Here is a 55,668-nt window from a genome sequence, read left to right as displayed (position 1 = left end):
CTGATACAGATTACATCACTGCGCGAAAGCGGGGTGATAAACAGAATTTGCCTGGCGGCACTAGCGCGGTGGTCCCACCTGACCCCATGCCGAACTCAGAAGTGAAACGCCGTAGCGCCGATGGTAGTGTGGGGCCTCCCCATGCGAGAGTAGGGAACTGCCAGGCATCAAACAAAGCAGAAGGCCATCCGCAAGGATGGCCTTTTTGCGTTGGGCAGACAAATGCCCGGTGGCGCTGCGCTTACCGGGCCTACCTACAATTCCTTCAGATTATACTTCTCCTGTTCTTCTTGAAACTTTCTCACCTGGCACATGCAGGCTCGACATTTTGCCTATTCCTGGTTATTGTCAGCTATCTGGATGTCTACACGTTTAAACGTATGCTGTGAGGTAATAAGGTTATGCCGATTCGGGTGCAGGACGAGCTGCCAGCCGTCAATTTCTTGCGAGATGAAAACGTCTTTGTTATGACGACATCGCGTGCTACAGGTCAAGAGATACGCCCTCTGAAGGTGCTGATCCTCAACCTGATGCCCAAGAAAATCGAAACGGAAAACCAGTTCCTGCGATTGCTCTCTAACTCACCGCTACAGGTAGACGTTCGCCTGCTGCGTATCGACGCGCGTGAATCTCGTAATACGCCCACTGAGCACCTGAACAACTTCTACTGTAACTTCGATGAGATCAGCGAAGAGAACTTCGATGGTTTGATCGTGACCGGTGCACCGCTGGGGCTGGTTGAGTTCAACGATGTCGCCTACTGGCCGCAGATTAAGCAGGTGCTGGAGTGGGCTAAAGATCACGTCACCTCAACACTGTTTGTCTGTTGGGCGGTACAGGCCGCACTCAATATCCTTTACGGTATCCCCAAGCAGACACGCAAAGACAAACTCTCCGGCGTTTATGAACACTACATCACTCAGCAGCATGCGCTTCTAACCCGTGGCTTTGACGACACGTTCCTGGCTCCGCATTCGCGCTATGCCGACTTCCCGTCAGCACTGATCCGCGACTATACCGATCTGGATATTCTTGCTGAATCGAGTGAGAGTGATGCCTACCTGTTTGCCAGCAAGGACAAACGCATTGCCTTTGTTACCGGTCATCCTGAATATGATGCCAATACCCTGGCCGGGGAGTATTTCCGCGATCTTGAAGCTGGTCTCGATCCGGTTGTCCCGTATAACTACTTCCCCAAGGACGATCCGCAGAACACGCCGCGTGCGACCTGGCGCAGTCACGGTAACCTGCTGTTTACCAACTGGCTCAACTATTACGTCTACCAGATCACACCGTTCGATCTGCGACATATGAATCCCACACTGGATTAAGCGTTTCAGCCAACAAAAAAGCACCTTCGGGTGCTTTTTTTATTTCTGAAAATCACTTCACACTCAAGCGCAACTTTAAATTTAGCATTATCAAAGTGTTGCAACGTTATTAAACTGAAAATGGAAATTGTTTTTGATTTTGTTTTTTAATTGAGTAGGCTTAACGAAGCTGAACGAAAACTGAACACGATCTTTTGTTCAGGATGGAAATCTATTCGGATCAACGACGAGGAGCCCGCTTATGGCGCAACAGGCAACGACTACCGATGAACTGACCTTTACCCAGCCGTATGGTGAGCAAGAGCAGCATATCTTGACGCCAGAGGCCACCGCCTTTCTTACCGATTTGGTGACGCGCTTTACCCCGGCGCGCAATAAGCTGCTTGCCGCACGGATCCAGCAGCAGCAGACGATCGATAGCGGTACGCTACCCGGATTCATTTCGGAAACGGCTTCCATACGTGAAGACGACTGGAAAATCCGCGGTATTCCGGCTGACCTGCAGGATCGTCGGGTGGAGATCACCGGTCCGGTCGAACGTAAGATGGTGATCAATGCGCTGAACGCCAACGTCAAAGTCTTCATGGCAGATTTTGAAGATTCGCTGGCGCCCAACTGGCAGAAAGTGATCGACGGGCAGATCAACCTGCGCGATGCGGTTAACGGCACCATCAGCTATACCAACGAAGCCGGCAAGATCTATCAGCTCAAGCCCGATCCGGCGGTGCTGGTTTGCCGCGTGCGCGGTCTGCATCTGCCGGAAAAGCATGTCACCTGGCGTGATGAGGCCATTCCCGGCAGCCTGTTTGATTTTGCCCTCTACTTCTTCCACAACTACAAAAATCTGCTGGCCAAGGGCAGCGGCCCTTACTTCTACCTGCCTAAAACTCAGGCCTGGCAGGAGGCAGCCTGGTGGAGCGAGGTCTTTAGCTATACGGAAGATCGCTTCAACCTGCCGCGCGGCACCATCAAGGCCACCCTGCTGATTGAAACGCTGCCGGCGGTCTTTCAGATGGACGAGATCCTCCATGCTCTGAAGGATCACATTGTGGGCCTCAACTGTGGCCGCTGGGACTACATCTTTAGCTATATCAAAACGTTAAAAAATTACCCCGATCGCGTACTGCCTGACCGCCAGGCGGTCACCATGGATAAGCCTTTCCTCAATGCCTACTCCCGTCTGCTGATTAAGACCTGCCACCGGCGTGGTGCGTTTGCGATGGGCGGCATGGCGGCGTTTATCCCCAGCAAAGAGAGCGAACGCAACAGCTGGGTACTGAATAAAGTACGCGCGGATAAAGAGCTGGAGGCGAAAAACGGCCACGACGGTACCTGGATTGCTCACCCCGGCTTGGGCGATACGGTGATGTCCATTTTCGATACCGCGCTTGGCGACAATAAAAACCAACTCTTTGTCACTCGGGAGGAGGATGCACCCATTACTGCCGAGGAGCTGCTTGCGCCCTGCGATGGTGAACGCACGGAAGAGGGGATGCGGGCTAACATTCGCGTTGCGGTGCAGTACATCGAAGCATGGATCTCCGGCAACGGCTGTGTGCCAATCTATGGCCTGATGGAGGATGCCGCAACGGCAGAGATCTCCCGCACTTCTATCTGGCAGTGGATCCATCATCAAAAGACGCTTAGCAACGGTACGCCGGTGACCAAAGCGCTGTTTCGCCAGATGCTCGGCGAAGAGATGCAGGTGATCCAGCAGGAGCTGGGCGAGCACCGGTTCAGCCATGGTCGCTTTGCCGACGCCGCTCGCCTGATGGAGCAGATCACTACCTCTGATGACCTGATCGATTTCCTGACCCTGCCGGGTTACCGCCTCTTAGCCTAATAAAAACAGTGGAGCACAGCCATGAAAACCCGTACCCAACAAACAGAAGCATTACAGCAAGAGTGGCAAACCGCACGCTGGGAGGGCATTACCCGCCCGTACAGCGCGGAAGAGGTGGTAAAACTGCGCGGCTCGGTGAATCCGGAGTGCACCCTGGCACAGCTTGGCGCGGCGAAAATGTGGCGTCTGCTGCACGGCGAGTCTAAAAAGGGCTATATCAACAGCCTCGGTGCGCTGACCGGAGGGCAGGCGCTCCAGCAGGCAAAGGCAGGGATTGAGGCCATTTATCTCTCCGGCTGGCAGGTGGCGGCGGATGCTAACCTGGCCTCCAGCATGTATCCGGATCAGTCCCTCTACCCGGCCAATTCGGTTCCGGCAGTAGTGGATCGGATCAACAACACGTTTCGCCGGGCGGATCAGATCCAGTGGTCGGCGGGGATCGATCCAAACGATCCGCGCTACGTGGACTACTTCCTGCCGATCGTGGCCGATGCCGAAGCGGGTTTTGGCGGCGTGCTGAACGCCTTTGAACTGATGAAGTCGATGATTGCAGCGGGAGCGGCGGCGGTACACTTTGAGGATCAGCTGGCCTCGGTGAAGAAGTGTGGCCACATGGGTGGCAAGGTACTGGTACCCACCCAGGAGGCTATCCAGAAGCTGGTCGCGGCCAGGCTGGCAGCGGACGTGATGGGCGTGCCAACGCTGCTGATCGCCCGTACCGACGCCGACGCGGCGGACCTGATCACCTCTGACTGCGATGAGTACGATCGCGAGTTTATTACCGGCGAACGCACCAGCGAAGGGTTCTACCGTACCCGAGCCGGGATAGAGCAGGCCATCAGCCGCGGTCTGGCCTACGCTCCCTATGCCGATCTGGTCTGGTGTGAAACCTCGACGCCGGATCTAGAGCAGGCCCGGCGCTTTGCCGATGCCATCCATGCCCAATTCCCCGGCAAGCTGCTGGCCTATAACTGCTCGCCGTCGTTCAACTGGCAGAAGAACCTGGACGATAGCACCATTGCCAGCTTCCAGCAGCAGCTCGCGGAGATGGGCTACAAGTACCAGTTCATCACCCTGGCGGGGATCCATAGCATGTGGTTCAACATGTTCGATCTCGCCCGCGCCTACGCGCAGGGAGAGGGTATGAGACACTACGTCGAGAAAGTTCAGCAGCCGGAGTTTGCCGCAGCGAAGGAGGGCTACACCTTTGTCTCCCATCAGCAGGAGGTGGGAACCGGCTATTTCGATAAGGTGACGACGATTATTCAGGGCGGCGCATCATCGGTGACCGCGCTGACCGGATCGACGGAAGAGCAGCAGTTCTGATAACGGAAACGCCCGGTGGCGCTACGCTTACCGGGCCTACGCACGGATCCGATGAGGGGAACGTATGACGCGTGGCCGAGAGCTGTTGATCGCCCAAACTATCCTGCAGGGTTTTGACGCCCAGTACGGACGCTTTCTGGAGATTACCGCCGGGGCGCAGCAGCGCTTTGAACAGGCGGACTGGCACGCGGTCCAGCAGGCGATGAAGAGCCGTATCCACCTCTACGACCATCACGTTGGGCTGGTGGTGGAGCAGCTAAGCTGTATCACCGAGGGCCGACGCCTTGACGCGGATTATTTGCTGCGGGTAAAGGCGCACTATACCCAGCTACTGCCGGACTATCCGCGCTTCGAAATTGCCGAAAGCTTTTTCAACTCGGTCTACTGTCGGCTGTTCGATCATCGGGCCCTGACGCCTGAGCGGCTGTTTATTTTCAGCTCCCAGCCCGAGCGCCGCTTTCGCACCATTCCTCGCCCGCTGGCCAGGGATTTTTATCCCACTGGCGGCTGGGGCTCGCTGCTGAACACGCTGCTTGCCGATCTGCCCCTGCGCCTGCCGTGGCAGGATCGCACTCGCGATGTGGGCTATATCCTCGCCCAGCTGACAGAGAGCGTTGGCGACGTGGCGCTAGCGCAGGCGCATTTACAGGTGGCAAACGAGCTTTTTTACCGCAATAAAGCCGCCTGGCTGGTGGGCAAGCTTATCCTGGCCGACAGTACGGTTCCCTTTTTACTGCCGATCCACCGCAGCGAGGCAGGCGAGCTTTTTGTCGATGCCTGCCTGACCACCCACGACGAAGCCAGCATTGTGTTCGGCTTCGCCCGCTCCTACTTTATGGTCTATGCGCCACTGCCCGCCGCGACGGTGGAGTGGCTGCGGGAGATCCTACCAGGCAAAACCACCGCTGAGCTCTATATGGCGATTGGCTGCCAGAAGCACGCTAAAACCGAGAGCTACCGGGAGTATCTGCACTATATCGCCAGCAGCGACGAGCAGTTTATTGAAGCGCCGGGCATTCGCGGCATGGTGATGCTGGTCTTTACCCTGCCGGGCTTTGACCGGGTCTTCAAGGTGATCAAGGATCGCTTTGCACCGCAGAAGGAGATGACCGCCGCCCACGTGCGCGCCTGCTATCAGCTGGTAAAAGAGCACGATCGCGTCGGGCGGATGGCCGATACTCAGGAGTTTGAAAACTTTGTGTTGGAGAAGCGGCAGATTTCGCCTGCGTTGATGACCCTGTTAATGACGGAGGCGGCGGGGAAAATTACCGATCTGGGCGACAGCATTTCTATCAGCCATCTCTATATTGAACGGCGCATGGTGCCGCTCAATATCTGGCTGGAGCAGGTTGAGGGTCAGCCGCTGCGGGATGCTATCGAAGAGTATGGCAACGCCATTCGCCAATTGGCCGCCGCCAATATTTTCCCTGGCGATATGCTGTTTAAAAACTTTGGCGTGACGCGCCACGGGCGGGTGGTGTTCTATGACTACGATGAGATCTGCTACATGACCGAGGTTAACTTCCGCGACGTTCCCGCGCCGCGCTACCCGGAGGATGAGCTGAGCGCCGAGCCGTGGTACAGCGTATCGCCAGGGGATGTCTTCCCGGAGGAGTTTCGCCACTGGCTCTGTGCCGATCCGCGAGTTGGGCCGCTCTTTGAGGAGATGCATGCCGATCTGTTCCGCGCCAGCTACTGGCGGGCGCTGCAAACGTGTATCAAAGAGGGCCACGTGGAGGATGTCTACGCCTACCGCCGTCGGCAGCGTTTCAGCGTACGGTTTAGCGACTACCGCCATACGCCAGCGTCACCTCTTTCGCCGCCTTGATCACCAGCGCGCCCAGCTCGGTTACGCGATCGTCAGTAATACGTGAGATCGGCCCGGAGATAGAGATGGCCGCAAAGGGCTGGCGATGCTCGTCGTAGATACAGGCCGCCACGCAGCGCAGGCCCAGGGCATGCTCCTCATCGTCAAAGGAGTAGCCACGCTTGCGGGTCAGGGCCAGATCCTCTTTCAGGTGCAGGGGCGAGACCAGCGTAGCGTGCGTGTAGGTGTGCAGCCCCTGACGGTGCAGCAGACCGGTAACCTGATCCTCCTCCAGCTGGGCCAGGAAGGCTTTTCCCGCCCCGGAGGCATGCATCGGCAGCTTGCCGCCGATAGGGGCAGACATGCGCATCAGCTGTGTACACTGCACCTGGTCAATAATGATGGCCTGATGATCGTTCTGGTCGAGCACCGCCAGGTTCACCGTCTCGCCGGAATCCTCCATCAGCTTGCGCAGGATGGGGTGCACAATCGCCAGCAGGTTACGGCTCTGTAAGAAGCTGGCGCCAATGACAAACGCATGCGCGCCTATCGCCCAGTGGCCCAGCTCCCCAACCTGGCGGACAAACCCCAGCTGCTGCATGGTCGTTAGCAGGCGGTGGGTGGTAGAGTTGGGCAGGCCAGCCTGCTGGGCCAGCTCGGTCAGCGCCACGCTACCTTGAGATTCAGCGATCCACTCCAGAAGCTTCAAGCCGCGCGTCAGGGACTGCACCCGGCCAGTTGCAGGCGGGGTGGCTGCGGCGGCTGCGGTGCGAGGTTTTTTACCGCGTTTCGCGGGTACGGAAGCCACCATGGCCAACTCCTTTTCTGTATCGTGGAAATCATTTTCGTTTTATCTGATTATAATGCAACCTGCCGTCAGACTGATCGGATGAGTTCAGGTGAACATCTCTCATGTTTCATGCTGTTCTCTTTTCCACCTGCTGGCTTTATGCCAGTATGTCCTGCTGGCCTTTCTGGCCTGGTTGAGCGTCGTCGGGAGCACGTGTGAGCAGCAAAGTTGATCAACTGCATCAGCAGTTAAAAAAACGTATTTTGGTTCTGGATGGGGGCATGGGCACCATGATCCAGGGCTATCGTCTGAGTGAGCAGGATTTTCGCGGCGATCGTTTCGCCGACTGGCCCTGCGATCTCAAAGGAAACAACGACCTGCTGGTGCTCAGCAAGCCGGAGGTGATCTCTGCAATCCACGACGCCTATTTTGCGGCAGGCGCGGATATCATTGAGACCAACACCTTTAACTCGACGACCATTGCTATGGCGGACTACCGGATGGAGTCCCTGTCGGCAGAGATCAACCTTGCCGCCGCAAAGCTGGCCCGCGCCTGCGCCGACGAGTGGACCGCACGCACGCCGGATAAGCCGCGCTACGTGGCCGGGGTGCTTGGCCCAACCAACCGCACAGCCTCAATCTCTCCGGACGTTAACGATCCGGCCTACCGCAACGTCACCTTCGACCAGCTGGTGGCGGCGTACCGGGAGTCGACCCGGGCGCTGGTTGAGGGCGGCAGCGACCTGATCCTCATCGAAACCATCTTCGATACGCTCAACGCGAAAGCGGCAATTTTTGCCGTGAAAGAGGAGTTCGAGGCGCTGGGTGTTGAGCTGCCGATCATGATCTCCGGCACCATTACCGACGCTTCCGGACGCACGCTCTCCGGCCAGACCACTGAAGCATTCTATAACTCACTCCGCCATGCCGACGCGCTGACCTTTGGGCTGAACTGCGCCCTGGGGCCGGATGAGCTGCGCCAGTACGTGCAGGAGCTGTCGCGCATTGCCGAGTGCTACGTCACCGCTCACCCAAACGCCGGGCTGCCCAACGCCTTTGGCGAGTACGATCTCGACGCCGGGCCGATGGCCGCGCAGATCCGCGAGTGGGCCGAAGCGGGCTTCCTGAACATCGTGGGCGGCTGCTGCGGTACAACGCCGGAGCATATCGCCGCCATGAGCCGCGCCGTAGAAGGGCTGCCGCCGCGTCAGCTGCCCGATCTGCCGGTTGCCTGCCGTCTGGCGGGGCTGGAGCCGCTGAACATCGGCGACGATAGCCTGTTTGTGAACGTTGGCGAGCGTACCAACGTTACCGGCTCGGCAAAATTCAAGCGCCTGATTAAAGAAGAGAAGTACAGCGAGGCGCTGGACGTAGCGCGCCAGCAGGTGGAAAACGGCGCACAGATCATCGACATCAACATGGATGAGGGGATGCTCGACGCCGAGGCGGCGATGGTCAAGTTTCTTAACCTGATTGCCGGCGAGCCCGACATCGCTCGCGTGCCGATCATGATCGACTCCTCTAAGTGGGAGGTCATCGAGAAGGGGCTGAAGTGCATCCAGGGTAAAGGCATCGTTAACTCCATTTCGATGAAGGAGGGCGTTGAGGCCTTTGTCCACCATGCGAAGCTGGTGCGCCGCTACGGCGCTGCGATGGTGGTGATGGCCTTTGATGAGGTCGGCCAGGCCGACACGCGCGAGCGGAAGATTGAGATCTGCCGCCGGGCCTACACCATTCTTACCCAGGATGTCGGTTTTCCACCGGAAGATATCATTTTTGACCCCAACATCTTTGCCGTGGCAACGGGCATTGATGAGCACAACAACTATGCCCAGGACTTTATCGGCGCGTGTGAAGACATCAAGCGCGAGCTGCCGCATGCCCTGATCTCCGGTGGCGTCTCTAACGTCTCGTTCTCCTTCCGTGGCAACGATCCGGTGCGTGAGGCGATCCATGCCGTCTTTCTCTACTACGCCATCCGCAACGGCATGGATATGGGGATCGTTAACGCCGGGCAGCTGGCCATCTATGACGATCTGCCCGCCGAGCTGCGTGACGCAGTGGAGGATGTGATCCTCAACCGTCGGGATGACAGCACCGAGCGGCTGCTGGATCTGGCCGAGAAATACAAAGGCAGCAAAAGTGACGATGGCGCAAGCGCTCAGCAGGCGGAGTGGCGCACCTGGGACGTTAAAAAACGGCTGGAGTATTCGCTGGTTAAAGGCATCACCGAATTTATTGAGGAAGATACCGAAGAGGCGCGCCAGCAGGCCGAACGGCCTATTCAGGTGATTGAAGGGCCGCTGATGGATGGCATGAACGTGGTGGGCGATCTCTTTGGCGAGGGGAAGATGTTCCTGCCGCAGGTGGTGAAATCTGCCCGCGTCATGAAGCAGGCTGTGGCCTACCTCGAACCCTTTATCGAAGCCAGCAAAGAGAAGGGGCAGACCAACGGTAAAATGGTGATCGCTACCGTGAAGGGCGACGTGCATGACATCGGCAAAAACATCGTTGGCGTGGTATTGCAGTGCAATAACTACGAGATTATCGATCTGGGCGTGATGGTGCCGACGGATAAAATCCTGAAAACCGCCCGGGAAGTGAATGCTGACCTGATTGGTCTCTCCGGACTGATCACGCCCTCGCTGGATGAGATGGTCAACGTGGCAAAAGAGATGGAGCGTCAGGGCTTTACCATTCCGCTGCTGATTGGCGGGGCGACCACCTCGAAAGCCCATACGGCAGTAAAAATCGAGCAGAACTACAGCGGCCCTACGGTCTACGTGCAGAACGCCTCGCGCACCGTGGGCGTGGTATCCGCGCTGCTGTCGGCAACCCAGCGGGATGATTTCGTTGCCCGCACCCGCAAAGAGTATGAGACCGTGCGTATCCAACATGCGCGTAAAAAACCACGCACGCCGCCGGTAACGTTGCAGGCGGCGCGGGATAACGATCTCGCCTTCGACTGGGAGAGCTACACCCCGCCAGTAGCCCATCGTCTGGGCGTGCAGGAGGTGACCGCCAGCATTGAGACGCTGCGCAACTACATCGACTGGACGCCGTTCTTTATGACCTGGTCGCTGGCGGGCAAGTATCCGCGCATTCTGGAAGATGAGATCGTTGGTGAAGAGGCGAAGCGCCTGTTTAAAGATGCTAATGACATGCTCGACCAGCTCAGCGCAGAAAAACGTCTTAACCCGCGCGGGGTGGTGGGGCTGTTCCCGGCGAACCGCGTTGGCGATGACGTTGAGATCTACCGCGATGCATCACGTACTCAGGTACTGACGGTGGCACGCCATCTGCGCCAGCAGACCGAAAAGGTAGGCTTTGCTAACTACTGCCTGGCCGATTTCGTTGCACCGAAGCTGAGCGGCAAAGAGGACTACATCGGCGCGTTTGCCGTCACCGGCGGGCTGGAAGAGGATGCGCTGGCCGAGGCCTATGACGCTCAGCATGACGACTATAACAAGATCATGGTGAAGGCGATTGCCGACCGACTGGCGGAAGCCTTTGCAGAGTACCTGCATGAGCGCGTGCGTAAGGTCTACTGGGGCTATGCGCCGAACGAGAACCTTAGCAACGAGGAGCTGATCCGCGAAAACTATCAGGGGATCCGTCCTGCGCCAGGCTATCCGGCCTGCCCGGAGCACACCGAGAAGGGCACCATCTGGGCGCTGCTGGACGTTGAGAAGCATACCGGCATGAAGCTGACCGAATCCTTCGCCATGTGGCCCGGCGCGTCGGTTTCCGGCTGGTACTTCAGCCACCCTGACAGCAAGTACTTTGCCGTAGCGCAGATCCAGCGCGATCAGGTCGAGGATTACGCCCAACGGAAAGGAATGAGCGTGAGTGAGGTTGAGCGCTGGCTCGCGCCGAATCTCGGCTATGACGCGGACTAGTTGACATTAAGCTCTTATACTAGGAGAAAACGTATACGATAAGGAGGCCGTAACCCTGTGCTAACGCTTTTACACCTGTTGTCCGCCGTTGCACTGCTGGTCTGGGGCACGCATATCGTACGTACGGGCGTGATGCGCGTTTTTGGCGCGCGTTTGCGTACCGTGCTGGGCCGCAGCGTTGAGAAAAAACCGCTGGCCTTCTGCGCGGGTATTGGCGTCACCGCATTGGTGCAGAGCAGCAACGCCACCACGATGCTGGTCACCTCCTTTGTAGCGCAGGATCTGGTGGCCCTGACCCCGGCGCTGGTGATTGTGCTGGGGGCTGACGTCGGTACCGCGCTGATGGCGCGGATCCTCACCTTCGATCTCTCCTGGCTTTCACCGCTGCTGATTTTTATTGGCGTTATTTTCTTCCTCGGACGCAAGCAGTCCCGCGTAGGGCAGCTTGGTCGGGTCAGCATCGGCCTTGGGCTGATCCTGCTGGCGCTGGAGCTTATCGTGCAGGCCGTGACGCCGATAACCCAGGCCAGCGGCGTGAAGGTCATTTTCGCCTCGCTGACCGGCGATATTATGCTGGACGCGCTGATTGGCGCGGTCTTTGCCATTATCAGCTACTCAAGCCTTGCGGCGGTGCTGCTGACCGCGACGCTGACCGCGGCGGGGATCATCTCGTTTCCGGTGGCGCTGTGCCTGGTGATTGGTGCAAACCTCGGCTCGGGTCTGCTGGCGGTGCTTAATAACAGCGCCAGCAGCGCAGCAGCACGCCGCGTTGCGATGGGCAGCCTGCTGTTTAAGCTGGTGGGTAGCCTGCTGATCCTTCCCTTTGTGCATCCACTGGCCGTGGTCCTGGACAGGCTGCCGCTGCCGGATGCAGAGCTGGTCATCTATTTCCACGTCTTCTATAACCTGATCCGCTGCCTGGTGATGGTGCCGTTCGCCGGGCCGATGGCCCGTCTGTGTGAGCGGCTGATCCGCGACGAACCTGAGCTGGATATGCGCCTGAAGCCGAAGCATCTTGATACCTCCGCGCTGGATACGCCGACGCTGGCGCTGGCTAACGCCGCCCGCGAGTCGCTGCGTATGGGTGACGCCATGGAGCAGATGCTCGACGGCCTGAAGAAGATCATGCACGGCGAGCCGCGCGAGGAGAAAGAGCTGCGTAAAATCGCCGATGATATCAACGTACTCTATACCGCCATCAAACTCTATCTGGCGCGGATGCCGAAGGATGAGCTGGCCGACGAAGAGTCGCGCCGCTGGGCGGAGATTATTGAGATGTCGCTCAACCTTGAGCAGGCGTCAGACATCATTGAGCGGATGGGCAGCGAGATTGCCGATAAGTCGCTGGCAGCCCGGCGTGCCTTCTCCGTTGAAGGTCTTAACGAGCTGGATAGTCTGCTGGAGCAGTTGCGCAGTAATTTACAGATGGCGATGTCGGTGTTTTTCTCCAGCGACGTAGCGGGTGCCCGTCGCCTGCGCCGCCGCAAGCACCGTTTCCGTATTCTCAATCGCCGTTACGCCCACGCCCACGTGGATCGCCTGCATCAGCAGAACGTGCAGAGTATCGAAACCAGCTCGCTGCATTTAGGCCTGCTGGGCGATATGAAACGCCTCAACTCGCTCTTCTGTGCGGTGGCCTACAGCGTGCTGGAACAGCCGGACGAGGATGAGGAGCGCGGGGAATACTGATATTGGAAACCGCCTCGTAGATTTTGCTTTAAGCCCTGCTCTATGCAGGGCTTTTTGTTTATCTTTCCTTTGACACGATGCTTTTTATATCCAAATGGGTATAATCAAGGAGAGGGAATGATAAAACCATTGTATTGGGTTGGTCAGTCGAAGAAGGATCTACTCAGATGCTGCACTCATTTACCAGCGGCTCAAGGCTGCTCAGAATCATGCGCAAGGATCCTAATATGCAAAATGAAATCGAAGCGGGTAGTGGGAACGTCTATGCCGATTTAGGTTACGCTAACGCCGAGGAGATGCAGCTTAAGGCGCAGTTGGCAATGGCGATTCATAACATTCTACAAGAGCGTGGGCTGACTCAGCAGCAGGCAGCCCGTATTTTAGGTATGACCCAGCCTAAACTGTCGAACTTATTGCGTGGTCAATTTCGCGGGATCAGCGAGGCGAAAATGCTCGATTGCCTGACGCGGCTGGGAAGAGATGTCGATATTGTCGTCGGTAAGGCGCAAACCATACCAGGCACGATGAAAGTCGTATTCGGGTAAGGTGTAAATATTTCCGGATGGCGCTGCGCTTATCCGGCCTACAATCAGTACCGATTTCCCTCTGGCACACAAAACGGCACCCAGGGTATATTTCGCCTTTACAGGAGAAACTATGCTGACACCACAATCCACCCGACTAAACAAATACATCAGCGAGAGCGGGATCTGCTCGCGTCGCGAAGCCGATCGCTACATTGAGCAGGGCAACGTCTTTATCAACGGCAAGCGCGCCGGGATAGGGGATCAGGTTGTCGCAGGCGACGTGGTCAAGGTCAACGGTCAACTGATCGAGCCTCGGGAAGAGGACGATCTGGTGTTTATCGCGTTGAACAAGCCGGTGGGAATTGTCAGCACCACGGAAGAGAGTGAGAAAGACAATATCGTCGATTTCGTTAACCACAGCAGCCGCATCTTTCCCATTGGCCGCCTGGATAAAGATTCGCAGGGGCTGATCTTTCTCACCAACCACGGCGATCTGGTAAACAAAATTCTGCGCGCCGGTAACGATCACGAGAAAGAGTATGTGGTCACGGTGAATAAGCCCATCACGGACGAGTTTATCCGTGGCATGGGCGCAGGCGTGCCGATCCTGGGCACCGTCACCAAAAAATGTAAAGTCAAAAAAGAGGCACCCTTCGCCTTCCGCATTACCCTGGTTCAGGGCTTAAACCGGCAGATCCGCCGGATGTGCGAGCACTTTGGCTTTGAAGTGACCAAGCTGGAGCGTACGCGCATTATGAACGTCAGCCTGACCGGGATCCCCGTGGGCGAGTGGCGTGACTTGACCGACGATGAGCTGGTGGAGCTGTTCAAGCTTATCGAAAACTCATCGTCAGAGGCGAAGCCGAAAGCGAAGGCGAAACCGAAAACCCAGGGGGTTAAACGTCCTGTGGTGAACGCCCCGAAATCAGCTGAAAAAGAGCGCAGCAAACCGGCCGGAAAACGGTTCGTGCAGCCGGGGCGTAAAAAGAAAGGGCGCTAATTAGCGCCTTCCACGGGTTGAGGTATTGGCTGACCAGGAGAAGGTCGTTTCTGCGTCGGGTTTGTACGCCTGCTCTTTTTTTAACTTGCGGGCTTTTTTTGCCTCGGTCTCGCGCTGCGCCATCAGCTTATCAATGTACTCTTTCTTGACCTGATTGGTTTCCGCGTTGGTTAGCGTGCGGCCATGGGCGATACGGGCGCGATCCAGCAGGGTTTTCAGCTCCCGCTGCTCGCTCTCCGTCATCTCTTTTTGCGTCAATCTTGGTGTAGCCATCGCTGAAGCCTCCTGTAGAAGAGGCTTCAGTGTAAAGCATGCCCGACTTGGCGCGAAGTGAATTAGCGCTCTTTCACCGCATCGCTTCTTTTGTGCTCATTAAGCGGTTTGCCCGACCAGTAGCCTGCCAGCAGAGAGCCGGAGAGGTTGTGCCAGACCGAGAACAGCGCGCCGGGCAGGGCGGCCAGCGGTGAGAAGTAGATCTTACCCAGCGCTGCGGCCAGGCCGGAGTTCTGCATTCCCACCTCAATTGCCAGCGTCCGGCAGGTGGACTCATCAAAGCCAAACAGCTTCCCACCCCAGTAGCCGCCCAGCAGGCCGATGGTATTGTGCAGAATGATTGCGATAATCACCACAAAGCCAACGGAGGCGATGTGCGATGCAGAGCCTGCAACCACCGCGCTGATGATCGCCAAAATGCAGAGCATCGAAAACGCCGGCAGATACGGCTCCACCGCCTTCACCAGACGCGGTAAGAGGTGATGGACAATCAGCCCCATGCCAATGGGGATCACCACGATTTGCAGAATGCTCAGCAGCATCCCCATCACATCCACCTGAATATGCGCATCCACGTAGAGGCGCGTCAGCAGCGGCGTCGCCACCACGCCCACCAGCGTAGAGACCGATGAGATGGTGACCGACAACGCCACGTCCCCCTTGGCCAGGTAGATCATGACGTTGGAGGCCGTGCCGCTGGCAACACTGCCCACCAGCACCATCCCGGCGGAGAGATCCGGCGGCATCTTAAAGAGCATGGCCAGCAGCCAGGCGGCGAGGGGCATCACCAGATAGTGGAGAAAAATGCCCGCTGCGACCGGAGCTGGGCGCGACAGCACGCGCTTAAAATCCTCTATCTTCAGATGCACGCCCATGCCGAACATAATTAGCATCAGCAGCGTGGTCACCCACGGGCCAATGCCCGTAAACGTGTTAGGGGTGTAGTAAGCGAGAACAGAGAGCAGCAGCGCCCACAGGGGGAACAGCCGGGTGATGGCGGTTAACATAATGAATTCCTTGCAGTATTGTCGTGTCGTTGTGTCATTTAGTTATAAAAAAGCCGGGTTCGAGCCCGGCTATAGGTATTTTTTATCGTGTGCTGAAATTTTATTCAAACAAATTATGATGCAGCTTCTGCACAACCTGCTCGGCTTCCGCGCCAGGCACCAGGAAGCAGAGGTTATGGCTGGATGCCCCGTAGCAAATCATGCGGATGTTAAACGGATCGAGCACGCCAAACACCTCTTTGCCCACGCCGCAGGCTTTTGACAGATCGTTACCAATCAGCGCCACCAGGGCGAGGTTCTCTTCCACTTCTACGCGGCACAGAGACGACAGCTCGGTCAGCAGTCCCTGAGTTAGCAGCGTGTCGCCCGTGGAGGTCGAGCCGGTGGTGTCCAGCGTCAGGGCCACGCTCACTTCCGACGTGGTGATCAGATCGACGGAGATATTGTGGCGTGCCAGCATACCAAATACTTCGGCCAGGAAGCCGCGGGAGTGCAGCATGTTAAGGCTGTGCAGGGTCACCAGGGTCTGCTTACGGCGCAGCGCCAGGGCGCGGAACAGCGGCGGGTTCTTCGTCTCATTGCAGACCAGCGTCCCGCCCGCGTTGGGATCCTTGCTGGAGCCAACAAATACCGGAATATCGCTGCGCACCGCAGGCAGCAGGGTGGCCGGATGCAGCACTTTCGCGCCGAAGGTCGCCATCTCAGCGGCCTCTTCAAAGGCGATTTCGTCGATGCGCTTGGCGGCTGGCACGACGCGCGGATCGGTAGTGTAGATGCCGGGAACGTCGGTCCAGATATCCACTCGGGAAGCATGCAGCGCTTCGCCAAGCAGGGCGGCGGTGTAGTCGCTGCCGCCGCGGCCCAGGGTAGTGGTGCGCCCCTTCGGCTCGCTGCCGATAAAGCCTTGCGTAATCACTAACCCTTCGGCGAGGCGCGGGGCCAGCTGCTGGGCCGCCAGCTCCGCCAGGGCGGTAACGTCCGGCTCGGCGCGGCCAAAGCGATCGCTGGTACGCATCACTTTACGCACGTCAAACCACTGCGCCTGCACGCTACGCTCGCGCAGCACTTCCACAAACAGCAGGGTCGACATCAGCTCGCCATGACTTACCAGCTCATCGGTCAGCGCGGTAGAGGTGGCAAGGGAAGCGGCTTCCGCCAGGGTAGTAATATTTTCCAGCAGGCGTTCGATCTCCTCGCGGATGACGTCAGGGCGCGTCAGGCGATCAAGGATATCGAACTGAATTTTGCGAATGGCGTCGAGCTTCACGAAGCGCTCGCTGGCCTCCAGCCCTTCGGCGAGTGCCACCAGCAGGTTGGTCACCCCCGCAGAAGCAGAGAGCACCACCAGGCGAACGCTGGCGTCGGAGAGCACCACGTCGGCGCTGCGGTTCATGGCATCGAAATCGGCGACGCTGGTCCCGCCAAATTTAGCAACAATAGGCTTAGTAACACCAAGCGGGGAAACTGCGTTGATCATAACAACCTCGTATCAGGTGCAAATAGTCAGCCCTGGAACAAGGAGAGAGCGAAAAACGGGGTAGGCGCAGAGCAATAAACCGCTACGATTACACCCAGAAGCGCTCCACCTTGCGAGACGCACGACTGCGAACGTCTCTGGTGACAGCCCAGGGGATTCAGCCCCTGTAGCCGATGGCAAGCGCGGCCAGACGCTCTACCACCTCGGCGTTGTTCCCCCTCCTGTGCTCTCTGCGGACTGGCTCCTCAAGCACACTACCCTGGACGACGCGCCTCTTCTGGCTATTCCCTATGGGAATACATACTTTGATAACATAAGTAATCCTTTATAAATAAAGGTTTCTAGGGGGCGCTGTCAACGCTACGGTTATGCGGATTTTTCATGTTCAGGGTTATCCCAGGAAAATAACTTATAAACGCTATACTTTGCCCTGTTCCGCTCTCATGAGTGCATGGCGGCCCCCTTCGGGCAAAAGCATAAAAACCGTCACAATTTTCGTCCGCAGGCGCTACAATCGACCGCAGTTAGGATCCTAAATCAGAAGAGTATTGCTATGAAAAACATCAACCCAACGCAGACTTCTGCCTGGCAGGCACTACAGAAACACTTCGATGAAATGAAAGAGGTCACTATCGCCGAGCTGTTCGCCAGCGATAGCGACCGCTTCAGCAAATTCTCCGCGACTTTCAACGATCAGATGCTGGTGGACTTCTCTAAAAACCGCATCACCGAAGAGACGCTGGCAAAGCTGCTGGCCTTAGCCAAAGAGACCGAGCTGGCCGACGCGATCAAATCCATGTTCTCCGGCGAGAAGATCAACCGCACCGAAGATCGTGCGGTGCTGCACGTTGCGCTGCGTAACCGCAGCAACACGCCGATTATTGTCGACGGTAAAGACGTGATGCCGGAAGTCAACGCCGTGCTGGAGAAGATGAAAACCTTTTCAGAGGCCATCATCTCCGGCCAGTGGAAAGGCTATACCGGGAAACCGATCACCGACGTGGTGAACATCGGTATCGGTGGCTCCGACCTCGGCCCGTTCATGGTGACCGAAGCGCTGCGCCCGTACAAAAACCACCTGAACATGCACTTTGTCTCCAACGTCGACGGGACGCACATTGCCGAAGTGCTGAAGAAGGTCAATCCTGAATCTACGCTCTTCCTGGTGGCGTCCAAAACCTTCACCACGCAAGAGACCATGACCAACGCCCATAGCGCGCGCGACTGGTTCCTGAAGACGGCCGGTGACCAGCAGCACGTGGCGAAACACTTTGCTGCGCTCTCTACCAATGCGAAAGCGGTGGGTGAGTTTGGTATCGATACCGCCAACATGTTTGAGTTCTGGGACTGGGTAGGCGGACGCTACTCCCTGTGGTCGGCGATTGGTCTGTCGATCATTCTCTCCGTTGGTTACGACAACTTTGTTGAGCTGCTCTCCGGTGCGCACGCCATGGACCAGCACTTCGCCACTACCCCGGCGGAGAAAAACCTGCCGGTGCTGCTGGCGCTGATCGGTATCTGGTACAACAACTTCTTCGGCGCGGAGACGGAAGCGATCCTGCCTTACGACCAGTATATGCACCGCTTCGCAGCCTACTTCCAGCAGGGCAACATGGAGTCTAACGGTAAGTACGTTGACCGTAACGGCAACGCCGTGGACTACCAGACCGGCCCAATCATCTGGGGTGAGCCTGGCACCAACGGCCAGCATGCCTTCTACCAGCTGATCCACCAGGGCACCAAGATGGTACCGTGCGACTTTATCGCCCCGGCCATCACCCATAACGCCCTGTCGGATCATCACCAGAAGCTGCTCTCTAACTTCTTTGCACAGACTGAAGCGCTGGCGTTCGGTAAATCCCGCGATGTGGTTGAGCAGGAGTATCGTGACCAGGGTAAAGATCCGGCCACGCTGGAACACGTTGTGCCGTTCAAGGTGTTTGAAGGCAACCGCCCGACTAACTCCATCCTGCTGCGTGAGATCACCCCGTTCAGCCTCGGGGCGCTGATTGCGCTCTATGAGCACAAAATCTTCACCCAGGGCGCTATCCTCAACATCTTCACCTTCGACCAGTGGGGCGTAGAGCTGGGTAAACAGCTGGCAAACCGTATTCTGCCGGAGCTGGGCGACAACAGCGATATCAGCAGCCACGATAGCTCGACCAACGGTTTAATTAACCGCTATAAATCCTGGCGTTAATATTACTTAAGTCGTAATAAATAAAAGTGTCGGCATAACGCCGGCATTTTTTATGCGCGTGAGTTTATTCTGAAAATCCACAGCGGTAGGTTATTACTTCATCAAATTTTTAGGAGTAAACGGATATTGCAGTTTTGGTTAACTATTTTAACTGACTGAATTTTATAGTCATATAATAATTATATGTCTTAGCAAAATTCCGGGTTCCATTAATCCTAAAACCCGCCTTGTAATTCTCAGTGACGCCAATCACGCGTATCGGTTGTGTATACTCGACTGCGCCTGACTCCGTTCAGGTAAATATCCATTCATTCAATGAAGGGAAATTGATATGCATAAAGTCCTGTATGGCATTTTTGCCATCTCCGCGCTTGCCGCGACCTCTGCTTATGCCGCTCCGGTACAAGTAGGTGACGCAGCAGGGTCGGCGGCAACGTCGGTTTCGGCGGGAAGCTCCTCCGCAACCAGCGTTAGCACCGTCAGCTCAGCGGTAGGCGTCGCCCTCGCGGCGACCGGTGGCGGCGACGGTTCTAATACCGGAACCACCACCACCACAACGACCAGCACTCAGTAATCATCAGTGCTTTAACTCTAACCACACTTCGGTGTGGTTATTTTGCCCCTGGAGAATTGTCGTGAAGCGACCGGGAATTATTCTGCTTTGTCTGCTGCTGCAGGCGTGCTCCGGCACGACCAAAGGGCTGGGCGGTGCGCTGTGGGGCAGCGTATTTGGCACCCCCGGCGTGCATCTTACCGATGAAGATATTCAGGATATGCCCTATGCCAGCCAGTATATGCAGCTAAACGGCGGTCCTCAGCTGTTTGTGGTGCTCGCTTTTTCTGAAAACGGTCAGCAGAAGTGGGCGACTCAGGACCAGTCGATTCTGGTGACCCAGCATGGTCGCCTCGTTAAAACCCAGCTGCCCGGCGATAACCTGCTTGAGGTGAACAACCTGGCGGCGGACCCGCTGATCAAACCGAACCGCATTACCGATGGCGCAGACTGGACGCGCACCCTGGGCTGGACCGAGCATGGCCAGGTGCGCTACGCCACGGCCCGCTCGCAGTTCCGCTGGGCCGGGCAGGATACGGTGACGGTGGGCAGCGATGTTACCGTGGTACGCGTGCTGGAAGAGCACGTGGAGACAGAGCAAAAATCCTGGACCAACCGCTTCTGGATAGACAGCGAGGGACAGATCCGGCGGTCGCTACAGTACCTTGGCGCAGACTGGTTCCCGGTTGAGACCACGCTCATCAAGGCGGCAAAACAATGAAGCTAACCGCAATCGCCTCGCTTATTTTTAGCCTTGCTTCCTCTGTTGCCTTCGCAGCCGGCACCGTTAAGGTTTACACCCCCGGGAGCGCGGAGCCTAAGACGCTCACCGATGCCGCGCATCTTATCGATTTAGTGGGTCAGCCTCGGCTGGCCAACAGCTGGTGGCCGGGCGCGGTCATTAGCGAGCAGCACGCCACCCAGCGTGAAACGCAGCGGCATAAAGCGCTGCTGGCGCGTCTGGCCGCCCTCGCGGCAGATGAAGAGGGAGAGGATGCCGCCGCAATTAACGCCCTTCGTCAGCAGCTGCAGGGCATCAAGGTTACGGGACGCCAGCTGGTGCCCCTCGATCCGGATCGGGTCCGGGTTCAGCCCGGCGCGAACCCGCCGCTGGAGGGCGAGTATACCCTGTGGATCGGCGCACAGCCTTCTACAGTCACCGTGCTGGGACTGGTGAGTAGCCCTGGCAAAAAGCCGTTTACGCCGGGACGCGACGTGGCGGGGTATCTCGATGAGATGGGCCTGCTGAGCGGGGCCGATCGCAATACGGCGTGGGTGATCTATCCCGATGGCCGCACTCAGAGCGTGCCGGTGGCCTACTGGAACAAACGCCATGTGGAACCCATGCCGGGCAGCACGATTTTTGTTGGCTTTGCTGAAAGCGTCTGGACGAAAAGCCGGGACGGCATTAACGCCGATATTCTCACCTCCCTGACGCATCGGATACCGGATTAATGAAGAAAATTTCTCTTTACAGCCTGCTGGCGCTCAGCGTCAGCGCCGCCTGCCATGCGGAAACGTATCCAGCGCCGTCAGGGCCTACCCAGACCGACTTCGGCGGCGTGGGGCTGCTGCAAACGCCCACCGCCCGGATGGCGCGTGAGGGTGAGATCAGCCTTAACTATCGCGATAACGATCAGTACCGCTACTACTCCGGTTCGATTCAGCTCTTTCCGTGGCTAGAGACGACCCTGCGCTACACTGACGTGCGTACCCGGCAGTACAGCAGCGTGGACGCCTTCTCCGGCGATCAAACCTATAAAGACAAAGCGTTCGATCTCAAGCTGCGCCTATGGGAAGAGGGGTACTGGCTGCCGCAGGTGGCGGTAGGCGCACGGGATATCGGCGGGACCGGGCTGTTCGATGCTGAGTATCTGGTGGCGAGCAAGGCATGGGGGCCGTTTGATTTCACCCTCGGGCTGGGTTGGGGCTACCTTGGCACGGCGGGCAATATCAAAAACCCGCTCTGCTCCTACGATGAGAAGTACTGTTACCGCGATAACAGCTACAACCAGGCGGGCTCCATTGACGGTAGCCAGATGTTCCACGGCCCGGCATCGCTGTTTGGCGGCGTGGAGTACCAGACGCCATGGCAGCCGCTGCGCCTGAAGCTGGAGTATGAAGGCAATAACTATCAGCAGGATTTTGCCGGTCGTCTGCCGCAGCGCAGCAAAGTTAACGTTGGGGCGACCTATCGCGTGGCGGACTGGGCCGACGTCAACCTGAGCTACGAGCGCGGCAACACGGTGATGTTTGGCTTTACCCTGCACTCTAACTTCAACGATCTGCGTCCCTCTTACAATGATAACGCCCGCCCGCAGTATGAGCCGCAGCCGCAGGACGCCATTATGCAGCACGCGGTGGTGGCGAATCAGCTCACGCAGCTGAAGTACAACGCCGGGCTGGCGGATCCGAAAATTCAGGTGAAAGGCGACACGCTCTACGTGACCGGCGAACAGGTGAAATACCGCAATACTGAGGAAGGTATTGAGCGGGCGAACCGGATCATCGCCAACGATCTGCCGGACGGCGTAAAAACCATCCGCGTGACCGAGAACCGCCTCAACCTGCCGCAGGTGACTACCGAGACCGACGTGGCAAGTCTGCAACGCCATCTGGCCGGAGAGCCGCTGGGACATGAGACGACCCTGGTGCAGAAACGCGTTGAGCCAGAGGTGCCTGAAAGCACCGAGCAGGGCTGGTATATGGAGAAGTCCCGCTTCGATTTCCATATCGATCCGGTGCTGAACCAGTCCGTAGGCGGCCCGGAAAGCTTCTATATGTACCAGCTAGGGGTGATGGCAACCGCCGATCTCTGGCTGACCGACCACCTGCTGACCACCGGCAGCCTGTTTGGCAACATTGCCAACAACTACGACAAATTCAACTACACCGATCCGCCGGACGACTCCCATCTGCCTCGCGTGCGTACCCACGTGCGTGACTACGTAGCGAATGACTACTACGTTAACAACCTTCAGGCCAACTACTTCCAGTATCTTGGCAACGGCTTCTATGGTCAGGTGTACGGCGGCTATCTGGAGACGATGTACGGTGGAGCCGGGGCCGAGGTGCTCTGGCGACCGGTGGACAGCAACTGGGCCTTCGGGATTGATGCTAACTACGTCAAGCAGCGTGACTGGCGTAGCCCGAAGGAGATGATGAAGTTCACCGACTACAGCGCGAAGACGGGACACCTGACCGCCTACTGGACGCCTTCCTTTGCTCAGGACGTGCTGATTAAAGCCAGCGTCGGGCAGTATCTGGCGGGGGATAAGGGCGGCACGCTGGAGGTGTCGAAACACTTCGACAGCGGCGTCGTCGTAGGCACCTATGCCACGCTGACCAACGTGTCACCGGACGAGTACGGAGAAGGGGATTTCACCAAGGGGGTCTACGTATCGATTCCACTGGATCTCTTTGCCTCTGGCCCGACCCGCAGCCGGGCGGCTATCGGCTGGACGCCGCTTACCCGCGACGGCGGTCAGCAGCTTGGACGTAAGTTCCAGCTGTATGACATGACCAGCGATCGGAGCGTCAACTTCCGCTAACGCTGAGCCGGGCGGCGCAACGCTGCCCGGCCATACCATAAGTAAAGAATCTAGATCTGGATCACACTTCTGCGCTATACATAGAGCTCGCCACTGAGAATGAGGTGCCGTATGACATCGCTTATTCGTCCACGCGTTGAGTTCATCTCCACCATCCTACAGACCGTGCTGAATCTTGGGCTGCTGAGCCTTGGCCTGATCCTGGTGGTCTTTCTCGGTAAAGAGACGGTGCACCTTGCGGACGTGCTCTTTGCGCCGGAGCAGACCAGCAAATATGAGCTGGTTGAGGGGCTGGTGGTCTACTTTCTCTACTTCGAATTTATCGCCCTGATTGTTAAGTATTTTCAGTCTGGTTTTCACTTCCCGCTACGCTACTTTGTCTATATCGGCATCACCGCCATCGTGCGGCTGATCATCGTCGACCACAAGTCGCCGATGGACGTGCTGATCTACTCCGGCGCTATCCTGCTGCTGGTCATTACCCTCTGGCTCTGCAACTCGAAACGGCTGAAGCGGGAGTAAAATGCCGGGCGGCACTGCGTTTGCCCGGCCTACGTCGCGCGCGGTGTGGTTTGTAGGCCCGCGTAAGCGAAGCGCCACCGGGCAAGATGTCTACGTGATTACAGAATTCCCTTCTGTTTAAATGTCATGCGGGTGGCTTCGTTTAGATCGAGCTGCCCTATGTCGTTGGGACTCACCCATTTAACCTCCTGAAACTCGTCGTTAAACGTGACCTGGCGATTGGCGCTAATACAGTCAAAGATGAGATAGAGCATATAGATCTTCTCTTTACGCCCGTCAGGATACGTTTTCACACGAATGTCGTCTCTGAACGTCCAGGGGGCGATCTCCGTTATCCGAAGTTCCTCACCAAGCTCTTCGCGGATTTCGCGGCGGAGGGCCTCTTCGATCGTCTCTCCAGGCTCCATTCCTCCACCAGATAGCGCCCATTGGCCGGGAAACACACCGCGGTCATCAGCCATTTTACATAGTAGATAGTCGCCATTATTTTTAATGATTGGACAGACTATGATCCTTTGGCGCATGTGCCCTCCTGATTTCATGGATTTTTTAAGTAATTCCAAAAGCGCAGCTGTGAGCAGATTAAACGCTTACTCTTTTCATGGGAATAGAGTTGGGCAAAAAAATGGCGCTCCTAAGAGCGCCAATAACAGTCACAAGTCAAAGTACAAATGGATAGATCAACGTTGAGGATAACAGTGGCATTACATGATGAAATCTAGCCTTTCACCCCGCCTGCCGTCAGGCCGTTAACCAGCCAGCGCTGGGCCAGCAGGAAGACAAGGGTAATCGGAATAGCAGAGAGCACCGCCGCCGCGGCAAAATCGCCCCACAGGTAGTTTTGCGGGTTGAGATACTGCTGCATCCCTACCGCCAGGGTATAGCTGTCGACGTCGCGCAGCAGCAGCGAGGCGACCGGGACTTCAGTGATGGCGGCGATAAACGACAGAATAAACACCACCGCCAGAATCGGCACCGAAAGCGGCAGCAGGACCAGACGGAATGCCTGCCACGGCGTCGCCCCATCCAGCGATGCCGCTTCTTCCAGCGAATTGTCGATGGTTTCAAAGTAGCCCTTGATCGTCCAGACATGCAGAGCGATGCCGCCCAGATAGGCGAAGATCACTCCACCGTGCGTATTCAGGCCGATGAAGGGTACGTACTGACCGAGGCGGTCGAACAGGGCATAGAGCGCCACCAGAGAGAGCACCGCCGGGAACATCTGGAAAATCAGCATCCCTTTCAGCAGCGCCGACTTACCGGTAAAGCGCATGCGGGCAAAGGCGTAGGCGCAGGTGGTGGAGAGCACCACGATGCCCACCGCCGTAATACCGGCGATTTTCACCGAGTTCCACAGCCACAGCAGCACCGGGAACGGCGGCGGAGTAACGCGCCCGTCCGCATGTTCAACGCTGAAGCCCAGCGCCAGACGCCAGTGCTCCCACGAGATCTGATCCGGGATCAGGCTGCCGGTAGCGAAGTTACCGGGACGCAGCGAGATGGCAATGACCATCAGTAGCGGGAACATGATCGCCGCGATAAAAATCAGCAGCCCCAGATGCGTAAGGAAAAGGCGTAGCTTTTGCGATTTGGGTTGAACCATAGCCATTGTCTGTCTCTCCCTTAATCAAATTTCATGCGCGTGGCTTTCAAATTCACAATCGCCAGGACGCCAACCAGCAGGAAGATCAGCGTGGCAATCGCCGCGGCGAGACCGAAATCCTGACCGCCGCCGCCTTCAAAGGCGATGCGGTAGGTGTAGCTCACGAGCAGGTCGGTATAGCCTGCGGGCGTGGTGGTGCCCAGGCGATCCGGGCCGCCGTTGGTCAGGAGCTGGATCAGCACGAAGTTATTAAAGTTAAACGCAAAGCTGGCGATCATCAGCGGCGTGAGCGGCACGACCAGCAGCGGCAGGGTGATGCGGAAGAAGTTCTGCATCGGACCTGCGCCATCCATTGATGAAGCCTCATAGAGATCGTCAGGGATTGCTTTTAGCAGGCCCATGCAGAGGATCATCATGTAGGGATAGCCGAGCCAGGTGTTAACGATGACTACCATCGCACGGGCGGTGGTGGGATCGCTAAACCAGGCGGGCTTGGCACCGAACAGCGCCCCCAGCATCATGTTGATTTCACCGAAGCTCTGGTTAAACAGCCCCTTGAAAATCAGGATCGAGATAAAGGACGGTACGGCATAGGGCAGGATGAGCAGCACCCGGTAGATAGCCTTACCGCGCAGGGCTTCCCACTGCACAAGACACGCCAGCACCATGCCGACCGCCACGGTCAGCACTACCGTCAGCAGTGAGAAGACCACGGTCCAGACGAAGATCGCCAGGAACGGCTTCTGAATGCCTTCGTCGGTGAAGACGCGCATAAAGTTGTCCCAGCCGATGGTCACGGTATAGCCTGGGCTGAGGCGCTCGCTGCCCCAGCCGCCGTCGGCGTTGACGGCCTGATAGAAACCGACCTCGTTATTAGGACGGTATTTAACGCCGCTCTGGTTGTTGGTGAGCGTGCCGTCGTCGGCAAGGGTATAGAGCGGGCGCGTGCCGGAGAACTGGCGCAGGGAGCTCATCACCACGTGGCTCTCATCCGGCAGCACGGCGGTCAGCTGCGTCAGCGCCTGGCGCTGCTGGGTAATTACGCGCAGGTTGGCGCGTTCGCCCGCAGGCAGAGCCGCTGCCTCTTTCAGGGACAGGGTCTGCTCGCCGCCGGGGGTAAAGGGTTCCGAAACGTAGTGCTTATCGCTCTCGCCGTCGGTCAGCACCAGCTGCCATTTATTCTCTGCCGGATAGAGGCCAAAGTTAAAGGTCTTACCCGCCTGATAGACGCGATCCATCAGCACGTCGCGAACGCGCTCCTGCGCCAGCTGGTTGGTGCTGCTGTAGTTAGTGAAGGCGATAGCGATGGTGCAGATCAGCGGAAAGAGAACAAACAGGCCCATCCCGGCGAGACCGGGGTAGACATAGCGCCAGGCGTAGGCTTTACGATTGGCAAAAATATAGAGGCCAACCGAGCTTAAGATCAGCGTCGTGATGGCAAACAGGTACTCTCCCTGGGCGTACATCAAAACCACAAGATAGCCCACCAGCAGCCCCAGCAGGGCGATCGCTGACCACTTCAGCGCGTTGCTTTGCCACCAGGCACTCTTTTTAACGACATCCATGAGACACTTCCTCAACAACCGTGGAAAACATTGTCAGTTGTAGGGCGGGTAGCGATTTGCCACCCGCCATTTTTATTACTTGGTAACACGACCCTGCGCATCTTTCAGCGCGGCATCCACGGTCTGGCGACCGCTAGCGGCGTTGATCACTGCCGTACGCACCGCGTACCAGAAGGCAGCCATCTGCGGAACGTTAGGCATGATTTCGCCCTTCTCGGCGTTGCCCATGGTGGCGGCAATGCGTGGATCCTTCGCTAAGGTCTCCTGGAAGGATTTCAGCGCCACGGCACCCAGCGGCTTATCTTTGTTAACCGCGTCCAGGCCCTGGTCGGTCAGCAGGTAGTTTTCAATGAACTCCTTCGCCAGCTCTTTGTTCGGGCTGGCGGCGTTGATGCCCGCGCTCAGCACACCAACGAACGGTTTCGACGGCTTGCCTTTAAAGGTCGGCAGCAGCGTTACGCCGTAGTTCACCTTGCTCTTGTCGATGTTTGACCACGCCCACGGACCGTTGATGGTCATCGCGGTTTCGCCTTTATTAAAGGCCGCTTCGGCGATGGAGTAGTCGGTGTCCGCGTTCATGTGCTTGTTCTTGATCAGATCAACCAGGAAGCCCAGGCCCGCTTTAGCACCGGCGTTGTCCACGCCCACGTCTTTCACGTCATACTTGCCGTCGGCAAATTTAAACGCGTAACCACCGTCGGCAGCGATCAGCGGCCAGGTGAAGTACGGCTCCTGCAGGTTGAACATCAGCGCGCTCTTGCCTTTCGCCTTCAGCTCTTTATCCAGGGCCGGGATCTCTTCCCAGGTTTTTGGCGGGTTCGGCACCAGGTCTTTGTTATAGATCAGCGACAGGGCTTCAACGGAGATCGGATAGGCGATCAGCTTGCCGTTATAGCGCACTGCGTCCCAGGTGAACGGGAACAGCTTGTCCTGGAAGGCTTTGTCGGGGGTGATTTCCGCCAGCAGGCCAGACTGGGCATAGCCACCAAAACGGTCATGCGCCCAAAGGATAATGTCCGGGCCGTCACCGGTCGCTGCCACCTGCGGGTATTTCTCTTCCAGCTTGTCCGGATGCTCAACGGTGACCTTAATCCCGGTATCCTTCTCGAATTTCTGGCCGACTTCCGCGAGGCCGTTATAGCCTTTGTCGCCGTTGATCCAGATCACCAGCTTGCCTTCTTCAATTTTGGCAAGGGCCGAGGCGGAAAACATCATCGTCGTCAGCGCGGAGAGCGCAAGGATGCGAGCGCCAGTTTTCATGTTCATAAATCCCGTCCTTTAGGTAGCGATAAATTGACGCCTCTCAGTCTCCCGGTTTGACAAGCGCTTCTCATCCTCCCCCGACCTACGCCCTGCCGCCGCGATGTGTGATCGTTGTTACATAAAACAGAGTTATGCGTACCGGCGCACACAAAAGCGCCGCAATTTTTGCTGGCGGCATCACGAAAATTGCCCGCAGCCCGCGACCGCGGTGGCAGAGACGTGCCGCTCATCCTCCCGTCTCCTCCCCCATAAAAAACCGGGGGGTGGAGGATTCGCCTGACTTACACATGACGCATAGTCACTGCAACTGAATGTTTCAGGGTTGTAACGAAGGAAGGGAGAAGGGCATGGCGAGCGTGCAGCTGAGGAATGTGACGAAGGCCTGGGGTGACGTAGTGGTGTCAAAAGACATCAACCTCGACATCCAGGAGGGGGAGTTCGTGGTGTTTGTCGGACCGTCAGGCTGCGGAAAATCGACCCTGCTGCGCATGATTGCCGGGCTGGAGACCATTACCAGCGGCGACTTAATGATTGGCGACACGCGAATGAACGAGATCCCGCCTGCGGATCGCGGCGTTGGCATGGTGTTCCAGTCCTATGCGCTCTATCCCCACCTCTCGGTGGCAGAGAATATGTCGTTCGGCCTGAAACTGGCCGGCGCAAAGAAAGAGGTGATTAACCAGCGCGTCAACCAGGTTGCCGAGGTGTTACAGCTGGGCCATCTGCTGGATCGCAAGCCGAAAGCGCTCTCTGGCGGTCAGCGCCAGCGCGTCGCCATTGGCCGTACGCTGGTGGCGGAGCCGCGCGTGTTCCTGCTCGATGAGCCGCTCTCGAACCTTGATGCGGCGCTGCGCGTGCAGATGCGAATTGAGATCTCCCGCCTGCACAAGCGCCTCGGGCGCACGATGATCTACGTGACCCACGATCAGGTCGAGGCGATGACCCTGGCGGACAAGATTGTGGTGCTGGACGCCGGACGCGTGGCGCAGATTGGCAAGCCGCTGGAGCTTTATCACTACCCGGCAGACCGTTTCGTGGCGGGCTTTATCGGCTCGCCCAAGATGAACTTCCTGCCGGTCAAGGTGACCGCTACCGCCATTGAGCAGGTGCAGGTAGAGCTGCCGAACCGCCAGCAGATCTGGCTGCCGGTAGACAGCGCTCACGTTCAGGTGGGCGCAAATATGTCTCTTGGGATCCGTCCCGAGCATCTGCTGCCCAGCGACATCGCCGATGTCACGCTGGAGGGGCAGGTACAGGTTGTTGAGCAGTTAGGTCACGAAACGCAAATTCATATCCAGATCCCCGCCATCCGTCAAAACCTGGTTTACCGCCAGGGGGACGTGGTGTTGGTAGAAGAGGGTGCCACATTCGCTATCGGCTTGCCGCCGGAGCGCTGCCATCTGTTCCGTGAGGACGGCAGCGCCTGTCGGAGATTGCATCAGGAGCCTGGCGTTTAAGCATTCCCATTACAAAGAAAAGCAAGCAAAGCTTCAGGAGATAGAACGATGATTACTCTGCGCAAACTCCCTCTGGCCGTCGCCATAGCAGCAGGCGTGATGGCTGCCCAGGCGGGTGCTGTTGATTTCAAAGGCTACGCACGTTCCGGCATCGGCTGGACCGGCAGCGGCGGCCCGCAAGAGTGTTTCCAGGCAACCGGGGCTCAAAGTAAATACCGTCTTGGTAACGAATGCGAAACCTATGCTGAAATAAAACTGGGCCAGGAAGTGTGGAAAGAGGGCGATAAGAGCTTCTACTTCGACACGAACGTAGCCTACTCCGTTTCCCAGCAGAACGACTGGGAAGCCACCAGCCCGGCCTTCCGTGAAGCCAACGTTCAGGGTAAAAACCTGATCGAAGCGCTGCCAGGCTCTACCATCTGGGCAGGTAAACGCTTCTACCAGCGTCATGACGTCCACATGATCGACTTCTACTACTGGGATATCTCCGGCCCAGGCGCAGGTATCGAAAACATCGATCTCGGCTTCGGTAAGCTCTCTCTGGCGGGCACCCGTTCGTCTGAGTCCGGCGGCTCCTCAACCTTCGCCGATCGCGATCCGATTACCGGCGATCGTACCTATGACAATATCGTGCCGAACGACGTCTTTGACGTGCGTTTAGCGGGTATGGAAGTGAACCCAGGCGGTACCCTGGAGCTTGGCGTTGACTACGGTCACACCAACCTGCCGGATAACTACTACCTGCAGCCAAACGCAAGTAAAGATGGCTGGCTGTTCACCGGTGAGCACGTACAGACCATCGGCACCGGCTTCAACAAGTTCATCGTGCAGTACGCTACCGACTCCATGACCTCTAACGGTAAAGGCATTCCGCAGGGCGCCCAGCTTAACAACGACGGCCACCTGCTGCGCTTTATCGACCACGGCTCCATCTCTATGGGCGACCGCTGGGACATGATGTACGTCGGTATGTACCAGGATATCGATCTGCATAACGGCAACGGCACCCGCTGGTGGACCGTGGGCGTGCGTCCGATGTTCAAATGGACGCCGATCATGAGCACCCTGCTGGAAGTTGGCTATGACAACGTGAAGTCCCAGCGCACCGACTCCACCAACGACCAGGTCAAAGTGACCCTGGCCCAGCAGTGGCAGGCAGGCGACAGCATCTGGTCTCGTCCGGCGCTGCGCGTTTTCGCAACCTACGCCAAGTGGGATGAGTCCTTCGGCTTCGCTAACAACAACGCTGGCACAGGTTACACCACCGGTTACGCTTACCAGGATACCTCTGCCCGTACCTTCAGCCGCGGCGATGATGACGAGTGGACCTTCGGTGCCCAGATGGAAATCTGGTGGTAAGACAGCATTGATGTCATGCAGTACTCAGGAGGGGCTTCGGCCCCTCTTAACTCAGTAAAGATCCAACTCTGACGCGGCGCGCTATTGCCTGGCTACCGTCCCGTCATCTCTACAGAGGTCACCATAATGAAAATGAAAAAAACGCTTCTCGCGCTCTGCCTCGGTGCAGGGCTGCTCGCCTGCGTGCCCGCAGTGAGCTTCGCCGACGTGAATCTGGTTCCGCAGGATACGTCAGCCGCACCGGCCATCCCGACAGGGACGCTCCAGCAGCTCGCCTGGACGCCGGTCGCCAATTCACAAACCCAGACCACCAACCTGGCAACGGCAGGCCAAACCCTGAACGTGTCTGGCATTACTGGTAAAGTGGCCGCCTACAGCGTACCGGCTAATATCGGTGAGTTAACCATTACCCTGACCAGCGTCGCGGATAAGCAAAAATCGATCTTTGCCCCTAACGTGCTGGTGCTCGATCAAAACCTGACCCCTGCCGCGTGGTTCCCGAGCAGCTACTTTACCTATCAGGAGCCGGGCGTGATGTCTGCCGACCGTCTTGAGGGGATCATCAAGCTGACGCCGGCGCTGGGCCAGCAAAAAATCTACCTGCTGGTCTTTACCACCCCGGAAGATTTGCAGCGCACCACCACCATGATCAACCCGGCGAAGGCCTACGCCAAAGGCGTGGGTAACGCAGTACCGGATATTCCGGATCCGCAGGCGCGCCATACGCCGGACGGTACGGTAAAACTCAAAGTCAGCACGAACTCTGCCTCCAGCATCCTGGTTGGCCCGATCTTTGGCTCCTCCGGCCACGCTGCCGTAACCGTTGGCAATACCGCCGCACCGGCCACCGCCTACAGCGCTCCGGCCGCCGCACCTGCGCCTGCTCCGGCTGCAGCACCTGCTCAAGCCCCGGCTCCGGCCCCGGCAGCGAAGCGTGAACCGGTACTGAACGATACGGAAAACTACTTCAACCAAGGTATTAAGCAGGCGGTCGCCAGCGGCAATATCGATAAGGCACTGAAACTATTGAATGAGGCTGAGAGCCTGGGCTCTACCTCCGCCCGCGCTACGTTTATCAGCAGTGTAAAAGGCAAGGGGTGATCGTCTCCCCACAATGCTGATTTTGTCCGTTTGGTGCACCTTCACCGGTGCACCCTTTTTCCCGATCTGCCTGTTCTGCGATACACTGTTGCTACGTTATGTACCGGAGAGTAAGGCATGCCACACCCTGCGCTAACGCAGCTGCGCGCACTGCGCTATTTTGACGACATCCCCGCCCTTGAACCGCACCAGCTTGACTGGCTGCTGCTGGAAGACTCAATGACCAAGCGTTTTGAGCAGCAGGGTTGCCAGGTGAGTGTTACGCTCATAAGAGAGGCGTTCGTCACCGCCGATGAGGTGCCGGAAGAGCGCCCGCTGTTGCCCGAAGCATCACGCTACTGGCTGCGGGAGATCCTGCTCTGTGCCGACGGCGAGCCGTGGCTGGCCGGGCGTACGGTGGTGCCGGAGTCAACCCTGTCCGGTCCAGAGCTGGCGCTACAACGGTTAGGCAATACGCCGCTGGGACGCTATCTCTTTACCTCATCAACCCTGACCCGTGATTTTATTGAAATAGGCCGTCACGCCGATCTCTGGGGACGCCGCTCCCGGCTACGCCTCGGCGGCAAGCCGCTGCTGCTGACGGAGCTATTTTTACCTGCATCGCCGCTGTATCGAGAGGAGTAGAAATGGAGTGGAGTCTTACGCAGGGTAAGCTGCTGGCTTATCACCGCTTAATGCGCACGGACAAGCCAATTGGCGCGCTGCTGTTGCTGTGGCCCACCCTGTGGGCGCTGTGGGTGGCGACGCCGGGCGTACCGCCGCTGGGGATCCTTGTGGTGTTTATCGCCGGGGTCTGGCTGATGCGCGCCGCTGGCTGCGTGGTGAACGACTACGCCGACCGCAAGTTTGACGGCCACGTGAAGCGCACCGCCAACCGACCGCTGCCGAGCGGCGCGGTGAGCGAAAAAGAGGCGCGTAACCTGTTTATCGTGCTGGTGCTGCTCGCGTTTATGCTGGTGCTGACCCTCAACCTGATGACCATCCTGCTGTCGATAGCGGCGCTGGCGCTGGCCTGGACCTACCCCTTCATGAAGCGCTATACCCACCTGCCGCAGGTGGTGCTAGGGGCCGCTTTTGGCTGGTCGATTCCCATGGCCTTTGCCGCCGTGAGCGAGTCGGTTCCCCTGAGTTGCTGGCTGATGTTCTTCGCCAACATCCTGTGGGCGGTGGCCTACGATACGCTCTATGCGATGGTGGATCGGGACGACGACGTTAAGATCGGCATTAAATCGACGGCTATTCTCTTTGGTCGTCACGATAAGCTGATCGTCGGCATTTTGCAGGTGCTGGTGCTGGTGCTGATGGCGGCGGTGGGCTGGCTGAACGGTCTGGGCTGGGCCTTCTATGCCTCGATTGCGGTAGCAGGGGCGCTGTTTATCTGGCAGCAGAAGATGATTGTGCATCGCGATCGCGACGCCTGTTTTAAAGCCTTCCTGAACAATAACTACGTGGGCCTGGCGCTGTTTGTCGGGCTGGCGGTGAGTTACCTGCCCTAAAAAAGAGGCCCGGCAAGCGTGCCGGGCCTCACTATTACGCTTCCGCCTGCGTCGCGCTCTCGATGGTCAATCGCACGTCAGGCGTCACCAGATCCGCCAGCAGGAGATAGACCTGCATAGTTTTAGCCGGATCGGCATCGCCCGTATCGCTGATGTAGCCTTCGTCACGCAACGTCAGTACCAGGGTACTAAACACCGCCTTATCGAAGAACTCCGGCGCGTTGATCCCGTGCAGCACCGACAGGCGCTGGGCCAGGGTGCGGCTCTCTTTCTCCAGCGTGCCACGGTTAATGGCCGGGTTAGCGCTCAGCAGCCAGAAGGTAATGGCGTAGCGCTGCAGGGTCTCGCGTGCGCCAGCCGCCAGCAGCTGTAGGGTGCGTGAGCGCTGCGGGTTGAGATACAGACGGTCGTCTTTATCCACCAGCAAGCCCTGGCGCACCATCTCGGCGATCAGTGCGTTCAACACCTCCGGCAGATCGCTGTTATCCCAGCGCAGGAACAGCTCCGCTTTCAGCATCGGATAGAGCACGTCAACGTGGCGCAGCAGCTCTTCGCGCGAGATCTGGCGATGCTGGGTCACGATGGCCGCCATCAGGGAGGGCAGCACCAGCATATGCGCGATGTTGTTGCGGTAGTAGGTCATCAGCACCGCCTGCTCGCGCGGCAGAATGATGATGTCGCCGATGGTGTCTTTCTCTACCTCGAACTTGTTCATCTGCAGCGCGTGGGCAATCAGCTCGCTGGCGCTTGCCGCCGGGGCGGTAGCGTCAGGCGAGTAGGGCACGTTGCGCAGCAGGTAGAGATAGCAGTCCAGCTGCTCGGTCAGCTGCTCGCGGGTCAGCGAGCGCTGCCTTGAGGCCAGCAGCGCGGTACAGCAAAGGTTCATGGCGTTTGCCGCGCCCGCGTTGTTAATGCGCACCATCAGATCGGCGGCGATGGTATTAACGGTCGGCGTCAGCCAGGCCGGGCGTATCGCCTCAATCGGATCGATCGACTCGCGCCACTCCGGCACGTGCTGATTGAGATAATTCATCAGCGGCAGCGGCTCGCCAAAGTTAACGTAGCCCTGGCCAAGGTTGCGCAGCTTGCTCAAGCCGCGCAGCATCTGAAAGACGTTCTCTTTCTCTTTAGTCGCCCCGCGCAGCTCTTTGGCGTAGGTGCCCACCTCCATCACGTGCTCGTAGCCGATATAGATCGGCACCAGGGTGATAGGGCGCGTGCCGCCGCGTAGCATGGCTTGCAGGGTCATCGACAGGGTGCCGGTTTTCGGATCCAGCAGACGGCCCGTACGTGAGCGTCCACCCTCGACGAAATACTCCACCGAGTAGCCGCGGCTAAACAGCTCGCCCAGGTACTCACGGAACACCGTTGAGTAGAGCTTGTTGCCCTTGAAGGTACGGCGAATAAAGAACGCCCCGAGACGGCGGAAAACCGGCCCGGCAGGCCAGAAGTTGAGGTTAATCCCGGCGGCGATATGCGGCGGTACCAGCCCCTGATGATAGAGCACGTAGGAGAGCAGCATGTAGTCCATGTGGCTACGGTGGCAGGGCACGTAGACAATTTCATGACCGTCGTGCGCCAGCTGGCGGACCCGCTCGGCGTTATGCACGTTGATGCCCTGATAGAGCCGGTTCCAGGTAAAGCCGAGGATACGGTCACTCAGGCGGATCATCTCATAGGAGAAGTTAGCGGCAATCTCTTCCATCAGGGCGATGGCGTTCTGCTGTGCTTTCTCATGAGAGATTTTTTTGCTGCGTGCTTCGTCTTCTACCGCGCGGGCAATTGCTTTAGATGCCAGCAGCTTATTGAAGAGATCCTGGCGTGCCGGCAGACGCGGGCCCACGGCGGCAAGCCGCTGACGGGCAAAATGCATGCGCGCTACGCGGGCCAGCTTCTGGGCGATGATTTTGTCCGTGCCATGCTCGGTGGCCATCCGGCGCAGGGAGACCGGCGGAGAGAAGCGCACAAAGCTATCGCGGCCCAGCCAGGAGACGGCAAAGAACTTCTGGATGCCGTTCAGCATGCGCAGCGGCGGGTTAACTTCGCCTTTTTCGCGCCCCGGTGAGCGGCCAAACATCACCGATACCGGCACCATCTGTACATCCAGATCCGGGTGGTTACGGTGGAGATCCAGATAGTCATGGAACAGCTTAACGGAGTCTTCTTTCGGCGTGTACCAGCTAAAAACACGCGGGCCGCTATGGATAAAGATGTAGCGCGGCAGCAGCGCGCCGTCGATCTCCAGCGGCTCCAGCGGGTCGGGCAGCTCATGTGCCAGACACTGAGCACGCAACGTCAGTAAGTCTGCCTTCGAGTTATAAGGCAAAACGTACATAATAGGGCGTGAGGTATCGAGTCCAGGTTCCTGGGCAGGTTCTGCCGGAATCGACTTGCTTTTTACCAACACGCTTAATGGTAAATTCAGTAATTTGTAGTAAATTCGTGGCCAGCCGGACATAAACAATGTGAAGCCTCTGGTTAATAATGCCATTGCGCCGCAAGAATATCAGAAAGCGCGCAGAATATCTTTTGTACCTCGGTACGCTCGCATAGACATTGACGATAATTACGTAAAAAGGTTCTTTTGATGGCCAATAATACCACTGGTTTAACCCGAATCATTAAAGCCGCAGGGTACTCATGGAAGGGCGTTCGTGCGGCATGGCTTAACGAAGCCGCCTTCCGCCAGGAGTCCGTCGCGGTGATCCTCGCCATTGTTATCGCCTGCTGGCTCGACGTAGACGCCATTACCCGCGTGCTGCTCATTGGGTCCGTTGTGCTGGTAATGATAGTGGAGATCCTGAACAGCGCGATCGAAGCGGTTGTCGACCGTATTGGCACTGATTTTCATGAGCTTTCCGGACGGGCCAAAGACATGGGCTCGGCGGCGGTGCTGATGTCTATTCTGCTTGCGCTGGCAACCTGGGGCATGCTGCTCTGGTCGCATTACCGCTAAGGCGCGCAAAATCGGGCTTCCGCGGCGAATTTGCTCAAAATTTGGTTTCAAAAACGGTTTTTGCTGTATATACTCACAGCATAACTGTATATACACCCAGGGGGCGGGATGAAAGCGTTAACAGCCAGGCAGCAAGAGGTGTTTGATCTCATTCGCGATCACATCAGCCAGACCGGCATGCCGCCGACGCGTGCTGAAATTGCGCAGCGTTTGGGATTCCGTTCGCCAAACGCGGCGGAAGAACACCTGAAAGCGCTGGCGCGTAAAGGTGTTCTTGAGATTGTGTCCGGCGCATCGCGCGGGATCCGACTGCTGCAGGAAGAGGAAGAGGGGCTGCCGCTGATTGGCCGCGTCGCTGCCGGTGAGCCGCTGCTGGCGCAGCAGCATATTGAAGGCCATTACCAGGTCGATCCATCTCTGTTTAAGCCCAGCGCTGATTTCCTGCTGCGGGTTAGCGGGATGTCGATGAAAGATATCGGCATCATGGATGGCGATCTGCTGGCAGTGCATAAAACGCAGGAAGCGCGTAACGGCCAGGTGATCGTGGCGCGTATCGATGATGAAGTCACGGTAAAGCGGCTGAAAAAGCAGGGCAATACCGTACAGCTGCTGCCTGAAAACAGCGACTTCGATCCTATCGTCGTTGACCTGCGTCAGCAGAACTTCAGCATTGAAGGGCTGGCGGTCGGCGTGATTCGTAACGGCGAATGGCTCTGATATCACTATAAGTGACTGTGGCAGTTGGTTTTATTCTGTCACAGCGCTTAATCTATTTTTTGCTCCCGCGTTTCATACCTCTTTTTCTAGCCTCGTCTTCCTGTCGTTTGTACGTCTCTGAATGGTTAAATATTCCGAATAAATCCCACCTTAGAAAATCCCTAGCTACAATTATTATCACGTTCAGCAGATAACGAACGTAACGAAGGACCAACGAATATTGCTATTCAACACCGAACGATGATGAGGATACCATTATGAATAAAGACGAAGTCGGCGGTAACTGGAAACAGTTCAAAGGTAAAGCGAAAGAGCAATGGGGCAAATTAACGGACGATGACATGACCGTTATTGAAGGTAAACGCGACCAGCTGGTCGGTAAAATTCAAGAACGCTACGGTTATCAGAAAGACCAGGCCGAGAAAGAAGTTGGCGAATGGGAAACCCGTAACGAGTATCGCTGGTAATCTCTTAGATTAACAGCCCGGATGCCCTGCCCGACGGTACAAGGATGTACCGACCTATCTCCTGTCTCTATCCCTAAATTAACGCGGTTTTTTCTTCACTAAAATGCTGTGATCGTGCTGGCATTCGCCCTGATGACGGCAGGCTTCTACTTCCGAACACGCTGCACAAAGCCCGTGCGCCTCAATGACATTATGCCGTAGCGCAAAGCCCATCTTTGCTGCCAGCGCGTGCATGATATCTTCTACGCCCTCAGCCGCTTCCTCTTTCACCACGCCACAGCGATCGCAAATGAACATTGCCGACGTATGCGTAGGCTGATCGAAGAGATGACACAACACGTAGCTGTTTGTCGACTCAACCTTATGCACAAATCCCTGTTCCAGCAGGAAGTCGAGGGCGCGGTAAACCGTCGGCGGCTTGGCCTGTGGTTCAGATACGCGCAAAAGATCGAGTAAGTCATAGGCGCTGATCGCACCCGGTTGCAGGCTCATCAGGCGCAACACTTCAAGGCGCTGCGGGGTCAGGCGCACGTTGCGCTGCGCGCACAGCGTTTCAGCATGTGCCAGCATCTGCTGCGAAGTGGTCTTATCCATGGGGCATCCTCGGGTGACGTAATGTAATAACGTTGAAACCACTACTTTACCATATCCAGCGTCAAACGCCGAGATCGGCTGTTCTTCCCCGCAAGGCCAATCTTGTCCCTGGCATTTTCCTGAAATTTTCACCGCTCGAAGCAGAAAAACTTCCCGAATCGAATTTCCTCCTCTATAAGTAAAGAGCGTTTATAAAAAGACGCAGATTGTTACGAATAAAAATATCCTCATGCAGGTAAAAAAACGAATTAGCTGCATTTAGCATCGCTTTTCACAGCAATAGTTCACCTCTCGCCAGGCGATAACTGGCAGGGCATAAATCGACCTTTGATCAATAAGACAGGGCAAACTGTGAAAAAAATTTTTAAGCTTTCAGTGGTAACACTTGCGGTCTCTTTTGGGGTAGTCACTCAGGCAGGGGCAGCAAATACATGGGCAGAAGCGCGTAGCGATGCGATGGGCGGAACCGGTGTCGCATCTGCCAGCTACGGCAGCGGCGTACTGATTAACCCGGCGCTGTTGGCTAAGGCCAAACCGGATGATAACGTGACCGTTATCCTGCCGAGCGTCCAGGCGCAGATTAGCGATAAAGACAATCTGCAGGACGAAATCGACGATATCAACGACAAAGTCGACTACTACGACGACGTTATCGACAACCTGACCACGGCGCAGATTATTGCCAATCCGCTGGGTACTATCGATCAGTTCCAGGGTGCAGCTGGCGATCTTGCTGACGAGCTGGATTTTCTGAAAGGTAAAACGGCGCGCGCGCATGCCGCAGCAGGCATCGCAGTAAGCATTCCCAACGATGTTCTCTCTTTTGCGTTCGTGACCAAAGCGTATGCGCATGCTCGCGTGAGTTCCGCCATCGATCAGCAGGATGTTAACTATCTGCGCGACATCCAAAACAACGATTTCGTTGCTGCAGGCGTGGCGCTGAACGCAGCGCTCTCTCCTGCTGGTTCGGATGAGATCACCCGCAACCTGAACTCCACCGCTTCTGGACGTGCCGCTATCGTCTCCGACTACGGCGTGGCCGTGGCGCGTCAGTTCCAGTTTGGCGACGTGCCGGTTTCCATCGGCGTGACGCCGAAGCTGCAAAAAACCTGGCTCTTCAACTACACCACCTCTATCTACGACTACGACAGCAGCGACTTCAACAGCAGCCGCTACCGTAACGACGATACCGGCTTCAACGTTGATGCCGGTATTGCCGCTGATTTTGGTGATAACTGGACCGTAGGCCTGAGCGGGCAGAACCTGATCTCCCGCGATATCGATACTAAAGATATCCAAATCCGCAACGGCCGCACCGGGGAAGTACGCAACTACAAAGATACCTACCAGATCAGCCCGGTAGTGACCGCAGGCGTGGCCTGGCATACGGATCTGGTGACCCTCAGCGCCGACGGCGATGTCACCGAGACCAAAGGCTTTAAGAGCGAAGAGGCTTCCCAGTACGTTGGCGTGGGTGCCGAAGTGCGTCCGCTTGACTGGCTGGCAGTGCGTGCAGGCTACCGTGCCGATGTGAAAGGGGACGACAGCAACGTCGCCACCGCCGGTATCGGTTTTGCGCCGTTTAACCGCGTTCATGTCGACCTGATGGGTCTGTACGGTGAAGATGAAACCTGGGGCGCAGGCGCGCAGCTCAGCCTGACGTTCTAATGCTCTACCCGCCGGAGGCGCAATGCCTCCGGCGTGCTATTCAAATTACTTCTCTCCTGACATATCATAAGGTGTACTGAGTACATCAAAGTGCTTGTTATATGTACCAAGTACACTTAAAATGTCTTAAAAGTCGCGAGCATGTCAGGGAACGAGATGTACACTTTTATTGAACTAAATGGTTTCAGTAAGCGGCGTCATGCACTTTTGCCGGATGATGAGTTCCGAGCTTTTCAGGAGTTATTAATTGAAAATCCTGAAGCCGGAGACACTATTTCGGGCACCGGCGGGTTTCGAAAAATTCGTTGGAGCCGTCCAGGTACAGGGAAGCGCGGTGGTGTGCGGGTAATTTATTACAATATAACGAGTAAAGGACGAATCTATCTGGCTCTGGTATATCCTAAAAATGAGCAGGATGATTTAACGGAAGAACAAAAGAAAGTGCTGAAGCAGTTATGCAGTATGCTGGTGTAACGCTGAGGTTCTGTAACTCCTATACGGGCAAAATAATAGGCCTGATGCGGCGTCAACAAGGGCGATGAGGTACAGATGAAAGACGAACTGTTTGCCGATCTGCGGGCCAGTGCAGAAGAAATGATAAAAATTGAAAAAGGTGAACTCACGCCAGAGCCACAGCATGTTCATACGTTTAGTCCGATCGACGTTAAAGCTATCCGCGAAGCGACTGGGCTAAAACAGCAGGATTTTGCAGTGGCCGTCGGCGTCAGCTACGATCTTGTAAAAAGCTGGGAAACAAAACGGCGTCAGCCGACTGGCGCGCCGCGAAAATTGCTGCTGCTATTGCAGATTAATCCTTTTATTATCAATCAGCTTAAAACTATTTAATGTTGTGATGCGCCTGGTCAGCGGTATTCTTTTTTCTATACGCTTATTTTTTACATGCATAAAAAATGATCGGCTACGAATTTTGCCAGGACTATAAAGAAAGCGAAAGTGCATGAGCACATACAAAGAAGTGTGACTCAGTAATACTGTCACGCGCAACGTCCCCAGCGTGCTGTTCAGGCGAAATGAGTATGCTATAGTAGCGCCCCTTTTCTATTTTGATGAAAAAACGTACGCTATGCCGCCAGTCACGCCCGCTACCGCCTTCGCCGCCCATCGCTTCTCCATCGCGCCCATGCTCGACTGGACCGATCGCCACTGTCGCTATTTCCTGCGCCTGCTGTCGCGGGAGACGCTGCTCTATACCGAGATGGTAACCACCGGGGCGATTATTCATGGCAAAGGCGATTACCTGGCCTACAGCGACGAAGAGCATCCCGTGGCGCTTCAGCTGGGCGGCAGCGATCCGGCGCAGCTGGCCCACTGTGCGAAGCTGGCTGAAGCCCGCGGCTATGATGAGATCAACCTCAACGTTGGCTGTCCGTCCGATCGCGTGCAGAACGGCATGTTCGGGGCCTGCCTGATGGGCAACGCGCAGCTGGTGGCAGACTGCATCAAAGCCATGCGCGACGTGGTCTCTATCCCGGTGACGGTAAAGACCCGCATCGGCATTGACGATCAGGACAGCTACGAATTCCTTTGCAGCTTTATTGATACCGTTTCCGGCAAGGGCGAGTGTGAGACGTTTATTATCCATGCCCGTAAGGCCTGGCTCTCTGGGCTCAGTCCCAAAGAGAACCGCGAGATCCCGCCCCTGGACTACCCACGTGTCTATCAGCTTAAGCGCGACTTCCCGCACCTGACTATGTCCATTAACGGCGGCATCAAATCGCTGGAAGAGGCGAAGGCTCATCTTGAGCATATGGACGGGGTGATGGTAGGGCGTGAGGCGTATCAAAACCCAGGCATCCTGGCTGCGGTTGACCGTGAGATTTTTGGCGTAGCGCGTGACGATGCCGATCCGGTTGCAGTGGTGCGAGCCATGTATCCTTATATCGAGCGTGAGCTGAGCAGCGGTACCTATCTCGGGCATATTACTCGCCATATGCTGGGTCTTTTCCAGGGTGTTCCAGGCGCGCGCCAGTGGCGTCGCTACCTGAGTGAAAACGCTCATAAGGCCGGGGCAGATATTAACGTGCTGGAGCAGGCGCTAAAGCTGGTCGCAGATAAGCGTTAGAAATTCGCTAAAAGTTAGCTAAATTGACCACGCCTCGCAGTGCTCTGCGGGGTATTTTGTTTTATTATCAATGAATTACATTCTGGCACGATTCTTGTAATAACTCAGGTAACTATTGAGGGGGAAGAGCCATGCTGGAACTACTGTTTGTTATTGGATTTTTTATGATGCTGCTGGTTACGGGCGTCTCGCTGCTGGGCATTATCGTTGCTCTGGCAGTGGCCACGGCGCTAATGTTTGTCGGTGGTCTGTTTGCCTTAATGTTTAAACTGCTGCCCTGGCTGCTGCTGGCGGTGGCCATCGTCTGGGTTATTCGAGCGGTGAAAAAGCCAAAACTGCCGCTGTATCAGCGTAATAGCCGCTGGCGTTACTAAGTAATGCGGTCTTGATCACATCCTGGCACTTTTCTCAGGCAGGTTCAGCCAAACCGCATAGGATTTAGGTATTGAATCTGTCACTATTGCGCGGCTTTTGAATTCATCGAGCTGTACCCTACATACAGCCGAACTAAAAAAAGAAAGGGCTTCCCAAGTGGAAGCCCTAATTCTTTTCCCTTGTCATACTTCAAGCAGCCGGTGCGTTGGCTGCGCTTACTCGCCCCAGTCACTTACCTATGTAAGCTCCTGGGGACTCGCGCACTTGCCGCCTTCCTGCTACTCGAATTATTTAGAGGGAATCAGGGGATAAGCAAGCTCGATCCCTGAGTTGACCGGCTCTCCAGCGTTTCGTGCGCGCGCTGCGCCTCCGCCAGCGGGAACTTCTGCTCCTCCGCCACGTCCACCTTAATCACGCCGCTGGCAATCAGCGAAAAGAGCTCGTTGCTCGCCTCTTCCAGCTCCTCCCGGTTAGTGATGTAACCCTGAAGGGAAGGGCGAGTGGCATACAGGGAACCTTTCTGGTTAAGGATGCCGAGATTAACGCCGGTGACCGGGCCAGAGGCATTGCCGAAGCTGACCATCAGGCCGTGACGCTGTAGGCAGTCCAGCGAGGACTCCCAGGTATCTTTTCCTACCGAGTCATAGACAACGTGCACCTTTTTACCGCCGGTGATCTCCTTGACGCGCTCAACGATGCTCTCCTCGCGGTAGTTAATCACCTGCCATGCGCCGGCCTGCAACGCCCGCTGGGCCTTCTGCGCGCTGCCCACGGTGCCGATCAGCTTCCCACCCAGCGCCTTGGACCACTGGCAGGCGATCAGCCCCACACCGCCCGCCGCTGCGTGGAACAGAAACGGCTCGTCGGGCTTGATCTCATAGGTTTTACGCAGCAGATAGAAGACCGTCAGCCCTTTCAGGAACGAGGCCGCCGCCTGCTCAAAGGAGATCGCATTGGGCAGTATAGCGACCTTATCCGCAGGCACGTTGTGCACCGAGCTGTAGGCACCCAGGGCCGACTGGGCATAGACCACCCGATCGCCCGCTTTAATGTGGCTAACGTTTTTACCTACTTTGCTGACTACCCCTGCTGCCTCTGTACCGAGCCCGCTTGGCAACGCCGGTGGCGGATAGAGGCCGCTGCGGATATAGGTGTCGATATAGTTGATACCGATAGCCTTGTTCTCGACCTGCACCTCGTTCTCTGCCGGATCGGTGGGGGTAAACTCCACCGCTTTTAATACCTCAGGGCCACCATGCTTGTGAAATTCAATTCTTGTTGCCATGCTTCCTCCTGAACTCTGTGGTAATCTTGCGAGCCAATTATCATCTCGGTACTCCATTCACTATGGCAGGAAATAAACCCTTCAACAAACAGACTGAACCCCGCGATATGCAAGTCGAGGGGATGAAAGTGCCGCCACACTCAATCGAAGCGGAGCAGTCGGTGTTGGGCGGTTTAATGCTGGATAACGAACGCTGGGACGATGTTGCCGAGCGCGTTGTTGCGGAAGATTTTTATACCCGTCCACATCGGCATATCTTCACTGAGATGCACCGCCTGCAGGAGATGAGCAAGCCCATCGACCTGATCACTCTGGCGGAGTCGCTGGAGCAGCAGGGTCAGTTGGACAGCGTAGGCGGGTTTGCCTACCTTGCAGAGCTATCGAAAAATACGCCAAGCGCGGCGAACATTAGCGCCTATGCTGACATCGTTCGCGAACGTGCGGTTGTGCGTGAGATGATCTCGGTGGCTAACGAAATCGCTACCGCGGGCTTTGACCCTCAGGGGCGAACCAGTGAAGATCTACTCGACCTCGCCGAATCCCGCGTTTTCCAGATTGCCGAAAATCGGGCGAATAAAGACGAAGGGCCGAAAAGCATCGATCAGATCCTTGAGGCCACCGTTGCGCGTATCGAGCAGCTGTTTCAGCAGCCTCACGATGGTGTTACCGGCGTTGATACCGGCTACCAGGATCTCAATAAAAAAACGGCCGGCCTGCAACGTTCGGATCTGATCATCGTGGCGGCGCGTCCGTCGATGGGTAAAACCACCTTCGCCATGAACCTGTGCGAAAACGCCGCGATGCTCCAGGATAAGCCAGTACTGATCTTCAGCCTGGAGATGCCCGCCGAGCAGATCATGATGCGTATGCTGGCGTCGCTCTCCCGCGTCGATCAGACCCGCATCCGTACCGGCCAGCTCGACGACGAGGACTGGGCGCGGATCTCCGGCACCATGGGCATCCTGCTAGAGAAGCGTAATATGTATATCGACGACTCCTCTGGCCTGACGCCGACCGAGGTGCGCTCCCGCGCCCGACGTATTTTCCGCGAGCATGACGGCCTGAGCATGATCATGATCGACTACCTGCAGCTGATGCGCGTTCCGTCGCTCTCCGACAACCGTACGCTGGAGATCGCGGAGATCTCCCGCTCGCTGAAGGCGCTGGCGAAAGAGTTACAGGTGCCGGTCGTCGCCCTGTCGCAGCTTAACCGCTCCCTGGAACAGCGTGCCGATAAGCGCCCGGTCAACTCCGACCTGCGTGAGTCCGGCTCTATCGAGCAGGATGCCGACCTGATCATGTTTATCTATCGTGATGAGGTGTACCACGAGAACAGCGATCTGAAAGGCATCGCGGAAATTATTATTGGTAAGCAGCGTAACGGCCCGATCGGTACGGTACGTCTGACCTTTAACGGGCAGTGGTCGCGTTTCGATAACTATGCGGGACCACAGTACGATGACGAATAAATCCTCTTCATCCTTCACGCCGCAGGTGTGTTGACTGCGTCCGCTCACCCCAGTCACTTACTTCAGTAAGCTCCTGGGGCTTCCCGGACTTGTCGCCTTCCTGCAACGCGAATGATTTTGAGGATCCGCTTTTAGAAGGATTAACATGCAAGCGGCAACCGTAGTAGTTAACCGCCGCGCTCTGCGACACAATCTGCAACGCCTGCGCGAACTGGCTCCTGCCAGCAAACTGGTTGCAGTGGTGAAAGCGAACGCTTACGGACACGGTCTCCTGGAGACCGCGCGAACGCTCCCCGACGCCGACGCCTTTGGCGTTGCCCGTCTCGAAGAGGCTCTAACGCTGCGTGCGGGCGGCATTACCCAGCCCATTCTGCTGCTGGAGGGCTTTTTTTCCGCTGACGATCTCCCCACGCTCTCTGCGCAAAATTTGCACACCGCCGTGCACAATACCGAGCAGCTGGAGGCGCTGGAGAGGGCGGCGCTGCCTGAACCCATCACCGTCTGGATGAAGCTGGATACCGGCATGCATCGGCTGGGCGTGCGCCCCGAAGAGGCCAGCGCGTTCTATCAGCGTCTCTGCGCCTGTAAAAATGTGCGCCAGCCGGTGAATATCGTCAGCCACTTTGCCCGGGCCGATGAGCCAGAGTGTGGCGCAACCGAGCAGCAGCTGGATATCTTTACCACCTTCACCGAAGGCAAGCCGGGCCTGCGCTCTATTGCGGCCTCCGGCGGCATTCTGCTCTGGCCGCAGGCCCACTTTGACTGGGTGCGTCCCGGCATCATTCTCTATGGCGTCTCGCCGCTGGATCAAAAGCCCTGGGGCGCTGACTTTGGCTTCCAGCCGGTGATGTCCCTGACCTCAAAGCTGATCGCCGTGCGTCCGCACCGTGCGGGCGAGCCGGTAGGCTACGGCGGGACCTGGACCAGCGAGCGCGATACGCGTCTTGGCGTAGTGGCGATGGGCTACGGCGATGGCTATCCCCGCGCCGCGCCATCCGGTACGCCGGTACTGGTCAATGGCCGCGAAGTGCCTATCGTCGGGCGCGTGGCGATGGATATGATCTGCGTTGACCTTGGACCAGAGGCACAGGAGCGCGCGGGCGATCCGGTAGTAATGTGGGGGGACGGGCTCCCGGTAGAGCGCATCGCTGAGCTTACAAAAGTAAGTGCTTACGAACTTATTACGCGACTGACGTCACGGGTCGCGATGCGATACGTCGATTAAGCGACGTTTTACCTACCAGAGCGGTAGCATCGTGCCAGGTGTTATCGCTCAAATTAATAATCCAAACAAATAATTTATATTAAAAACATTCCCCTTAAAAATATATTTATTCATAATAGCCTATGATAAATGCCATTTTTATATTTTATAGATTAAAGAGATACTTATACTTTGCTAGCGAGAAAGTATGAGGAAACAGTATGAATATACTGATAATTGATGAACTGCCTGTGTATGTTCAAGGGCTGTGTGCTGAACTGAAGCGAATTATGCCAGACTGTCAGATGCAGAGTGCTAAAAACATGGATGAGGTTTGGTTATTTTTAGAGAGATTAAAAGTCACTGTAATTTTACTTGATGGTGATATTGAAAGCTTATGCTGTATGGGCCTACTGGAGCAACTTTCGCTCAGTTATCCAGAGTTACCGGTAGTATTAATGCTCAGGAAGATAACCAGTTCACCCTTCCAGCATCTGGTAAAAGGCGTCGTGGCCAGAGGTGCTTCAGCAGAAAAAATAAGTCAGGTACTCGCCATGGTTGAAAGTGGTATGGTCTGCCTACCTGATATTTTAATTCCGGCTACTCATAGCGATAATAAAACCCATCTTTTGACGCAGAGGCAGTTAGAGATTTTAAGGCTGCTTGCCGCAGGTGACTCAAACAAGCAAATCAGCCGTCTGTTAAATATTAGCCTTGGTACAGTTAAAGCGCATATTGAGTCTATTTTTAATCGGCTGAATGTTCACAACCGAACCCAGGCCGCAATGGTATATCATAGTAATCACTCATAGTCACTCTGTTAAATGGCCCAGGACAAGAAGATGATTCTTTATTTATGACATTTTAGTATCCTGCCCTGGCCATTTAAACTAACAAGGAGATTTAATATGAGAGCCGAAGTAGCAACCGAAAGTGTATTTTTGAACATCACGAGCATTACCGATCAATATATTGAAGGTATAATGGTGAGTGATGCCGGGTTGAGTGCGGTTTGTGCTGGAGCAGCACGAAACGATCGAGTAAATATCATCGAGCCTGGACAGGCGAACAGCTATCTTGTCATGCTCCCTGCGAAATTTATAGGGGCAGAGAGAAGCGTTCGGCTACGTAGGTGCTAAAATAGGTTAAAAAAAATGGCGATAGAATTATCGCCATTCTTTATTGGTGATTTATGAAATACGGATGATTACCCCGGACCAGGTATAATTTTTTCCATCGAGAGAAAACAGATTGTTCTCTGTCATTACGGGTTTACCGCTTTGCCCTGTAGCAGGCTCATACATATATAAGCCAGAAGTATCCCTACCCATTGCCACCCAGTGCTTTCCTTCATTAACTACCAACAGATAGTAGCCCTTCTTATCGATATGATCTTTCAGTGGCTCACTTTTTTTAATCTTAATTTCAGCATAGTCAGTGATATTAAGCATTTCAAAATGACAAAGCCCGGCGTTGCTTTTAAGGAATGCTGAGCTGATAGTTACCTTGATCTCCTTATCGGACCACAGCATTTTTGCCTCAGTGACCAAGCTGGAGGGGAGGGTCATTGCGCCTTGTGAGCTATCCTTGTAGAAGGATGAAAAGTGGTTTTTGATAGTGTCACTATGCTGCTTAGCAATCAACGTGTCATATACTGCTTTACCATCCGGTACATCCTCGGCGTCTTTAGTTTTATCGTTAATAATTGCTGCCAGCGCATAGCCGCCGCAGTAGTTGCTTTCAGTCGTCTGTTTTAAAGTATATTTCTCAAACATAATGTGTTTCTCGCTTATTAAGTGTTAATTAAAGGTGCGCTATTGCGCGGTGGTTATAGATATGTAGTGCAGTAATCAGTTATTCGCAGGGTGATAATCGAACTAGATGTCTGTAGTTATCGGGGCTAATATATTTTTCCTGATTGCTGTTGTTGGTATAAAGCATCCGCTTTTCACCTCGATAACCACTGACGACGTCAATATCTGCGCTGCGCCAGGTATCTCCTTCTGTTGGCTTTCGTCCGGTATACACCTCGCCACCAATATATTTCCCATTTGGTTTATTAAGGCCCCACAGGCTATCGCTATCGTTACCACTCCAGCCTTGATCCTTTGCTTGCTGGCGAGTAATGTATTTCATCGGTAGCGTGCCCTTTTCATTTAAATAACGCAACGTGGCAGCCAACGCAGGCACGCTTTGAATCGTGGGTTCACCCTTTTCCTTTAAAAAATTATTAATGTCTCCAATGGATTGTTCACAGGTAGGTTTTGCCACTGCCTGCGCGGAGGCGCCAGCAAGCATCGCGCACAGCAGTGCACCCGGTAGAATATTAAAATAGCGGTTGTTCACAAATTTCTCCTTTATTTAATTTGCCGTTGTTAATGAAAATTAGCCTTTGTCGGATAAGAAAAGCTTCCGCTCCGCTTCCCGACGGCGGGTCAGGCCAGGCAGCACCTGTTTTCCTGCTTTGTTCCAGACCAAAAACTGTTGCGCAGCCCCTTTTATATCACCCTGATTGATTCGTCTAAGCAGCGTTGATTTTTGTAAATTACCCACGCCAATATTAAACGCCAGGGAAATTAATGCATCAAACTGGTTTTGTGTAACCTCTTTTTTCAGATATTTATGGACGCCTGCTTCAGTTCTTCTGAGGTCTTTTCTTAATAGCGCTTTAGCTTCGCCAGTAGTGATGGTGATAAGCTTCTTTTCTTCTGCCGGAAGGATCAAATGACCATAACCGATAGTCCATTTTTCTACTGAATCACGATAGCGTTTTAGTTTTAGACCCTCAAACGTGGTTATCAACTGTAGGCCTCGTTCACCGGTACGATCAGGTAGTTTGCTCATCAGATAATGCACTCCCTATTTTTTGTGGAACGATCCGGTTGGTATATTCATCAATCAGGCGCATCACGCTCTCTGGTGGTTCCAGAACGGTAAACTGCATTTCAATATCAACATGGCGACTATCACGCCCCGCTTTTTCATCGGTGGCAGGGGAGAGCGTAACGTGAAAGCGCGTTGCTTGATTATCTTCAGCCGCCGCCTGTTGAGCCGCCTGCTCAATACCTTCTGAACGTACGGTCAGATGCACGTTCATCTTCTCGAGCATCAGTCCTCGCGGCGTTGCCAGCGCCACCAGTGGAAGCTGGAATTGATGATTTTCGTCAAGCTGAAGCGCTACCGTTCTGGGCATCAAACTGCCATCAGGCATCGGTTCAAAAAAGGGATCGAGGGCCTGCATATATTGATGAGCAATCATTCTGTTCGCTGCCGTCGCGGCGTATTGCATTCCCCGCGTAATATCCTCCAGCGTGACGGGGGTATTAGGCGTTATCGGCGGCGGGCCGGGGGGCTGTTCAGATGCGCTTGTTGACCCACTGGAGGAGGTATTCTCTTTTTCCTCACTCTGTTTGTCTGCGTCCTCACCCCATAGCCAATCTTTTATCGACATATCACACTCCTGAACAGAGGCCACGTCGTGTGGCCTCGGACATTAAAAGAGATTAAGCGGCCTCTTTCTCAAGACGCTTTGCCTCATCTTGTTGCATGACCGGCTTCGTTGCCGCCTCGGTGAGGAAATCGATAACCCGCATCAGGGCTTCCGGTGGCTGCTGACGTTTTATCTCGGTATGAATGGAGTATTTTGCTCGTGTATCTGACTGACGAGTCTGCTCTGCTTTGTGGGAAACCTTGCCAGTAATCCGCGCCTTAAAGGGACCCCAACCTACTGAGGCTTCAAGAGAGGCTTCTGCTTCGGTATTGCTTTTGCTCGATTCGCTCTGACTGACCTCGAGTTCAAAATCAATCGTTCCTTCCTCAATGCAAATGATCGGGTGGGAGACGGCCGCCAGCAGAGGGATGCTCATACTCTTCTTCACGACGCCCTGGCTTACGCCTTGCTCGTTAACAATGGTTTCGTCGTAATCGAATTCGATTGCCACCGCTTTACCATCTTTAATACAGACTGAAAGCAGGAAATCTGTGTAAGCTTTGCTAGCCTGAACCTGGGCTTTAATCATCGCCTGCAGCGGGCCGCCAATCATATGTTCGAGCGGCAGGGCATTGATGACTGAACCAATGAATTGTGAATCCATGATATTTACTCCTGTTAATTTTAAGGTTATGCAAATTTGCAGGAGTAAAACTACGCCAATTTTATAGAATGAAATATTTGCCAGATGGACAGGCTGTGACGGGCTAAATAGCCGAGGCGCGGGTGTAAAATAAACCTCTCGATCTTCTATCGGGTTAAGGTTTATTGTGTCTCTTTAGTTTTGTAAATCTGGAGAACCACCGCGTGTTTCAAAAAGTTGACGCCTACGCTGGCGACCCCATTCTGACGCTGATGGAGCGTTTCAAAGAAGATCCCCGTAGCGATAAGGTAAACCTCAGCATCGGCCTCTATTACAACGAAGAGGGTCTGATCCCTCAGCTTCAGGCCGTTGCCGAAGCGGAAGCACGCCTGAACGCCCAGCCGCATGGTGCATCGCTCTATCTGCCGATGGAAGGCCTGCCGGGCTATCGTCACACCATTGCGCCGCTGTTGTTTGGTGCTGAACATCCGGTGCTGAAGGCGAACCGCGTGGCAACTATTCAGACTCTCGGCGGCTCCGGCGCGCTGAAGGTGGGGGCCGACTTCCTGAAGCGCTACTTCCCTGAGTCTGGCGTCTGGGTTAGCGATCCGACCTGGGAAAACCACATCGCTATCTTTGAAGGGGCTGGGTTCGAAGTAAGTACTTACCCGTGGTTTGATAGCGAAACCAACGGCGTGCGCGTTGACGCGCTGCTGGAAAAATTGCAAAGCCTACCGGCCCGCAGCATCGTTCTGCTGCATCCGTGCTGCCATAACCCAACCGGGGCTGACCTGACCAATCCTCAGTGGGACGCGGTGATTGAGGTGCTGAAAGCGCGCGAGCTGATCCCGTTCCTCGACATCGCCTATCAGGGCTTCGGTGCCGGGATGGAAGAGGACGCCTACGCGATTCGCGCCATCGCCGATGCCGGGCTGCCCGCGCTGGTGAGCAACTCCTTCTCGAAGATCTTCTCTCTCTACGGCGAGCGCGTCGGCGGTCTGTCTATCATCTGTGACGATGCCGACACCGCCGGGCGCGTGCTGGGACAGCTGAAAGCGACCGTACGCCGCAACTACTCCAGTCCGCCAAACTTTGGCGCGCAGCTGGTGGCGACCGTACTGGGTGATGCAACCCTGAAAGCCCAGTGGCTGGCGGAAGTTGAAGCGATGCGCCTGCGTATCTCTGCCATGCGCCATGAGCTGGTGAACGTATTGCGCGAGGCGGTGCCGGGTCATAACTTTGACTATCTGTTGCAGCAGCGCGGCATGTTCAGCTATACCGGCCTGAGCGCAGCGCAGGTTACTCGCCTGCGTGAAGAGTTTGGTGTCTACCTGATTGCCAGCGGACGCATGTGCCTGGCTGGCCTGAATAGCAGTAATGTGCACCGCGTCGCACAGGCCTTTGCCGCTGTGATGGCATAATCAGTGCCTTCCCCGGCATAATGCCGGGGTAAATTCTGCCAGGCTTTCAGGTTTAAGGATGAATATGCGTAAAATACCCCTCGCCCTCAGTGCATTCTGTCTATTTCTTGCCGTGGGTGCTGCCAATGCTCACGCTTCCGTTCCCTCGCCGCTCTATCCGGGAACCAACGTCGCGAAACTCGCTGAGCAAGCGCCCATTCACTGGGTTTCCGTCGCACAAATCGAGAATAGCCTTCAGGGCCGCCCGCCGATGGCCGTTGGGTTTGATATCGATGATACCGTGCTCTTCTCCAGCCCGGGCTTCTGGCGTGGAAAGGAACTCTATTCTCCGCAGAGCGAGGAGTATCTGCACAATCCCGCGTTCTGGGAGAAAATGAACAACGGCTGGGATGAGTTCAGCATCCCCAAAGAGGTGGCGCGGACGCTGATCGCCATGCACGTCAAACGTGGCGATGCGATCTACTTCGTGACCGGGCGTAGCCAGACCAAAACCGAGACCGTGTCAAAAACGCTGCAGGATGATTTTCAAATCCCCGCCGAGAATATGAATCCGGTGATCTTTGCCGGTGACCAGCCGGGCCAGAACACCAAAACCCAATGGCTACAGGATAAGCGCATCAAGATGTTCTACGGCGACTCGGATAACGACATTCGCGCCGCTCGGGAAGTGGGTGCGCGAGGCATTCGCGTGCTGCGCGCCTCTAACTCCACCTACCGGCCACTGCCGCAGGCGGGAATGTATAACGAAGAGGTCATCGCCAATTCCGAGTATTGATCGGTAAAAGGCAATCGCCAGGTTGCCTTATTTTGTTCCTTTTCTGGCTGTTCTGCCCTACGTGTTACACACTTAGCATCAGGTGAAATAACTCTGGAGCACTCTATGTGGTATCAACAAACTCTCAGGCTTGGCGCAAAGCCACGCGGTTTCCATCTGGTGACGGACGAGGTGCTGGAACAAATTCCTTCCCTTAACCGCATCAAAACGGGTTTGTTGCACCTGCTGCTACAGCACACCTCCGCCTCCCTCACGCTGAATGAAAATTGCGATCCCACCGTGCGTCACGATATGGAGCAGCACTTTCTGCAGGCCGTGCCGGATAGCGCCCGCTACGAGCACGACGCGGAGGGGCCGGACGATATGCCTTCCCATATTAAATCCTCGACGCTTGGCGTATCGCTGCTGCTACCGGTGCAGAACGGTCGCGTACAGCTGGGGACATGGCAGGGTATCTGGTTAGGAGAGCACCGCATTCACGGCGGGTCACGCAAAATCATCGCAACACTACAAGGGGAAGAGAAATGATCAATTCGGAACTGCTGCCCTACTGCATGGGTAAACCAGGCGCGGAGCAGAGCGTACACAGCGACTGGAAGGCTACGCAGATCAAAGTGGCAGACGTGCTGTTTGCGATGGTGCATGACGTTGATAACCGCCCGGCGGTGTCGCTGAAAACCAGTCCGGAACTGGCTGAGCTGCTGCGCAGTGAAAATGCAGACGTGCGGCCAAGCGCGCGTCTGAATAAGGCGCACTGGAGCACGGTGTTTCTCGATGGATCGCTGCCGAAGTCGCAGATTTACTACCTGGTAGATGCGTCCTACAAGCTGGCGGTTGAAGCGCTGCCTGACACGGTCAGGCAGCAGCTTTCCGTCTAGCTATTTCAACATCGGTTTAAGGAAGCGGGCAGTGTGCGAGGCTTCGCACTCTGCGACCGTTTCTGGCGTGCCGGAGACGAGGATCTCGCCGCCGCCGCTGCCCCCTTCCGGGCCGAGATCGACAATCCAGTCCGCCGTCTTGATCACGTCGAGGTTGTGCTCAATGACGACGATGGTGTTGCCCTGATCGCGCAGCTGGTGGAGCACTTCCAGCAGCTGCTGGATGTCAGCGAAGTGCAGACCGGTGGTCGGCTCGTCCAGAATATAGAGCGTCTGGCCGGTACCGCGTTTCGATAGCTCACGGGCCAGCTTCACGCGCTGCGCCTCACCGCCCGAGAGCGTGGTGGCGGACTGGCCGAGACGGATGTAGGAGAGGCCCACATCCATCAGGGTTTGCAGCTTCCGCGCCAGTGCCGGAACGGCATCAAAGAATTCACGCGCCTCTTCGATGGTCATATCCAGTACTTCGTGGATGCTCTTGCCCTTGTATTTGATCTCCAGCGTTTCGCGGTTATAGCGTTTGCCTTTGCACTGATCACACGGCACGTAAATATCCGGCAGGAAGTGCATCTCGACCTTGATCACGCCGTCGCCCTGACAGGCCTCGCAGCGGCCGCCGCGCACGTTAAAGCTGAAACGCCCTGGGGTATAGCCACGCGAGCGCGATTCCGGCACGCCGGCAAACAGCTCACGCACGGGCGTAAAGACGCCGGTATAGGTCGCCGGATTTGAACGCGGAGTACGGCCAATCGGGCTCTGGTCGATATCAATTACCTTGTCGAAGTGCTCCAGCCCCTGAACCTCACGGTACGGCGCTGGCTCGGCAATGGTTGCGCCGTTAAGCTGGCGCTGGGCAATCGGGAACAGGGTGTCGTTGATCAGAGTCGATTTACCCGAGCCGGAGACGCCGGTGATGCAGGTAAACAGGCCTACCGGCAGGGTCAGCGTCACGTCCTTCAGGTTGTTACCGCGTGCGCCGGAGAGCTTCAGCACCTTCGACGGATCGGCAGGCACGCGATCTTTCGGCACGGCGATCTGCCGCTTGCCGCTCATGAACTGGCCGGTCAGCGACTCCGGCACTGCCATAATGGCATCCAGCGGGCCTTCCGCCACCACCTGACCGCCGTGGACGCCTGCGCCTGGACCGATATCAATCACGTGGTCGGCGGCGCGGATGGCGTCCTCGTCATGCTCAACGACAATTACCGTATTGCCAAGGTCGCGCAGGTGGATCAGCGTGCCCAGCAGGCGTTCATTGTCGCGCTGGTGCAGGCCGATAGACGGCTCATCCAGCACGTACATTACCCCAACCAGCCCAGCGCCGATCTGGCTTGCCAGACGGATACGCTGCGCTTCGCCCCCGGAGAGGGTCTCCGCCGAGCGAGAGAGAGTCAGGTAGTTGAGGCCGACGTTCACCAGGAACTTCAGACGGTCGCCAATCTCCTTCAGCACCTTCTCGGCGATCTTCGCCCGCTGGCCTGCCAGCTTGAGGTTGTTGAAGAAGTCCATCGCGTGGCCGATGCTCATGTCAGAGATCGCCGGCAGCGGCGTGTCCTCAACAAAGACGTGGCGTGCTTCACGACGCAGGCGCGTACCGTCGCAGGAGGCGCACGGACGGTTACTGATAAACTTCGCCAGCTCTTCACGTACCGCGCTGGACTCGGTCTCTTTGTAACGGCGTTCCATGTTGTGCAGAACGCCTTCAAACGGATGACGGCGCACGGAGGTGTCGCCGCGATCGTTCATGTACTTGAATTCAATGCTCTCTTTACCGGAGCCGAACAGCACCACTTTTTGCACCGACGCGCTCAGGCTCTCCCAGGCATCGTCAACGTCAAACTTGTAGTGATCCGCCAGCGAGCGCAGCATCTGGAAATAGTAGAAGTTACGGCGATCCCAGCCGCGGATCGCGCCGCCGGACAGCGACAGCTCCGGGTTCTGGATCACGCGGTCGGGATCGAAATACTGCTGCACGCCCAACCCATCGCAGGTCGGACAGGCACCGGCCGGGTTGTTAAAGGAGAACATGCGCGGTTCCAGCTCGTTCATACTGTAGCCGCAGAT

Annotated in this window: 51 protein-coding genes, 1 rRNA gene and 1 riboswitch; of the genes, 35 read left to right on the top strand and 17 right to left on the bottom strand. The window is 56.3% G+C overall.

Annotation, left to right across the window (positions count from 1 at the left end; genetic code table 11):
- Positions 1-50 precede the first annotated feature (50 nt).
- The 5 genes from rrf to aceK all read left to right on the top strand — a co-directional run bounded on the left by rrf (position 51) and on the right by aceK (position 6,328).
- Positions 51-166 (top strand): 5S ribosomal RNA (gene rrf, locus EV102420_RS03500).
- A gap of 235 nt (positions 167-401) precedes the next feature.
- Positions 402-1,331, top strand: a complete 930-nt coding sequence (gene metA, locus EV102420_RS03495) for a homoserine O-acetyltransferase MetA (protein ID WP_042388957.1) — start codon at positions 402-404, stop codon at positions 1,329-1,331.
- A 241-nt stretch (positions 1,332-1,572) separates the two neighbouring features.
- Entirely contained in the window at positions 1,573-3,174 is a 1,602-nt protein-coding gene (gene aceB / locus EV102420_RS03490; protein ID WP_042388955.1) for a malate synthase A, read from the top strand.
- A 21-nt stretch (positions 3,175-3,195) separates the two neighbouring features.
- Positions 3,196-4,500: an isocitrate lyase gene (aceA, locus tag EV102420_RS03485; protein ID WP_042388953.1), complete on the top strand. Its 1,305-nt coding sequence runs from the start codon at positions 3,196-3,198 to the stop codon at positions 4,498-4,500.
- A gap of 64 nt (positions 4,501-4,564) precedes the next feature.
- On the top strand, positions 4,565-6,328 hold the full coding sequence (gene aceK, locus EV102420_RS03480) for a bifunctional isocitrate dehydrogenase kinase/phosphatase (RefSeq protein WP_042388951.1): 1,764 nt from the start codon (positions 4,565-4,567) through the stop codon (positions 6,326-6,328).
- On the opposite strand, the gene iclR is transcribed toward aceK, so the two are convergent.
- A complete protein-coding gene (iclR, locus tag EV102420_RS03475) occupies positions 6,282-7,118 on the bottom strand; it encodes a glyoxylate bypass operon transcriptional repressor IclR (protein WP_042388948.1) in 837 nt (278 codons plus the stop codon). The two genes, aceK and iclR, sit on opposite strands and share 47 nt — an antisense overlap.
- A gap of 194 nt (positions 7,119-7,312) precedes the next feature.
- Between iclR and metH the strand changes: the two genes are divergently transcribed.
- The 4 genes from metH to rluF all read left to right on the top strand — a co-directional run bounded on the left by metH (position 7,313) and on the right by rluF (position 14,212).
- A complete protein-coding gene (gene metH / locus EV102420_RS03470) occupies positions 7,313-10,996 on the top strand; it encodes a methionine synthase (protein ID WP_042388945.1) in 3,684 nt (1,227 codons plus the stop codon).
- A 57-nt stretch (positions 10,997-11,053) separates the two neighbouring features.
- Positions 11,054-12,685: a Na/Pi cotransporter family protein gene (locus EV102420_RS03465; protein WP_042388942.1), complete on the top strand. Its 1,632-nt coding sequence runs from the start codon at positions 11,054-11,056 to the stop codon at positions 12,683-12,685.
- A gap of 227 nt (positions 12,686-12,912) precedes the next feature.
- Positions 12,913-13,230 (top strand): helix-turn-helix domain-containing protein, encoded by a 318-nt coding sequence (locus tag EV102420_RS03460; protein ID WP_042388965.1) that lies wholly within the window; start codon positions 12,913-12,915, stop codon positions 13,228-13,230.
- A 112-nt stretch (positions 13,231-13,342) separates the two neighbouring features.
- Positions 13,343-14,212 (top strand): 23S rRNA pseudouridine(2604) synthase RluF, encoded by an 870-nt coding sequence (gene rluF, locus EV102420_RS03455; protein ID WP_042388939.1) that lies wholly within the window; start codon positions 13,343-13,345, stop codon positions 14,210-14,212.
- On the opposite strand, the gene EV102420_RS03450 is transcribed toward rluF, so the two are convergent.
- From EV102420_RS03450 to lysC, 3 genes are all read right to left on the bottom strand, one after another.
- The gene (locus tag EV102420_RS03450) at positions 14,213-14,485 is read right to left on the bottom strand and encodes a YjbD family protein (RefSeq protein WP_042388936.1); all 273 of its coding nucleotides are present in this window, start codon (positions 14,483-14,485) and stop codon (positions 14,213-14,215) included.
- 62 nt (positions 14,486-14,547) lie between these two features.
- Entirely contained in the window at positions 14,548-15,492 is a 945-nt protein-coding gene (gene panS / locus EV102420_RS03445; RefSeq protein ID WP_042388934.1) for a ketopantoate/pantoate/pantothenate transporter PanS, read from the bottom strand.
- 100 nt (positions 15,493-15,592) lie between these two features.
- Complete coding sequence (lysC, locus tag EV102420_RS03440; protein ID WP_042388930.1) at positions 15,593-16,969, bottom strand: lysine-sensitive aspartokinase 3; 1,377 nt, start codon at positions 16,967-16,969, stop codon at positions 15,593-15,595.
- A gap of 90 nt (positions 16,970-17,059) precedes the next feature.
- Positions 17,060-17,254, bottom strand: a riboswitch (Lysine riboswitch).
- Between the two features lie 268 nt (positions 17,255-17,522).
- On the opposite strand from lysC, the gene pgi reads away from it, so the two are divergent.
- The 6 genes from pgi (at position 17,523) to psiE (ending at position 23,795) form a co-directional block, all read left to right on the top strand.
- Positions 17,523-19,169 (top strand): glucose-6-phosphate isomerase, encoded by a 1,647-nt coding sequence (gene pgi, locus EV102420_RS03435; protein ID WP_042388928.1) that lies wholly within the window; start codon positions 17,523-17,525, stop codon positions 19,167-19,169.
- A gap of 331 nt (positions 19,170-19,500) precedes the next feature.
- The gene (yjbE, locus tag EV102420_RS03430; RefSeq protein ID WP_042388925.1) at positions 19,501-19,743 is read left to right on the top strand and encodes an exopolysaccharide production protein YjbE; all 243 of its coding nucleotides are present in this window, start codon (positions 19,501-19,503) and stop codon (positions 19,741-19,743) included.
- Between the two features lie 61 nt (positions 19,744-19,804).
- On the top strand, positions 19,805-20,443 hold the full coding sequence (locus tag EV102420_RS03425; protein ID WP_042388924.1) for a YjbF family lipoprotein: 639 nt from the start codon (positions 19,805-19,807) through the stop codon (positions 20,441-20,443).
- Positions 20,440-21,177: a capsule biosynthesis GfcC family protein gene (locus tag EV102420_RS03420; RefSeq protein WP_042388921.1), complete on the top strand. Its 738-nt coding sequence runs from the start codon at positions 20,440-20,442 to the stop codon at positions 21,175-21,177. Before EV102420_RS03425 ends, EV102420_RS03420 begins: the two co-directional genes overlap by 4 nt.
- Positions 21,177-23,273, top strand: coding sequence for a YjbH domain-containing protein (locus EV102420_RS03415; RefSeq protein WP_042388918.1), 2,097 nt, complete (start codon positions 21,177-21,179; stop codon positions 23,271-23,273). The genes EV102420_RS03420 and EV102420_RS03415 overlap by 1 nt, the downstream gene beginning before the upstream one ends.
- A gap of 111 nt (positions 23,274-23,384) precedes the next feature.
- Positions 23,385-23,795: a phosphate-starvation-inducible protein PsiE gene (gene psiE, locus EV102420_RS03410; protein ID WP_042388915.1), complete on the top strand. Its 411-nt coding sequence runs from the start codon at positions 23,385-23,387 to the stop codon at positions 23,793-23,795.
- Positions 23,796-23,893: 98 nt separating this feature from the next.
- Here psiE and nudI read toward each other — a convergent pair whose 3' ends face one another.
- From nudI to malE, 4 genes are all read right to left on the bottom strand, one after another.
- Entirely contained in the window at positions 23,894-24,319 is a 426-nt protein-coding gene (gene nudI, locus EV102420_RS03405) for a nucleoside triphosphatase NudI (protein WP_042388912.1), read from the bottom strand.
- 194 nt (positions 24,320-24,513) lie between these two features.
- Positions 24,514-25,404 (bottom strand): maltose ABC transporter permease MalG, encoded by an 891-nt coding sequence (malG, locus tag EV102420_RS03400; protein ID WP_042388909.1) that lies wholly within the window; start codon positions 25,402-25,404, stop codon positions 24,514-24,516.
- A 14-nt stretch (positions 25,405-25,418) separates the two neighbouring features.
- On the bottom strand, positions 25,419-26,963 hold the full coding sequence (malF, locus tag EV102420_RS03395; RefSeq protein ID WP_042388906.1) for a maltose ABC transporter permease MalF: 1,545 nt from the start codon (positions 26,961-26,963) through the stop codon (positions 25,419-25,421).
- 75 nt (positions 26,964-27,038) lie between these two features.
- Positions 27,039-28,229 carry a maltose/maltodextrin ABC transporter substrate-binding protein MalE gene (gene malE, locus EV102420_RS03390; protein WP_042388903.1) on the bottom strand — a complete coding sequence of 397 codons (1,191 nt, stop codon included), beginning with the start codon at positions 28,227-28,229 and terminating at the stop codon, positions 27,039-27,041.
- 344 nt (positions 28,230-28,573) lie between these two features.
- Between malE and malK the strand changes: the two genes are divergently transcribed.
- From malK to ubiA, 5 genes are all read left to right on the top strand, one after another.
- The gene (malK, locus tag EV102420_RS03385) at positions 28,574-29,683 is read left to right on the top strand and encodes a maltose/maltodextrin ABC transporter ATP-binding protein MalK (protein WP_042388901.1); all 1,110 of its coding nucleotides are present in this window, start codon (positions 28,574-28,576) and stop codon (positions 29,681-29,683) included.
- Positions 29,684-29,731: 48 nt separating this feature from the next.
- Entirely contained in the window at positions 29,732-31,042 is a 1,311-nt protein-coding gene (locus EV102420_RS03380; protein WP_042388897.1) for a maltoporin, read from the top strand.
- Between the two features lie 126 nt (positions 31,043-31,168).
- Positions 31,169-32,143, top strand: a complete 975-nt coding sequence (gene malM, locus EV102420_RS03375; protein WP_042388894.1) for a maltose operon protein MalM — start codon at positions 31,169-31,171, stop codon at positions 32,141-32,143.
- A 117-nt stretch (positions 32,144-32,260) separates the two neighbouring features.
- Positions 32,261-32,767: a chorismate lyase gene (gene ubiC / locus EV102420_RS03370; RefSeq protein WP_042388891.1), complete on the top strand. Its 507-nt coding sequence runs from the start codon at positions 32,261-32,263 to the stop codon at positions 32,765-32,767.
- Positions 32,768-32,769: 2 nt separating this feature from the next.
- Entirely contained in the window at positions 32,770-33,639 is an 870-nt protein-coding gene (ubiA, locus tag EV102420_RS03365) for a 4-hydroxybenzoate octaprenyltransferase (RefSeq protein ID WP_042388888.1), read from the top strand.
- A 34-nt stretch (positions 33,640-33,673) separates the two neighbouring features.
- On the opposite strand, the gene plsB is transcribed toward ubiA, so the two are convergent.
- Positions 33,674-36,097 (bottom strand): glycerol-3-phosphate 1-O-acyltransferase PlsB, encoded by a 2,424-nt coding sequence (plsB, locus tag EV102420_RS03360; RefSeq protein WP_042388886.1) that lies wholly within the window; start codon positions 36,095-36,097, stop codon positions 33,674-33,676.
- Between the two features lie 129 nt (positions 36,098-36,226).
- Between plsB and EV102420_RS03355 the strand changes: the two genes are divergently transcribed.
- The 3 genes from EV102420_RS03355 (at position 36,227) to EV102420_RS03345 (ending at position 37,779) form a co-directional block, all read left to right on the top strand.
- Positions 36,227-36,595, top strand: a complete 369-nt coding sequence (locus EV102420_RS03355) for a diacylglycerol kinase (RefSeq protein WP_042388883.1) — start codon at positions 36,227-36,229, stop codon at positions 36,593-36,595.
- 108 nt (positions 36,596-36,703) lie between these two features.
- On the top strand, positions 36,704-37,312 hold the full coding sequence (lexA, locus tag EV102420_RS03350; RefSeq protein ID WP_042388880.1) for a transcriptional repressor LexA: 609 nt from the start codon (positions 36,704-36,706) through the stop codon (positions 37,310-37,312).
- Between the two features lie 257 nt (positions 37,313-37,569).
- Positions 37,570-37,779, top strand: a complete 210-nt coding sequence (locus EV102420_RS03345) for a CsbD family protein (RefSeq protein ID WP_042388878.1) — start codon at positions 37,570-37,572, stop codon at positions 37,777-37,779.
- A 78-nt stretch (positions 37,780-37,857) separates the two neighbouring features.
- Here EV102420_RS03345 and zur read toward each other — a convergent pair whose 3' ends face one another.
- The gene (zur, locus tag EV102420_RS03340) at positions 37,858-38,373 is read right to left on the bottom strand and encodes a zinc uptake transcriptional repressor Zur (protein WP_042388877.1); all 516 of its coding nucleotides are present in this window, start codon (positions 38,371-38,373) and stop codon (positions 37,858-37,860) included.
- Between the two features lie 351 nt (positions 38,374-38,724).
- On the opposite strand from zur, the gene EV102420_RS03335 reads away from it, so the two are divergent.
- The 5 genes from EV102420_RS03335 (at position 38,725) to pspG (ending at position 42,498) form a co-directional block, all read left to right on the top strand.
- Positions 38,725-40,041: a conjugal transfer protein TraF gene (locus tag EV102420_RS03335; RefSeq protein ID WP_042388875.1), complete on the top strand. Its 1,317-nt coding sequence runs from the start codon at positions 38,725-38,727 to the stop codon at positions 40,039-40,041.
- A gap of 156 nt (positions 40,042-40,197) precedes the next feature.
- Entirely contained in the window at positions 40,198-40,515 is a 318-nt protein-coding gene (locus tag EV102420_RS03330; protein WP_042388873.1) for a type II toxin-antitoxin system RelE/ParE family toxin, read from the top strand.
- 75 nt (positions 40,516-40,590) lie between these two features.
- Positions 40,591-40,887 (top strand): NadS family protein, encoded by a 297-nt coding sequence (nadS, locus tag EV102420_RS03325; RefSeq protein WP_042388871.1) that lies wholly within the window; start codon positions 40,591-40,593, stop codon positions 40,885-40,887.
- A 238-nt stretch (positions 40,888-41,125) separates the two neighbouring features.
- Complete coding sequence (gene dusA / locus EV102420_RS03320) at positions 41,126-42,124, top strand: tRNA dihydrouridine(20/20a) synthase DusA (RefSeq protein WP_042388870.1); 999 nt, start codon at positions 41,126-41,128, stop codon at positions 42,122-42,124.
- 131 nt (positions 42,125-42,255) lie between these two features.
- Entirely contained in the window at positions 42,256-42,498 is a 243-nt protein-coding gene (pspG, locus tag EV102420_RS03315) for an envelope stress response protein PspG (protein ID WP_042388868.1), read from the top strand.
- A gap of 302 nt (positions 42,499-42,800) precedes the next feature.
- Here pspG and EV102420_RS03310 read toward each other — a convergent pair whose 3' ends face one another.
- Positions 42,801-43,784, bottom strand: coding sequence for a quinone oxidoreductase (locus EV102420_RS03310; RefSeq protein ID WP_042388866.1), 984 nt, complete (start codon positions 43,782-43,784; stop codon positions 42,801-42,803).
- A 62-nt stretch (positions 43,785-43,846) separates the two neighbouring features.
- Between EV102420_RS03310 and dnaB the strand changes: the two genes are divergently transcribed.
- From dnaB to EV102420_RS03295, 3 genes are all read left to right on the top strand, one after another.
- Complete coding sequence (gene dnaB / locus EV102420_RS03305) at positions 43,847-45,253, top strand: replicative DNA helicase (protein WP_042388864.1); 1,407 nt, start codon at positions 43,847-43,849, stop codon at positions 45,251-45,253.
- 145 nt (positions 45,254-45,398) lie between these two features.
- Positions 45,399-46,478: an alanine racemase gene (gene alr / locus EV102420_RS03300; RefSeq protein WP_042388862.1), complete on the top strand. Its 1,080-nt coding sequence runs from the start codon at positions 45,399-45,401 to the stop codon at positions 46,476-46,478.
- A 200-nt stretch (positions 46,479-46,678) separates the two neighbouring features.
- The gene (locus EV102420_RS03295; RefSeq protein WP_042388860.1) at positions 46,679-47,269 is read left to right on the top strand and encodes a helix-turn-helix transcriptional regulator; all 591 of its coding nucleotides are present in this window, start codon (positions 46,679-46,681) and stop codon (positions 47,267-47,269) included.
- Positions 47,270-47,647: 378 nt separating this feature from the next.
- Here the strand turns inward: EV102420_RS03295 and EV102420_RS03285 are convergent, their stop codons facing one another.
- The 5 genes from EV102420_RS03285 to EV102420_RS03265 form a co-directional block, all read right to left on the bottom strand.
- Positions 47,648-48,232: a hypothetical protein gene (locus EV102420_RS03285; protein ID WP_042388855.1), complete on the bottom strand. Its 585-nt coding sequence runs from the start codon at positions 48,230-48,232 to the stop codon at positions 47,648-47,650.
- 79 nt (positions 48,233-48,311) lie between these two features.
- Entirely contained in the window at positions 48,312-48,803 is a 492-nt protein-coding gene (locus tag EV102420_RS03280) for a ribonuclease domain-containing protein (RefSeq protein ID WP_052512315.1), read from the bottom strand.
- Between the two features lie 39 nt (positions 48,804-48,842).
- A complete protein-coding gene (locus EV102420_RS03275) occupies positions 48,843-49,301 on the bottom strand; it encodes a lysozyme (protein WP_042388852.1) in 459 nt (152 codons plus the stop codon).
- On the bottom strand, positions 49,285-49,908 hold the full coding sequence (locus EV102420_RS03270) for a DUF2589 domain-containing protein (protein WP_042388851.1): 624 nt from the start codon (positions 49,906-49,908) through the stop codon (positions 49,285-49,287). The genes EV102420_RS03275 and EV102420_RS03270 overlap by 17 nt, the downstream gene beginning before the upstream one ends.
- Before the next feature lie 52 nt (positions 49,909-49,960).
- On the bottom strand, positions 49,961-50,551 hold the full coding sequence (locus EV102420_RS03265) for a DUF2589 domain-containing protein (RefSeq protein WP_042388849.1): 591 nt from the start codon (positions 50,549-50,551) through the stop codon (positions 49,961-49,963).
- Positions 50,552-50,754: 203 nt separating this feature from the next.
- On the opposite strand from EV102420_RS03265, the gene tyrB reads away from it, so the two are divergent.
- The 4 genes from tyrB to EV102420_RS03245 all read left to right on the top strand — a co-directional run bounded on the left by tyrB (position 50,755) and on the right by EV102420_RS03245 (position 53,604).
- Positions 50,755-51,951 (top strand): aromatic amino acid transaminase, encoded by a 1,197-nt coding sequence (gene tyrB, locus EV102420_RS03260; RefSeq protein WP_042388847.1) that lies wholly within the window; start codon positions 50,755-50,757, stop codon positions 51,949-51,951.
- A gap of 64 nt (positions 51,952-52,015) precedes the next feature.
- Positions 52,016-52,726 (top strand): acid phosphatase AphA, encoded by a 711-nt coding sequence (gene aphA / locus EV102420_RS03255; RefSeq protein WP_042388960.1) that lies wholly within the window; start codon positions 52,016-52,018, stop codon positions 52,724-52,726.
- 105 nt (positions 52,727-52,831) lie between these two features.
- The gene (locus EV102420_RS03250; RefSeq protein ID WP_042388844.1) at positions 52,832-53,254 is read left to right on the top strand and encodes a secondary thiamine-phosphate synthase enzyme YjbQ; all 423 of its coding nucleotides are present in this window, start codon (positions 52,832-52,834) and stop codon (positions 53,252-53,254) included.
- Positions 53,251-53,604: an MmcQ/YjbR family DNA-binding protein gene (locus tag EV102420_RS03245; RefSeq protein WP_042388841.1), complete on the top strand. Its 354-nt coding sequence runs from the start codon at positions 53,251-53,253 to the stop codon at positions 53,602-53,604. Before EV102420_RS03250 ends, EV102420_RS03245 begins: the two co-directional genes overlap by 4 nt.
- On the opposite strand, the gene uvrA is transcribed toward EV102420_RS03245, so the two are convergent.
- Positions 53,605-55,668 (bottom strand): excinuclease ABC subunit UvrA (gene uvrA, locus EV102420_RS03240; protein WP_042388840.1); only part of this gene is annotated, 2,064 nt, incomplete at its 5' end. It abuts the gene before it with no gap.

This window comes from Pseudescherichia vulneris NBRC 102420, assembly GCF_000759795.1.
In the GTDB taxonomy this organism is placed as follows: Bacteria; Pseudomonadota; Gammaproteobacteria; order Enterobacterales; family Enterobacteriaceae; genus Pseudescherichia; species Pseudescherichia vulneris.
Note: the sequence above shows the minus strand (reverse complement) of the source record. Positions and strands in the feature narration are given on the sequence as shown.

Coding starts and splice junctions, on each gene's coding strand:
- metA (WP_042388957.1), top strand. CDS start 402: ATGCCGATTCGGGTGCAGGACGAGCTGCCAGCCGTCAATTTCTTGCGA.
- aceB (WP_042388955.1), top strand. CDS start 1,573: ATGGCGCAACAGGCAACGACTACCGATGAACTGACCTTTACCCAGCCG.
- aceA (WP_042388953.1), top strand. CDS start 3,196: ATGAAAACCCGTACCCAACAAACAGAAGCATTACAGCAAGAGTGGCAA.
- aceK (WP_042388951.1), top strand. CDS start 4,565: ATGACGCGTGGCCGAGAGCTGTTGATCGCCCAAACTATCCTGCAGGGT.
- iclR (WP_042388948.1), bottom strand. CDS start 7,118: ATGGTGGCTTCCGTACCCGCGAAACGCGGTAAAAAACCTCGCACCGCA.
- EV102420_RS03460 (WP_042388965.1), top strand. CDS start 12,913: ATGCAAAATGAAATCGAAGCGGGTAGTGGGAACGTCTATGCCGATTTA.
- rluF (WP_042388939.1), top strand. CDS start 13,343: ATGCTGACACCACAATCCACCCGACTAAACAAATACATCAGCGAGAGC.
- EV102420_RS03450 (WP_042388936.1), bottom strand. CDS start 14,485: ATGGCTACACCAAGATTGACGCAAAAAGAGATGACGGAGAGCGAGCAG.
- panS (WP_042388934.1), bottom strand. CDS start 15,492: ATGTTAACCGCCATCACCCGGCTGTTCCCCCTGTGGGCGCTGCTGCTC.
- lysC (WP_042388930.1), bottom strand. CDS start 16,969: ATGATCAACGCAGTTTCCCCGCTTGGTGTTACTAAGCCTATTGTTGCT.
- pgi (WP_042388928.1), top strand. CDS start 17,523: ATGAAAAACATCAACCCAACGCAGACTTCTGCCTGGCAGGCACTACAG.
- yjbE (WP_042388925.1), top strand. CDS start 19,501: ATGCATAAAGTCCTGTATGGCATTTTTGCCATCTCCGCGCTTGCCGCG.
- EV102420_RS03420 (WP_042388921.1), top strand. CDS start 20,440: ATGAAGCTAACCGCAATCGCCTCGCTTATTTTTAGCCTTGCTTCCTCT.
- EV102420_RS03415 (WP_042388918.1), top strand. CDS start 21,177: ATGAAGAAAATTTCTCTTTACAGCCTGCTGGCGCTCAGCGTCAGCGCC.
- psiE (WP_042388915.1), top strand. CDS start 23,385: ATGACATCGCTTATTCGTCCACGCGTTGAGTTCATCTCCACCATCCTA.
- nudI (WP_042388912.1), bottom strand. CDS start 24,319: ATGCGCCAAAGGATCATAGTCTGTCCAATCATTAAAAATAATGGCGAC.
- malG (WP_042388909.1), bottom strand. CDS start 25,404: ATGGCTATGGTTCAACCCAAATCGCAAAAGCTACGCCTTTTCCTTACG.
- malF (WP_042388906.1), bottom strand. CDS start 26,963: ATGGATGTCGTTAAAAAGAGTGCCTGGTGGCAAAGCAACGCGCTGAAG.
- malE (WP_042388903.1), bottom strand. CDS start 28,229: ATGAACATGAAAACTGGCGCTCGCATCCTTGCGCTCTCCGCGCTGACG.
- malK (WP_042388901.1), top strand. CDS start 28,574: ATGGCGAGCGTGCAGCTGAGGAATGTGACGAAGGCCTGGGGTGACGTA.
- EV102420_RS03380 (WP_042388897.1), top strand. CDS start 29,732: ATGATTACTCTGCGCAAACTCCCTCTGGCCGTCGCCATAGCAGCAGGC.
- malM (WP_042388894.1), top strand. CDS start 31,169: ATGAAAATGAAAAAAACGCTTCTCGCGCTCTGCCTCGGTGCAGGGCTG.
- ubiC (WP_042388891.1), top strand. CDS start 32,261: ATGCCACACCCTGCGCTAACGCAGCTGCGCGCACTGCGCTATTTTGAC.
- ubiA (WP_042388888.1), top strand. CDS start 32,770: ATGGAGTGGAGTCTTACGCAGGGTAAGCTGCTGGCTTATCACCGCTTA.
- plsB (WP_042388886.1), bottom strand. CDS start 36,097: ATGTCCGGCTGGCCACGAATTTACTACAAATTACTGAATTTACCATTA.
- EV102420_RS03355 (WP_042388883.1), top strand. CDS start 36,227: ATGGCCAATAATACCACTGGTTTAACCCGAATCATTAAAGCCGCAGGG.
- lexA (WP_042388880.1), top strand. CDS start 36,704: ATGAAAGCGTTAACAGCCAGGCAGCAAGAGGTGTTTGATCTCATTCGC.
- EV102420_RS03345 (WP_042388878.1), top strand. CDS start 37,570: ATGAATAAAGACGAAGTCGGCGGTAACTGGAAACAGTTCAAAGGTAAA.
- zur (WP_042388877.1), bottom strand. CDS start 38,373: ATGGATAAGACCACTTCGCAGCAGATGCTGGCACATGCTGAAACGCTG.
- EV102420_RS03330 (WP_042388873.1), top strand. CDS start 40,198: ATGTACACTTTTATTGAACTAAATGGTTTCAGTAAGCGGCGTCATGCA.
- nadS (WP_042388871.1), top strand. CDS start 40,591: ATGAAAGACGAACTGTTTGCCGATCTGCGGGCCAGTGCAGAAGAAATG.
- dusA (WP_042388870.1), top strand. CDS start 41,126: ATGCCGCCAGTCACGCCCGCTACCGCCTTCGCCGCCCATCGCTTCTCC.
- pspG (WP_042388868.1), top strand. CDS start 42,256: ATGCTGGAACTACTGTTTGTTATTGGATTTTTTATGATGCTGCTGGTT.
- EV102420_RS03310 (WP_042388866.1), bottom strand. CDS start 43,784: ATGGCAACAAGAATTGAATTTCACAAGCATGGTGGCCCTGAGGTATTA.
- dnaB (WP_042388864.1), top strand. CDS start 43,847: ATGGCAGGAAATAAACCCTTCAACAAACAGACTGAACCCCGCGATATG.
- alr (WP_042388862.1), top strand. CDS start 45,399: ATGCAAGCGGCAACCGTAGTAGTTAACCGCCGCGCTCTGCGACACAAT.
- EV102420_RS03295 (WP_042388860.1), top strand. CDS start 46,679: ATGAATATACTGATAATTGATGAACTGCCTGTGTATGTTCAAGGGCTG.
- EV102420_RS03285 (WP_042388855.1), bottom strand. CDS start 48,232: ATGTTTGAGAAATATACTTTAAAACAGACGACTGAAAGCAACTACTGC.
- EV102420_RS03275 (WP_042388852.1), bottom strand. CDS start 49,301: ATGAGCAAACTACCTGATCGTACCGGTGAACGAGGCCTACAGTTGATA.
- EV102420_RS03270 (WP_042388851.1), bottom strand. CDS start 49,908: ATGTCGATAAAAGATTGGCTATGGGGTGAGGACGCAGACAAACAGAGT.
- EV102420_RS03265 (WP_042388849.1), bottom strand. CDS start 50,551: ATGGATTCACAATTCATTGGTTCAGTCATCAATGCCCTGCCGCTCGAA.
- aphA (WP_042388960.1), top strand. CDS start 52,016: ATGCGTAAAATACCCCTCGCCCTCAGTGCATTCTGTCTATTTCTTGCC.
- EV102420_RS03250 (WP_042388844.1), top strand. CDS start 52,832: ATGTGGTATCAACAAACTCTCAGGCTTGGCGCAAAGCCACGCGGTTTC.
- EV102420_RS03245 (WP_042388841.1), top strand. CDS start 53,251: ATGATCAATTCGGAACTGCTGCCCTACTGCATGGGTAAACCAGGCGCG.